At 33.6% G+C, this 57671-nt stretch carries 56 protein-coding genes and 1 riboswitch (1 of these 57 only partly in view); of the genes, 37 read left to right on the top strand and 19 right to left on the bottom strand.

What is annotated here, in order from left to right:
• Positions 1 to 222: 222 nt before the first annotated feature.
• The 4 genes from rocD to argB are packed head-to-tail and all read left to right on the top strand — an operon-like array spanning position 223 to position 4523.
• The gene (gene rocD, locus D9V42_RS02570; protein ID WP_017723875.1) at positions 223 to 1413 is read left to right on the top strand and encodes an ornithine--oxo-acid transaminase; all 1191 of its coding nucleotides are present in this window, start codon (positions 223 to 225) and stop codon (positions 1411 to 1413) included.
• Between the two features lie 42 nt (positions 1414 to 1455).
• Positions 1456 to 2487, top strand: coding sequence for an N-acetyl-gamma-glutamyl-phosphate reductase (gene argC, locus D9V42_RS02565; protein WP_122062919.1), 1032 nt, complete (start codon positions 1456 to 1458; stop codon positions 2485 to 2487).
• A gap of 23 nt (positions 2488 to 2510) precedes the next feature.
• Entirely contained in the window at positions 2511 to 3749 is a 1239-nt protein-coding gene (gene argJ / locus D9V42_RS02560; RefSeq protein ID WP_017723873.1) for a bifunctional glutamate N-acetyltransferase/amino-acid acetyltransferase ArgJ, read from the top strand.
• A 12-nt stretch (positions 3750 to 3761) separates the two neighbouring features.
• Entirely contained in the window at positions 3762 to 4523 is a 762-nt protein-coding gene (gene argB, locus D9V42_RS02555; protein ID WP_107529914.1) for an acetylglutamate kinase, read from the top strand.
• Between the two features lie 115 nt (positions 4524 to 4638).
• On the opposite strand, the gene D9V42_RS02550 is transcribed toward argB, so the two are convergent.
• Entirely contained in the window at positions 4639 to 5874 is a 1236-nt protein-coding gene (locus tag D9V42_RS02550) for an ArgE/DapE family deacylase (RefSeq protein ID WP_122062917.1), read from the bottom strand.
• A gap of 205 nt (positions 5875 to 6079) precedes the next feature.
• On the opposite strand from D9V42_RS02550, the gene D9V42_RS02545 reads away from it, so the two are divergent.
• The 4 genes from D9V42_RS02545 (at position 6080) to D9V42_RS02530 (ending at position 8468) form a co-directional block, all read left to right on the top strand.
• Entirely contained in the window at positions 6080 to 6469 is a 390-nt protein-coding gene (locus tag D9V42_RS02545; RefSeq protein ID WP_122062915.1) for a DUF1398 family protein, read from the top strand.
• Positions 6470 to 6639: 170 nt separating this feature from the next.
• A complete protein-coding gene (gene ssuE / locus D9V42_RS02540) occupies positions 6640 to 7179 on the top strand; it encodes an NADPH-dependent FMN reductase (RefSeq protein WP_122062913.1) in 540 nt (179 codons plus the stop codon).
• A 160-nt stretch (positions 7180 to 7339) separates the two neighbouring features.
• On the top strand, positions 7340 to 7924 hold the full coding sequence (locus D9V42_RS02535; protein ID WP_122062911.1) for a TetR/AcrR family transcriptional regulator: 585 nt from the start codon (positions 7340 to 7342) through the stop codon (positions 7922 to 7924).
• A gap of 4 nt (positions 7925 to 7928) precedes the next feature.
• The gene (locus D9V42_RS02530; protein ID WP_122062909.1) at positions 7929 to 8468 is read left to right on the top strand and encodes a hypothetical protein; all 540 of its coding nucleotides are present in this window, start codon (positions 7929 to 7931) and stop codon (positions 8466 to 8468) included.
• A gap of 86 nt (positions 8469 to 8554) precedes the next feature.
• On the opposite strand, the gene D9V42_RS02525 is transcribed toward D9V42_RS02530, so the two are convergent.
• The gene (locus tag D9V42_RS02525) at positions 8555 to 9244 is read right to left on the bottom strand and encodes a hypothetical protein (RefSeq protein ID WP_244204768.1); all 690 of its coding nucleotides are present in this window, start codon (positions 9242 to 9244) and stop codon (positions 8555 to 8557) included.
• A 52-nt stretch (positions 9245 to 9296) separates the two neighbouring features.
• The gene (locus tag D9V42_RS02520) at positions 9297 to 10052 is read right to left on the bottom strand and encodes an IclR family transcriptional regulator (protein WP_199193380.1); all 756 of its coding nucleotides are present in this window, start codon (positions 10050 to 10052) and stop codon (positions 9297 to 9299) included.
• A 151-nt stretch (positions 10053 to 10203) separates the two neighbouring features.
• On the opposite strand from D9V42_RS02520, the gene D9V42_RS02515 reads away from it, so the two are divergent.
• Positions 10204 to 11565 (top strand): gluconate:H+ symporter, encoded by a 1362-nt coding sequence (locus D9V42_RS02515; RefSeq protein ID WP_107558216.1) that lies wholly within the window; start codon positions 10204 to 10206, stop codon positions 11563 to 11565.
• 21 nt (positions 11566 to 11586) lie between these two features.
• Positions 11587 to 12606 (top strand): zinc-binding dehydrogenase, encoded by a 1020-nt coding sequence (locus tag D9V42_RS02510; RefSeq protein ID WP_122062907.1) that lies wholly within the window; start codon positions 11587 to 11589, stop codon positions 12604 to 12606.
• A 428-nt stretch (positions 12607 to 13034) separates the two neighbouring features.
• Here the strand turns inward: D9V42_RS02510 and D9V42_RS02505 are convergent, their stop codons facing one another.
• Entirely contained in the window at positions 13035 to 14624 is a 1590-nt protein-coding gene (locus D9V42_RS02505) for an L-lactate permease (RefSeq protein ID WP_122062905.1), read from the bottom strand.
• A 408-nt stretch (positions 14625 to 15032) separates the two neighbouring features.
• On the opposite strand from D9V42_RS02505, the gene D9V42_RS02500 reads away from it, so the two are divergent.
• The 10 genes from D9V42_RS02500 to D9V42_RS02455 all read left to right on the top strand — a co-directional run bounded on the left by D9V42_RS02500 (position 15033) and on the right by D9V42_RS02455 (position 25945).
• Positions 15033 to 16286 (top strand): MFS transporter, encoded by a 1254-nt coding sequence (locus D9V42_RS02500; protein ID WP_107529923.1) that lies wholly within the window; start codon positions 15033 to 15035, stop codon positions 16284 to 16286.
• A 709-nt stretch (positions 16287 to 16995) separates the two neighbouring features.
• Positions 16996 to 18027 (top strand): ornithine carbamoyltransferase, encoded by a 1032-nt coding sequence (argF, locus tag D9V42_RS02495; RefSeq protein WP_107531390.1) that lies wholly within the window; start codon positions 16996 to 16998, stop codon positions 18025 to 18027.
• A gap of 301 nt (positions 18028 to 18328) precedes the next feature.
• Positions 18329 to 19867: a glucose-specific PTS transporter subunit IIBC gene (ptsG, locus tag D9V42_RS02490; RefSeq protein WP_107531391.1), complete on the top strand. Its 1539-nt coding sequence runs from the start codon at positions 18329 to 18331 to the stop codon at positions 19865 to 19867.
• A 50-nt stretch (positions 19868 to 19917) separates the two neighbouring features.
• Positions 19918 to 20655, top strand: a complete 738-nt coding sequence (gene nagB / locus D9V42_RS02485; protein WP_107531392.1) for a glucosamine-6-phosphate deaminase — start codon at positions 19918 to 19920, stop codon at positions 20653 to 20655.
• A gap of 258 nt (positions 20656 to 20913) precedes the next feature.
• The gene (gene ahlS / locus D9V42_RS02480) at positions 20914 to 21762 is read left to right on the top strand and encodes an AhlS family quorum-quenching N-acyl homoserine lactonase (protein WP_107531393.1); all 849 of its coding nucleotides are present in this window, start codon (positions 20914 to 20916) and stop codon (positions 21760 to 21762) included.
• A gap of 61 nt (positions 21763 to 21823) precedes the next feature.
• Positions 21824 to 22954, top strand: a complete 1131-nt coding sequence (locus D9V42_RS02475) for a zinc-dependent alcohol dehydrogenase family protein (RefSeq protein ID WP_107531394.1) — start codon at positions 21824 to 21826, stop codon at positions 22952 to 22954.
• Positions 22955 to 23024: 70 nt separating this feature from the next.
• Positions 23025 to 24347: a PTS sugar transporter subunit IIC gene (locus tag D9V42_RS02470; protein ID WP_122062903.1), complete on the top strand. Its 1323-nt coding sequence runs from the start codon at positions 23025 to 23027 to the stop codon at positions 24345 to 24347.
• Between the two features lie 18 nt (positions 24348 to 24365).
• Positions 24366 to 25262, top strand: a complete 897-nt coding sequence (locus D9V42_RS02465; protein WP_107531396.1) for a DUF7916 family protein — start codon at positions 24366 to 24368, stop codon at positions 25260 to 25262.
• Positions 25263 to 25287: 25 nt separating this feature from the next.
• Positions 25288 to 25608 carry a PTS sugar transporter subunit IIB gene (locus tag D9V42_RS02460; RefSeq protein ID WP_107531397.1) on the top strand — a complete coding sequence of 107 codons (321 nt, stop codon included), beginning with the start codon at positions 25288 to 25290 and terminating at the stop codon, positions 25606 to 25608.
• A gap of 10 nt (positions 25609 to 25618) precedes the next feature.
• Positions 25619 to 25945: a PTS lactose/cellobiose transporter subunit IIA gene (locus D9V42_RS02455; protein WP_107558022.1), complete on the top strand. Its 327-nt coding sequence runs from the start codon at positions 25619 to 25621 to the stop codon at positions 25943 to 25945.
• A 181-nt stretch (positions 25946 to 26126) separates the two neighbouring features.
• Here the strand turns inward: D9V42_RS02455 and D9V42_RS02450 are convergent, their stop codons facing one another.
• The 3 genes from D9V42_RS02450 to D9V42_RS02440 are packed head-to-tail and all read right to left on the bottom strand — an operon-like array spanning position 26127 to position 29355.
• A complete protein-coding gene (locus D9V42_RS02450; protein ID WP_122062900.1) occupies positions 26127 to 27341 on the bottom strand; it encodes a NupC/NupG family nucleoside CNT transporter in 1215 nt (404 codons plus the stop codon).
• Positions 27342 to 27350: 9 nt separating this feature from the next.
• Positions 27351 to 28262, bottom strand: coding sequence for a pseudouridine-5'-phosphate glycosidase (locus D9V42_RS02445; protein ID WP_122062898.1), 912 nt, complete (start codon positions 28260 to 28262; stop codon positions 27351 to 27353).
• Positions 28246 to 29355 (bottom strand): carbohydrate kinase, encoded by a 1110-nt coding sequence (locus D9V42_RS02440; RefSeq protein WP_107531401.1) that lies wholly within the window; start codon positions 29353 to 29355, stop codon positions 28246 to 28248. The genes D9V42_RS02445 and D9V42_RS02440 overlap by 17 nt, the downstream gene beginning before the upstream one ends.
• Positions 29356 to 29838: 483 nt before the next feature.
• On the opposite strand from D9V42_RS02440, the gene D9V42_RS02435 reads away from it, so the two are divergent.
• The 7 genes from D9V42_RS02435 to D9V42_RS02405 all read left to right on the top strand — a co-directional run bounded on the left by D9V42_RS02435 (position 29839) and on the right by D9V42_RS02405 (position 36364).
• Positions 29839 to 30639, top strand: a complete 801-nt coding sequence (locus D9V42_RS02435; RefSeq protein ID WP_122062896.1) for an amino acid ABC transporter substrate-binding protein — start codon at positions 29839 to 29841, stop codon at positions 30637 to 30639.
• On the top strand, positions 30623 to 31342 hold the full coding sequence (locus D9V42_RS02430; protein WP_107531403.1) for an amino acid ABC transporter permease: 720 nt from the start codon (positions 30623 to 30625) through the stop codon (positions 31340 to 31342). Before D9V42_RS02435 ends, D9V42_RS02430 begins: the two co-directional genes overlap by 17 nt.
• Complete coding sequence (locus D9V42_RS02425) at positions 31339 to 32070, top strand: amino acid ABC transporter ATP-binding protein (protein WP_122062894.1); 732 nt, start codon at positions 31339 to 31341, stop codon at positions 32068 to 32070. The genes D9V42_RS02430 and D9V42_RS02425 overlap by 4 nt, the downstream gene beginning before the upstream one ends.
• 227 nt (positions 32071 to 32297) lie before the next feature.
• Positions 32298 to 34241 carry a BglG family transcription antiterminator gene (locus tag D9V42_RS02420; RefSeq protein ID WP_122062892.1) on the top strand — a complete coding sequence of 648 codons (1944 nt, stop codon included), beginning with the start codon at positions 32298 to 32300 and terminating at the stop codon, positions 34239 to 34241.
• A gap of 13 nt (positions 34242 to 34254) precedes the next feature.
• Complete coding sequence (locus D9V42_RS02415; RefSeq protein ID WP_107554396.1) at positions 34255 to 34695, top strand: PTS sugar transporter subunit IIA; 441 nt, start codon at positions 34255 to 34257, stop codon at positions 34693 to 34695.
• Positions 34696 to 34700: 5 nt separating this feature from the next.
• Complete coding sequence (locus tag D9V42_RS02410; RefSeq protein WP_017723851.1) at positions 34701 to 34985, top strand: PTS sugar transporter subunit IIB; 285 nt, start codon at positions 34701 to 34703, stop codon at positions 34983 to 34985.
• 23 nt (positions 34986 to 35008) lie between these two features.
• Positions 35009 to 36364 carry a PTS ascorbate transporter subunit IIC gene (locus D9V42_RS02405; RefSeq protein WP_122062890.1) on the top strand — a complete coding sequence of 452 codons (1356 nt, stop codon included), beginning with the start codon at positions 35009 to 35011 and terminating at the stop codon, positions 36362 to 36364.
• A 268-nt stretch (positions 36365 to 36632) separates the two neighbouring features.
• Here the strand turns inward: D9V42_RS02405 and D9V42_RS15405 are convergent, their stop codons facing one another.
• From D9V42_RS15405 to panE, 5 genes are all read right to left on the bottom strand, one after another.
• Positions 36633 to 36848 carry an MmcQ/YjbR family DNA-binding protein gene (locus D9V42_RS15405; RefSeq protein WP_244204767.1) on the bottom strand — a complete coding sequence of 72 codons (216 nt, stop codon included), beginning with the start codon at positions 36846 to 36848 and terminating at the stop codon, positions 36633 to 36635.
• Positions 36849 to 36850: 2 nt separating this feature from the next.
• Positions 36851 to 36988, bottom strand: coding sequence for a hypothetical protein (locus tag D9V42_RS15400; RefSeq protein ID WP_244204766.1), 138 nt, complete (start codon positions 36986 to 36988; stop codon positions 36851 to 36853).
• A 58-nt stretch (positions 36989 to 37046) separates the two neighbouring features.
• Positions 37047 to 37553: a cupin domain-containing protein gene (locus D9V42_RS02395; protein ID WP_107531408.1), complete on the bottom strand. Its 507-nt coding sequence runs from the start codon at positions 37551 to 37553 to the stop codon at positions 37047 to 37049.
• A 61-nt stretch (positions 37554 to 37614) separates the two neighbouring features.
• Positions 37615 to 38433: a thioesterase family protein gene (locus D9V42_RS02390; RefSeq protein ID WP_122062888.1), complete on the bottom strand. Its 819-nt coding sequence runs from the start codon at positions 38431 to 38433 to the stop codon at positions 37615 to 37617.
• Positions 38434 to 38581: 148 nt separating this feature from the next.
• The gene (gene panE, locus D9V42_RS02385) at positions 38582 to 39499 is read right to left on the bottom strand and encodes a 2-dehydropantoate 2-reductase (RefSeq protein ID WP_107531410.1); all 918 of its coding nucleotides are present in this window, start codon (positions 39497 to 39499) and stop codon (positions 38582 to 38584) included.
• Between the two features lie 201 nt (positions 39500 to 39700).
• Here panE and D9V42_RS02380 point away from each other — a divergent pair, with 201 nt between their 5' ends.
• The 7 genes from D9V42_RS02380 (at position 39701) to D9V42_RS02350 (ending at position 48591) form a co-directional block, all read left to right on the top strand.
• A complete protein-coding gene (locus tag D9V42_RS02380; protein ID WP_122062886.1) occupies positions 39701 to 40456 on the top strand; it encodes a CPBP family intramembrane glutamic endopeptidase in 756 nt (251 codons plus the stop codon).
• 142 nt (positions 40457 to 40598) lie between these two features.
• A riboswitch (SAM riboswitch) is annotated at positions 40599 to 40704 on the top strand.
• Between the two features lie 87 nt (positions 40705 to 40791).
• Positions 40792 to 41610 carry a MetQ/NlpA family ABC transporter substrate-binding protein gene (locus tag D9V42_RS02375; protein ID WP_122062884.1) on the top strand — a complete coding sequence of 273 codons (819 nt, stop codon included), beginning with the start codon at positions 40792 to 40794 and terminating at the stop codon, positions 41608 to 41610.
• A 43-nt stretch (positions 41611 to 41653) separates the two neighbouring features.
• On the top strand, positions 41654 to 42586 hold the full coding sequence (locus D9V42_RS02370; RefSeq protein WP_122062882.1) for a lactate/malate family dehydrogenase: 933 nt from the start codon (positions 41654 to 41656) through the stop codon (positions 42584 to 42586).
• Positions 42587 to 42756: 170 nt separating this feature from the next.
• On the top strand, positions 42757 to 44622 hold the full coding sequence (locus D9V42_RS02365) for a BglG family transcription antiterminator (protein WP_122062880.1): 1866 nt from the start codon (positions 42757 to 42759) through the stop codon (positions 44620 to 44622).
• Between the two features lie 78 nt (positions 44623 to 44700).
• Positions 44701 to 46674 (top strand): fructose-specific PTS transporter subunit EIIC, encoded by a 1974-nt coding sequence (locus tag D9V42_RS02360; RefSeq protein WP_107529610.1) that lies wholly within the window; start codon positions 44701 to 44703, stop codon positions 46672 to 46674.
• A 17-nt stretch (positions 46675 to 46691) separates the two neighbouring features.
• Positions 46692 to 47627, top strand: a complete 936-nt coding sequence (manA, locus tag D9V42_RS02355; protein WP_107529611.1) for a mannose-6-phosphate isomerase, class I — start codon at positions 46692 to 46694, stop codon at positions 47625 to 47627.
• Positions 47628 to 47691: 64 nt separating this feature from the next.
• Complete coding sequence (locus D9V42_RS02350) at positions 47692 to 48591, top strand: ROK family protein (protein ID WP_107529612.1); 900 nt, start codon at positions 47692 to 47694, stop codon at positions 48589 to 48591.
• Positions 48592 to 48796: 205 nt separating this feature from the next.
• Here the strand turns inward: D9V42_RS02350 and D9V42_RS02345 are convergent, their stop codons facing one another.
• The 3 genes from D9V42_RS02345 to D9V42_RS02335 form a co-directional block, all read right to left on the bottom strand.
• On the bottom strand, positions 48797 to 49255 hold the full coding sequence (locus D9V42_RS02345) for a threonine/serine exporter family protein (protein ID WP_107558008.1): 459 nt from the start codon (positions 49253 to 49255) through the stop codon (positions 48797 to 48799).
• Positions 49256 to 49270: 15 nt separating this feature from the next.
• A complete protein-coding gene (locus tag D9V42_RS02340; RefSeq protein WP_107529614.1) occupies positions 49271 to 50023 on the bottom strand; it encodes a threonine/serine exporter family protein in 753 nt (250 codons plus the stop codon).
• A 314-nt stretch (positions 50024 to 50337) separates the two neighbouring features.
• Complete coding sequence (locus D9V42_RS02335; protein ID WP_122062877.1) at positions 50338 to 51627, bottom strand: homocysteine synthase; 1290 nt, start codon at positions 51625 to 51627, stop codon at positions 50338 to 50340.
• A gap of 225 nt (positions 51628 to 51852) precedes the next feature.
• On the opposite strand from D9V42_RS02335, the gene D9V42_RS02330 reads away from it, so the two are divergent.
• Both D9V42_RS02330 and D9V42_RS02325 read left to right on the top strand, forming a co-directional pair.
• Entirely contained in the window at positions 51853 to 52758 is a 906-nt protein-coding gene (locus D9V42_RS02330; protein WP_122062875.1) for a PLP-dependent cysteine synthase family protein, read from the top strand.
• On the top strand, positions 52751 to 53896 hold the full coding sequence (locus tag D9V42_RS02325) for a bifunctional cystathionine gamma-lyase/homocysteine desulfhydrase (RefSeq protein WP_122062873.1): 1146 nt from the start codon (positions 52751 to 52753) through the stop codon (positions 53894 to 53896). The genes D9V42_RS02330 and D9V42_RS02325 overlap by 8 nt, the downstream gene beginning before the upstream one ends.
• A gap of 134 nt (positions 53897 to 54030) precedes the next feature.
• Here the strand turns inward: D9V42_RS02325 and D9V42_RS02320 are convergent, their stop codons facing one another.
• The 3 genes from D9V42_RS02320 to D9V42_RS02310 form a co-directional block, all read right to left on the bottom strand.
• Positions 54031 to 55278: an MFS transporter gene (locus tag D9V42_RS02320; protein ID WP_122062871.1), complete on the bottom strand. Its 1248-nt coding sequence runs from the start codon at positions 55276 to 55278 to the stop codon at positions 54031 to 54033.
• Positions 55279 to 55378: 100 nt separating this feature from the next.
• Complete coding sequence (locus D9V42_RS02315) at positions 55379 to 55933, bottom strand: TetR/AcrR family transcriptional regulator (protein ID WP_122062869.1); 555 nt, start codon at positions 55931 to 55933, stop codon at positions 55379 to 55381.
• Positions 55934 to 56025: 92 nt separating this feature from the next.
• Entirely contained in the window at positions 56026 to 56499 is a 474-nt protein-coding gene (locus tag D9V42_RS02310) for a thioesterase family protein (RefSeq protein ID WP_122062867.1), read from the bottom strand.
• A gap of 183 nt (positions 56500 to 56682) precedes the next feature.
• On the opposite strand from D9V42_RS02310, the gene D9V42_RS02305 reads away from it, so the two are divergent.
• On the top strand, positions 56683 to 56889 hold the full coding sequence (locus D9V42_RS02305; RefSeq protein WP_107529621.1) for a hypothetical protein: 207 nt from the start codon (positions 56683 to 56685) through the stop codon (positions 56887 to 56889).
• Between the two features lie 136 nt (positions 56890 to 57025).
• Here the strand turns inward: D9V42_RS02305 and D9V42_RS02300 are convergent, their stop codons facing one another.
• Positions 57026 to 57671, bottom strand: the 3' portion of a protein-coding gene (locus D9V42_RS02300; RefSeq protein WP_107529622.1) for an urease accessory protein UreD. The gene runs 197 nt beyond the window's last position; 646 of the gene's 843 nt are visible here — the last part of the coding sequence; its start codon lies beyond the right edge, outside the window; it ends in the stop codon at positions 57026 to 57028.

Here is a 57671-nt window from a genome sequence, read left to right as displayed (position 1 = left end):
ATATATTATGCAGAATAAATGCATATAAAAGAATATATAACTTCACGCTAATTAGTTTGAAAATTTAGATAATTTACGTTTTAATTGCTATAAATCAAGGTTTTAAATGATTTTTTAGTGTAAAAATTCAAAAAAACCTTTGACTAATAGCAAAAACAAGCGTATTATATATGAATATTAATTCAGTTTCAAGAATAAATATAAAAGGAATGAGGATTTTTGATGAACGATTTATTTGCACTAACAGATCAGTATAGTTCGAACAATTATAGCCCGCTGAAATTAGCATTGGCTAAAGGCCGTGGCGCTCAAGTTTGGGATGTAGAAGACAAAAATTATATAGATTGTGTTTCGGGTTTCTCAGTCGTCAATCAAGGACATTGTCATCCCAAAATTATAAAAGCATTTCAAGAACAAAGTGAAAAAATAACAATGGTTTCTCGTGCTTTATATAGTGATAACCTAGGAAAGTGGGAAGAAAAGATATGCTCACTTGCTAATAAAGAAAAAGTACTTCCAATGAACACAGGTACTGAAGCTATTGAAACAGCGATTAAAATCGCTCGAAAATGGGGCACAGACATTAAAGGCATTGCCGATGGTGAGGGTGAAATCATAGCGATGAATGGCAATTTTCATGGCCGTACGCTAGGTGCCTTATCTTTATCTTCTCAAGAAAGTTATAAACAAGGCTTTGGACCATTGTTAGATAACGTTCACTATACTGACTTTGGTGATTTAAGTCATTTAAAAGATTTAATTAATAAGAATACAACAGCTATTATATTAGAACCTATTCAAGGTGAGGGCGGCGTTAATATTCCACCCGATGATTTTATAAAAGAAGCGCGCAAGTTATGCGATGAACATAATGTGTTATTTATTGCAGATGAAATACAGGTAGGTCTTGGACGTACAGGTAAAATGTTTGCTATGGAATGGGAAGGTGTAGAACCTGATATTTATTTACTCGGTAAGTCACTTGGCGGAGGCCTTTATCCAATATCAGCAGTATTAGCTAATCACGACGTGATGGACGTATTAACGCCAGGAACACATGGATCTACATTTGGAGGTAATCCGCTTGCTTGTGCTGTTTCAATGGCTGCATTAGATGTACTAATTGAAGAACAGCTAATAGAGAATTCTGCAGACCTTGGACAGAAGTTATTAAATGAATTACAGCTTATAGACAGTAATATTATCTCTGACGTGAGAGGCAGGGGATTATTTATCGGATTAGAATTAACAGAAGCAGCGCAACCATATTGCTTAGAGATGATTAACAAAGGTGTGTTATGTAAAGAGACACAAGGCAACATTATTCGTATTGCGCCACCATTAGTTATTAATGAGCAAGAGATAGATAAAGTAATCAGCGTGATTACAGAAGTATTAGAAAAAGACAAATAATAGCGTTTTAAAAGACCGAATATTCAGAAAGGACTGAACGTCATGATAGATGTTGGCATTGTTGGAGGTAGTGGTTATGGAGCTATTGAATTAATTAGGTTATTAATTCATCATCCATATGTAAATGTTAAATATATATTCTCACATTCAAAAATTGATGAACCAATCAAAGAAACTTTTCCTCACTTGTGTCACTTAACCCATCAATATGAAGCACTAAATAGTGAGCATATTGACTGTGATGTTGTATTTTTTGCAACGCCTTCTAATATAAGCAAAGATTTAGCACCGTCATTAATTGAAAGAAACATTAGGGTTATTGATTTGTCCGGTGATTTTAGATTGGATGATAGGGAGGTATATAAACAATTCTATGGTGAAACAGCAGCACCACAAGAGCAGTTAGAAAAAGCTAATTATAGTATCGCTGAGTGGTCAAATATTGAACCGAATAATACGCAATTAGTTGCCAACCCCGGTTGTTTTCCAACTGCTACATTGTTAGCTTTACATCCGCTCGTTGATCAACAAATCATTAACAATGATTCTATTATTATTGATGCCAAAACAGGCGTTTCAGGTGCGGGTCGATCATTAGCCCAGCATGTTCATTATTCAGAGATGAATGAAAACTTTAGCGCTTATGCGATAGGTAAGCATAAACATAAACCTGAAATAGAACAGTATATTTCAAAGCTAGCAAATGAAAATATAAAAGTAGTATTTACCCCACATCTTGTACCGATGACAAGAGGTATATTATCAACAATTTATGTAAAACTTAATCAACAGATGACTAACGAAGATTTACATGCAACTTTCACAGATTATTATGATGATAAATCATTTGTTCGTATTAGAGATATTGGCATTTATCCGAAAACGAAAGAAGTCTATGGTAGTAATTTTTGTGATATTGGGATTTATGTCGATGAAGAAAGTCAAAGTGCAATTATTGTATCGGTAATTGATAACTTAGTTAAAGGAGCAAGCGGCCAAGCGATACAAAACTTGAACTTAATGTATGGATGGGACGAAAATACAGGGTTAACTCAAAAACCAGTATATCCATAAACAAATTTGAAAGGGGAGAGAAGATGATAGATATTGAAACGATTGATACGTTAAACCAATTAAATATAGATTTACAAGGTGATGTTAGTTCACCATTAGGTTATATTGCAGGCGGGTTTCATGCAGGATTAAGAAGAAAGAAAAAAGATTTCGGTTGGATTTATTCGACTACAGAAGCGACAGCTACAGGTGTATATACACTGAATCGTTTTAAGGCTGCGCCTTTAAAAATAACTGAAGATAGTATTAATGCTAATAAAACATTACAAGCAATTGTGGTGAACTCAGCAAATGCGAACTCATGTACAGGTGAAAAAGGCATGCAAGATGCTCTAGATACACAATCTTGGGTAGCAGAACATTTGAATATAGAGCAACAAAATGTTGGTATTGCATCGACAGGCGTTGTTGGTGCGTTCCTACCTATGGATAAAATTCATTATGGCACACAGCATGTTTTGAAAGAGGAATATAATAATAGCCAATTTTTCAATCAAGCTATTTTAACAACAGATACTGCGACTAAACATTTATCAGTACAAGTTGAGATTGATGGTAAGACAGTAACTATCGGTGGTAGTGCTAAAGGTTCTGGGATGATACATCCAAATATGGCTACAATGCTTGGATTTATAACAACTGATGCTAATATTGATGCGGATACTTTGGACTATTGTCTGAAACAAGCAACAGATCAGTCGTTTAATATGATTACAGTTGATGGTGATACAAGCACAAATGACATGGTGCTATGTATGGCTAATGGTCAAGCGAACAATAGTAAAATTGACGCCTTACATCCAGAATGGCATAAATTTGCGTATGCTTTCAATTTTGTAAGTCAATACCTTGCGAAATCAATTGCCAAAGATGGTGAAGGTGCGACGAAATTAGTTACTGCAAAAGTGACAGGTGCACCTAATGTTAAAGAAGCAAAAAAAATTGCTAAAAGTATTGTATCTTCTAATTTGGTTAAAACTGCTATACATGGTGAAGATTCAAATTTTGGTAGAATTGTAAATGCAATAGGTTACGCATCACAATTTGTAGAACCAAATGAGACAAATGTTTCTTTCTGTCAGTTACCAGTGCTAGAACAAGGAATTCATTTAGCGTTTGATGAGCAGTTATTAAAAGAACGTTTAACAGAAGATAACATTGTAATAGAGGCTTCAGTTGGAAACGGTGATGGTGAAGCGGCAGCATATGGTTGTGATTTATCATATGAATATGTGCGCATTAACGCATCGTATAGAACGTAAGGAGTGTGTCAGATGAGTTATATTGTTATAAAAATAGGCGGTAGCACTTTAACTAATTTACATGATTCGACGATTGAGGATGTCTCTAAATTAAAGCAACAAGGTTATCAACCAATTATTGTTCATGGTGGCGGACCATTTATAAATAAGGCATTAGAGCAACGAGGTGTGGCGCCTTTGTTTGAAGATGGTTTAAGAGTTACGACAGAAGAAGTATTGTCGGTGACTAGTCAAACGTTAATAGGTACTGTAAATCCAGATCTAGTAAGCAAAATTAATCAATCTAATATACAAAGTATTGGTATGAATGGTATAGATGCTAAACTTTTTGATGTAGCACCACTAGACGAAAAATATGGATATGTAGGTGAACCCAAAGATATAAATACATCTGTATTTGATAAAGTAACGGACCAATTTATTCCAGTTATTGCCTCGATTGGTATGAATCAAGCAACGTCGCAATTATATAATATTAACGCGGATACATTAGCTTATAAAATAGCGCAAGCACTTCATGCGCCACTTTATCTTTTAAGTGATATTCCAGGCGTATTAATCGATAAAGAAGTGCAGCCATCGTTGAATGCAGAACGTATTCAATGTTTTATCGATCAAGAATTGATATATGGAGGAATGATTCCAAAAGTACAAGATGCAATTCAAGCGATTGAACTTGGCTGTCAGAAAGTGGTGATTGCAGCAGGAAGCGAATCACATATTATTCAAAAATTACAAGATGGCAAAAATGTGGGAACCACGATACAACAATAGATATACTTTTCTAATAGTAACTGTATGTAGTTTATATAATATAAAGAATATGAAAAAGGGCTTAAGTCTTATAACACATAAGAGTTAAGCCCTTTTTCATATTTAATAATTCCTTCTATTTATGGTTGTTTGTGTAAGTAGTTAATAAGTCTGTATAGAAGTCAATAAATTTGAAGTACATTGATTTTTCAACTCGTTCGTCAATTTGGTGTGGTTTTTCTCCAGGGCCAAATACTAAGAATGGGAAGTTTTCATCTTTGCCACGTAATAAATTAGAAGCATCTGTAACGCCACCAATTGGAGCTGCAATGAAATCTTTATCAAACGCTGATTTAGCAATTGTTTGAGCAGTATCGATTAGACTATTTTCACCTGTAGTCAGAACAGGGTCTAAATCAAGATATAAATCACTTTCTAATCTAGCCCCGTTAGCATTATGTTTTTCAAGTGTATCGTCAAACAATGCTTTAACTTGATCGTTATTATACTCTGGAATTGTGCGGATATTGAAGTCTGCATCTGCATCTTCTGGTACAGAATTGACTTGAACGCCACCTTTAATTAAAGTATTTGTGATTACAAGGCCTTGTAGGGCATTTTCAATTTCTTCTGCAGCATATGTTGCAGGTAGGGATTGTTTCATTCTATCTATAAAGTGAGTGAAATCTAAAGCGTTGCCTTTTACTTCTTTAGAAATTTTATTGTAAGAAGCATCAATATCTTGAATAAATTCGATTAAGGGCTTAATTGCGTTAAAGCCGAGGATTGGCATTGAGCTATGTGCGGATGTACCGTGAGATTTTATACGATAGTCCATGGAACCTTTATGTGCATAAACCATCATATCTTGGCATGGTTCAGCTATTACAAGTGCCTCAACATCGTCCATATAACCTTTTTCGTATAAACTTTGTGAACCAAGTTGCTCCATTTCTTCGCCAGTTGTAGCTAAGAATTTAATACGTCCTTGTTTTAATGATTGTGTGTTGTTGATTTCAATTAATGCAATGGCTAAAGCGGCAAGACCAGATTTCATATCTGCAGCGCCACGGCCATATAAGAAACCATCGTCTTCAGTTAATGTGAATGGCTCGTAAGTCCATTGACTATGATCACCCTCAGAAACAACATCCATGTGACCGGAAATTCCGATAACAGGTTGTCCTTCGCCAATTTCAGCAATTAAGTTTGCTCTACGGTCATCAATTTTATCAATCGTAGAATTAATACCGTGTTGTGCAAATAGTTTTTGAAAATATTCGCACACTTCAATTTCATTATCATTTACTGTGTTCATTGCCACAATATCAGATAAAATTTGTACTTTTTCTTCGTTAGAAAATGTACTCATAACATACCACTCCTTTTAAAAAACTATCACAATTATACATCTGGCAATTTAATTTGATAAGCAAAAGGACTTTTATTTAAAATCTTATAATAATTTTATTTGTTTTGTGTAAAGTTATTACGCTATATATGGTTTTGAAAAACCTTGTTTTGTCAAACTATTAAAGATATGATAGTAAAAAATAAAATACTAAGGGAGAAAGATTATGACTTTTTCATTGTCTGCAATTCAACAAGCACACCAACAATATACCGGGATAGATTTTCCAAAATTATTTCAAGCGTTTAAAGCAATGGGGATAACAATTAATACCGTTGATATTCAGAATGGAACTACAGTATATACGCATCAAAGTGGAGAGCAAATTATAGATAGAGGTGTGAAGAGTACCGTGCCTATATCACAACATACAGATAAAGAGCAAATACAAGAATCATTGAAACGACATCAAATAGGTAAAACAGATTTTCAAATCTTTTGTGATGAAATGGCTCAAGCAGGCATTTACAAGTGGCATATAAGTATTGATGCTGGAACATGTGCTTACATAAATTTAAAAAATGAAATTGTTATAGTCGAACAGATTGCGCAATAATTATTTGATTGAGATGTAAGAAAAGAATTGCGTTTTAAGACGAATGCTATGACAGTATTAATCATTGATGATACGGTAGGCTCATAGAATAATTATCATTTAAAGTCAGCATGTTTTATGTTGTTTATTAGAGTGATGTTATATCAAGCTATGGGAAGGGGTTCGTTAATATGGCAAGTGTAGCAATTATTGCAGGTGGCAATAAAATACAATCACGTCTAACAGGTGTAGTGGATTATGCCGAACAATATTTGAATGATGTAGGTATTGAGACTGACATCATTCATGTGCATCAGTTAGATGCAGAAGCATTGATTACAGCAGATTTTTCTAATGACTCAATTAATGAAACACATAAAAAAATTGAAAATGCAGATGGTATTATCATCGTATCTCCAGTATTTAAAGCAGCATATTCGGGTATAGTTAAGACTTATCTCGATTTATTACCACGTAGTGCATTTACAGGGAAAACGGTGTTACCTTTAGCATTAGGCGGCACATTCGCACATGTACTTGCGATTCAATATAGCTTGGACCCAGTGATTAAAGAGCTAGGTGCAGATACGATTCATAAAGGTAGATTTATTTTAGATAAGCATATTACTGCAAACGCAGATGGGACATATAGCTATGATCAAGAAGCTCAAGATGGGCTGAATAAAACGTTAAAAAAGTTTGTCAGTGATAAATCTCAAGTGACGGAATAAATTGAAATTAATAAAAATAATAAAGACACAATCAATGTGTTGTGTCTTTATTTACTCTTTTTTAACACAGCTGTATTAAAAAATGTTAAGATGAAGTGAATAATATGATTCCATTTATTTGTGCTTTATTAACACAGCTGTATTAAAAAGGGTGACAAAGATGCCAAAAATTGTAGATCACGAAAAGAAAAAAAAGCAAATTGTTCAGTTTGCATGGCAATCCATAGTAAATGAAGGTGCTAAAGGTGCGACAGTTAGGAACATTGCAAATTTAGCAAAAATGACACCGGGACAAATACGCTATTATTATCCGAATCATAGCAAGTTACTTGAAATGGTATTTTTGGAAGTTATAGGAAAAGTTAAGCAAAGAATCCAAGATATATATAGTAATGAAGAATTATCCATTGTAGATAAAGTAATACAAGGGCTGTTGACTGTTATACCACTTGATAAGGAACGATATGCCGATATGGAAGTTTGGATGGCTTTTCATTATGAATTACATCAAGTTGGTAAAGAATTCATGAGGGATGAAATTAAGTCATTAATTGAGTTATCAATAACGTATTTAGACAAACACGATTTATTAGATAATTCGTTGAATCAAAATTTGTCAATTATAAAAGCGCATGCTTTATTAGATGGATTAGCATTGCATAAATTATTAAACTCAGAAATGATATCGAATGAAGATATTATTCAGTTAGTAGTAAATGAAGTGAATTCCTGGTTAAAGGAGTGATAAGATGAATTGGATTGTAATATTACTCATAACAGCAGAAATATTATTTTGGGTGTTTATTATACTCGGACTGATATCACGCTATGTGATGAGAAGAGAAAAATTAGGATTATTTTTCTTTGTACTTACACCTGTTATTGATTTAACTTTAGTTATTACAATGAGCTTAGATTTGTTAAACGGTGCAGCGGCTACAATCCCACATGGTATAGCAGCAGTTTATATAGGTGTGTCTATAGCGTTTGGTAAACAAATGATTAGATGGGCAGATGAAAGATTTAAATACTTCGTTTTGAAAACAGATGAACGACCTGTCAAAATTACTGGAATTAAGCATGCAAAAAAATATTTAATAAGTTGGATTAGACATGTGTTTGCTTATACTCTTGGGACTGGATTGCTATGGATAATCATTGGAATTGTCGGGTATGCTGATAATGTAGCGGCACTGGTTCATGTAATTAAACTATGGACTTTAATATTAATCATAGATTTATTGATAGCTTTAAGTTATTTTATATGGCCGAGATCAGAAAAGTCTTGAATATTTTGAAAAGCGATACGCACACGTGTGAAATCAAAATTGTTGATTCCGCATGTGAAATACGTATCGCTTTTATTATGTCCTCATTATGATGGTATTAAATGCCATTGTTGGAAGTGATCATAAATTAAATCAAATTGTTGCGTTTTAATTTCTATCGGGAAGGCGGATGATGTCTTTTCAGAAAAGAACCACCTTCTATGTTCGGGCGTCAATAAAATAAAACTTTCATCACGTTTATCACCTAGAAAATTCAAGGCGTCAGGTACAAATTGTTTTTGTTCATGCGTTTCCAATTGATATTGCGTTAAAGCTTGGTAGACAGACTCTGTATCATTACACACAAAACCAATCTCGCTAATTCTTGAAAATTCGGGTTCTTCTGTCATGTTAGAGATTCTAGCAATTAATTCGACAATATTTCCAGAAGGATCATTGAAGTAAACAGAATGTGCAACAAAAGCTTCAAAGTAAGTTGTATGTTGTTTGTTCTCCATCAATAGAAATAAAATATTTTGATAATGGTTTTTCATTTCCAAAAAATGATTATAAGGAATATCAATAGCAAAATGATAATAAGGTTGATTAATGTCATGTGCATATCTAAAATGCAATTCTGTTTCACCAATCTCAACCATAAATGATTCTTGGTCAATGATTTCAACCGTACATTCTAATGTTTCCTCATAAAACTGTCTTGTTTCTTCCAATTCTGACGTTAATAACGTTATACTTTCAAATTTCATATGCATATCCCATCCCCACGTAGTACCCATATATATAATGATTTAACTGTACTTTATCAAAATAATAATGATGATGATAATGTTAAGAGTTTATAAAACCTAAGTTTTTTGAAATGTTATTTGCTGTATTTTGAAGTTGAGTAATATAAAATTCTTTGTTTTGCAATTGGGTCGTTGAAAAGGACAAACTAATCGCGCCTTGTACTTCATTACGATAATTAACGAAATACGTGCCAACACAATAAATACCTTCTTCGTTTTCTTCTTTATCCTCTGCATAACCTTGTTTACGAATCATTTCAATTTCCCCCATAAAAGCATCAAAGTTAGTGATAGTGTGCTTTGTGTAAGGAATAATTTCAGAATTATCCCAAATAGCTTGAATCGTATAGTCATCATACTTAGATAATATTGCTTTTCCTACGGCAGTACAATACATAGGTACGCGTAGACCTATTTTAGAGGCCATTGTATAAATGGCATCATTTGGAATGAATTTCTCAATATAGAGAATTTCATTTTTATCTTCAATGACTAAATGACACGTTTCATTGACTGTGAAAGAAAGTTGACTAATGAAACTTTTAGCGATATTTAAATAATCAATGTTTTTGATGCTAGAATAGCCTAATTGAAATAATTTATAAGTTAATTCGTATTGATGTGTTAAAGGATTTTGCTTTACATAATGATTATCGATTAAAGATTTAACTAAACGATGTACAGTAGTTTTAGATAACTGTGTTTTTGTTACAAGTTCATTTAATGATATCGGGCTATGATGTGATATCAATTCTAATAAATTTAATGCACGATCGATTGATTGAACATTGGACATCATTTCACTCCTCAAATTGACAACGTTTTCATTTTCGCTTTATACTAATAAAGTATTCTATTATATGATATAACATTTCATAATATGGAACAAGTGTAAAAGTTATAAAAGCTATGGGCAGCTAAATATGAGATAAAAGGAGTGTGTTGAAATGTTTGGAGAGTTCTGGCCATTAATCAGTGTTGTATTAGGTGTTGTTGTACTGTTATTTTTAATTATTAAATGTAAGATTAATGCCTTTATATCTTTGATAGTGACATCGATTTTTACTGGTATGATTTTAGGTATGCCACTAGACAAGATCGTAGAAACTGTAGAAAAAGGTATGGGGAGCACTTTAGGAAGCGTAGCAATAATATTTGGGTTAGGAGCTATTTTAGGTAAGTTGCTTGCAGATGGTGGTGGCGCAAATAGAATTGCAGATACATTTATAGATAAATTTGGTGAGAAATATATTAAATGGGCAATGATTTTAGCGTCATTCATCATTGGTATTGCTCTTTTCTTTGAAGTTGGATTAGTACTATTGATACCTTTAGCGTTTACAATTGCAAAACGTTTAGGTGTATCACATATGAAGATTGGTATACCAATGGCTATTGCCCTTTCGGTAACGCATGGATTTTTACCCCCGCATCCTGGTCCAGTAGTCATTGCAAAAGAGTTAAACGCTAATTTAGGACAAGTATTATTATATGGACTCATTGTAGCGGTACCAACGGTGGTTATCGTTGGTGGTTTATTAGTCAAAATGTTACCCAAATTGTCCCCGAGTGCATATAGTAAAGAAATTGATATGACTAATATTGTTTCTGAAGTATCGATTGAAGAAAAAGATCAACCAGGGTTTGGCCTTAGTGTGTTTACTGCATTGTTACCAGTTATATTGATGTTATTTGCGACTATTGTACAAATGATCACTGGTCATCAAGATGGTGCAACCAATCAATTTGAAAGTGTTATTTATTTTATTGGTAATGCACCAATAGCAATGCTGATTTCATTACTTTTTGCTATGTATTCAATGGGAATTCGTAGAAAGAGGACGATGAATCAAATTATGGACAGTGCTACATCTGCCATTATTCCAATTGGGATGATGTTACTTATTTTGGGTGCAGGCGGATCATTTAAGGAAATTTTGATTGATGGTGGTGTAGGAAAAACAATTGAGCATATGTTTGTCGGCTCTAGCATGTCCCCAATCTTATTAGCTTGGATTGTGTCTTCTTTATTGAGGATTGCACAAGGATCAGCAACTGTTGCCGCTATATCTACTACAGGTATAGTACTCCCCTTATTACAAGCTACTGATGCTAATCTAGCATTAGTGACGTTAGCCATTGGCGCAGGGAGTATTATATTCTCACATGTGAATGATACTGGCTTTTGGATTTTTAAAGAGTATTTTGGTTTGACTGTAAAAGAAACTTTTTTAACGTGGTCTGTTTTAGAGACAGCGATATCGGTTTGTGGTCTAGTATTTGTATTGATTTTAAATATGATTATTTAATTTGAAAGGAGAATGAATACGATGAAAGCTGTATTTATTAATGGAAAAGAAGATATTGAGTTAAAAGAAATTGAGGAAATAAGTACACAAAATGATCCAGAAAAAGCACTTATAGAAGTTAAGTACGTGGGTATATGTGGCTCAGATTTACACTATTTGGCAGAAGGATCTAGTGGTCCAGCAGTGATTAGAGAACCCTTAATACCGGGGCATGAATTAAGCGGAGTTTTACTTGAAGCTACGGATTATAAAGGAACGACACTTCCAAAAGGAACAAAAGTGACAGTTCATCCTGCTACCTATGGGGATAAATTAGCACATGCGCCACATAATCCTGAGATATGGCCGAATGGATCATATTTAGGATCGGCTAGGTATTTACCACATAAACAAGGTGGTATGGTAGAAAAAATGCTAGTAGATAAAGCGCAAATATTACCACTACCAGATAGCGTTTCTTTAAAGATGGGAGCGTTAGCTGAACCGCTTAGTGTGGGTATGCATGCGATTAATTTAGCAGGCGGTGTTACAGGTAAAAAAGTACTTGTGTCAGGATCTGGGCCAATTGGATTACTAGCTGCAGGAGCAGCTTTTACCTTGGGAGCAGAAAGCGTGACGATTAGTGATATGTTAGAAGAACCATTAGCGCGTGCACATGATTTAGGCGATATCGAAACATTAAATATTACAGATAATAATATTCCTGAAGATAGATACGATGTAGTATTAGAGTGTTCTGGAGCTACTCCGGCAGTATCGACTGCATTTAAGGCTGTAAATATAGGTGGTACAATAATTCAAGTTGGTAATTTACAGGATAAATCTTCACCAATTAACTTAAGTCCGATTAATATCAAACAGGCTACTTATCGTGGATGTTATCGTTTTAATAGAGAAATTGAAGATGCTTTAACAGTGCTAGCGAAAAATGAGAAGATTATTAATGTGATTACTCAAACATATGATATCGAAAACTTTAGAGAAGCTTTTGAAATAGCTGCCAATTCTAAATTATCTTCTAAGGTCATAATCAAACTATAAACGCTTATTATTAAGAATGGAGCGTATAGTCTCATATTTCAGTTTGGACGGAGCAGTAATTATTTAGAAAACATACAGGTATAACAAGATTTATAACAACACAATCTAAGCATCTTAAATATTAGATTTTTAAGGTTTGTAAGCCTAAGCATTGTTTAATTTATATAGGGAGAGTCTTTTTACTAGGAGTTGCTATAATTTCTCTATGAAACTTATAGGCATTTAGTATTTAAAGAATGATAATTAAGTAATTTAAGATAACAAAAAGTCCCACCTCTCATTTGATTGAGCTAGTGGGACTTTAATATATTACAACTTATGGATTACGCCTAAACTGAAATTTAGTTTTAAGTTATTGATTGATAAATCCACTTCTAAAATAAATTTTTAATATATGTTGCTATTGTTTAATAGCAAGTCGTTTTTAGCTAAAAGAATAACCATGTAAATATGAAAGCGCTGATACCTATAAGTAGGCAATATAGTAACGCAGGTCCGAGCGTTTTTCTAATAACACTGCCTTCTTTTCCAGGCATATCAACGACAGCACAAACGGCTACAACATTGTGAACACATATCATATTTCCGGCTGCTGCTCCGATAATTTGAGCTGCTAATACAGTGAATGGTTCGGCGCCAATTGTTTGAGCAATATTTAATTGTATAGGTGAGAATGTCAACGTAGAAACAGTTGCGCTTCCTGTTATAAATGAACCTAATGCACCTAAAAATGGAGCGACAAATAACCAAATCGGTCCTAAGTAGTGTGCCATATCTTTAGCTATATATTCTGGCATACTGATTAAATCATGTGTATTAATGCCAGAGTTAATAAATACGTGTACCATTGCAAGAGTGGCAATGAGTGTAATTCCAGTTGTTTTGATAGTATTTAATGAATCAAGACTGGCATGTCCTATATCTTTTAATGGTTTACGTTGTATAAAAACAGCAAAAATCGCTGAAAGTATAAGGATTGTTCCTGGTGAATATAAAATCTCCCATTCAGATGTGATTGATTCAAAATTTAAAATGTTATTCCAAGAAAGATCCAATACATTCGTCGTAAAATGCTTGATGCTTGGAACGGTTCTTGTGAGTAACAATAAGACAACAACCATTAAATAAGGGGCCCAAGCAGTTAACAAGGGCATTGATTGTTCTTTTGTACTAACTTCATAATCATGATTTAAACCATCTGTCCATTCTTCTTTTGGTAATAACCAGCCTTTTCTAGCGGTAATAACAGCAACGATTAATCCAGTTAAAGAACCTAAAATAGCAACAAATTCTGCGCCAAATAAAAAGGCATATGCAAAAGCAGAGCCGGCATAAACAATACCAATTAGAGCAAGCCAAGGTAACATTTCAACGATAGATTTAAGTTTATTATTTTTGCCGAAGAATATCACCATTGCAGTAATTAAAATAATAGGTATGAAAATACCACTCAATAAATCTAAAGTTGTAATACGTTCTGCCGTCGATTGAAAGAAAGCGCTATCTGCGTCATTTAATGTACTAAGTCCTACAAGGACAGGTGTACCAACAGCACCAAATGAAACGGCTACGCTATCTGCAACGAGTGCAGTTACTACTGCGATAATCGGGCGAAACCCTAACGCAACCATTAGCGGAGCGGTTACCATTGCAGGCGTTCCAAAACCAGATGCACCTTCAATTAAAGAACCAAATAAAAAAGCGACTAAGATAACTTGGACACGCATATCACCTGATATCTTTTTAAAACCTTCATTAATACGAGTTACTGCACCAGTTTGACGCAATGTATTGAGTAATAAAAGAGCACCAAATAAAATATAAAGAATAGTAAATGTTTTGTGCGTCCCTTGTAATAATGATGCAATGATGACATCACCATTCATCCCCCAAACAAAAATCCCTAATAAAGTTATAATAATTGCACTTATCGCCATTCCTTTTAATGCAGACATACGTAATAATACTAAGAAAATAAATGGAACAATAACTGCACTAAAAGCAACAAGAAGCATCATAAAAATCACATCTCCCATAAAATAGATATCATCAAGTCATATGATGACTAAATATCCTTAATTGTAATCGCATTCATAAAAAAATTCAATCATTGTTAAATAAAAAATCCCATTAAAAATCTATTATATTTTTGAGAAAATACACTTTTTTAACAAGAAAGAATGGGTAAGCATGATACTTTGAAATTGAAATTTTACCATTTTATTACTAATAACCTAAAATAATGAAAATAAACGAAAATAAATTTGCATAAAATAAAAAAATGAAATAAAATAACTACAATATCTGAAAGCGCTTTCTGATTTTGTGGATAGCACTTTATGGATAAAGTAACTTTAGCATGAAGGAAAGATATTCTCGAAATTAAGGATAATTAGCATGATATTTTATAAACAGGGGTGTTATAGATGAATGATAAATTAGCTAAGATGGGAATGCCACCGACGTTAATATGGGGATACATTGGTGTACTTATATTTATGATGGGCGATGGTCTAGAATTAGCGTGGATTAGTCCATATTTACATGACCAAGGTTTATCCGTACAACAAACAGCATTATTAACAACTTGTTATGGCGTAACTATTGCAATAGGATCATGGTTTTCGGGTGTTTTAGTGGAAGTGATAGGACCACGAAAAGTAATGTTATTAGGTACATTGCTATATATTATTGGACATATTATTTTTGTAGGTCTAGCAATTCCAACTATGAACTATGAAATGATGATACCCTCATATGCAATTAGAGGTTTTGGTTATCCTTTATTTGCTTATTCATTTTTAGTTTGGGTTGCATATCGTTCTCCACAAAAGCGTTTAGGTGCAGCTGTTGGATGGTTTTGGTTTGTATTTACAGGAGGATTAAGTGTCCTTGGTTCATTTTATTCTTCAATTACAATTCAATTATTTGGACATTTCTTTACTTTATGGACAGCTATTATTTGGGTACTTATCGGAACGTTTTTAGCAGTATTTGTAAATCGTGATCAATTTGAACTTGAACATAAAGAAGGTGGTTTTAAAACGCATCTGAAAGAAATGGGCGCTGGTATTACAATATTAAAAAGAGAACCTCGTGTAGCAGTAGCTTGTATTGTCAGAATTATAAACCAGGCAGCTCAATATGCATTTCCATTGTTTCTTCCTATATATTTATCAACCAAAGGTATAGCTACAACAACATGGCTAAATATTTGGGGGACTATTTTTATAGCAAATATTATTTTTAATATAATATTTGGGGCCCTGAGCGACAAAATAGGATGGAAGAATACCATTTCATATATCGGCGGTGTCGGTTGTGCTGTATTCACTTTAGGATTATATTTTATGCCTGAAATTTTTACGGGAAATGTATTTATCGTAGGAACTGTAGGATTTTTATGGGGGATGTGTTTAGCAGGTTTCGTGCCAATATCGGCGCTTGTACCGTCTCTTGTTCATGATGGTGACAAAGGCCCAGCAATGGCAATATTGAATTTAGGTGCAGGATTATGTGTTTTTGCTGGACCAGGGTTAGTTGCATTGTTTTACGATAGTATTGGTGTGAAAGGTATGATGTACTTAATATTTGGTTTATATGTAGCTAGTGCTATTATGACACGTTTCTTAAAAACACCAGAAGAGAGGGGGATAAGTGAAGATAAGGAAGCAGTTTAAGACACTATAACCAATTGAATAAAGAACTTAAATTAAAGCAGGAAGTAGAGCAGAAATCAATCTTTGTTAAATGATTGACTGGTTATACTTCCTGTTTTGTATGTCATAACTTGAAAATAAAATAACTCATTCATTCTTTGAATGAATATGAAATATTTATTCAAAAAATTAAGTATAAAAACTGATAATAAGTACACAATAAAAGCCTATTAATCTATGGTGGGATAGTTAATAGGCTTTTTATAAATCGACGCTTAATGACTGGTTACTATATTCATTTTTAAAGTTTAATGTGATTATGAGGTTTTTGAGGTGGAACAACAATGTCCTTGCTTATTTTTCCTGAAAACCGCCAGAAACAAAATGAGCAGCGATTTGCTTTATAAGAGCTAAGATTTCTTTAAACATCACAATTCACCTCCATTGATTAACTTATTACAACATAAAGATACTATAAAGAATTCATTAAATGTTTTGCAACGCATAAATAAAACTTTTAACTTCATAAGTGTTGATTGTCAGATATTTTAATTGCTTAACTGACATAAAATTACGCTTATGTGTAGAAGTAATTAGAAATAGGAATGCTTAGACAAGAGAATTATGAGATAATTCAACAATATACAATATAAGGTATATTTATACTTGATTTTATTTAAAATAGCAGTTATTATGTATATAAATCTTATAAAAATATTGGAGTGATGGAATTGGGGCGTACACAACAGCACTAAACAAGCTACAGACATTTAAAGGTAAACATTTTTTGAAAACATGTGATTTTTCTGCTGATGAATTGAACACTTTAATTGATTTTACTGGTGAATTAAAAGAAAAGAAAAAGCGTAATATCCCGCATCCTTATTTAAAAGGTAAAAACTTAGCATTCTTATTTGAAAAACCTTCTACAAGAACGCGTTCAGCTTTCAGTGTTGCTGCCTATGATTTAGGTGCATACCCTGAATATTTTGGGCAAGGTGATATTCACTTAGGAGTTAAAGAGTCTGCAGAAGACACTGCAAAAGTATTAGGTAGAATGTATGATGGTATTGAATTTAGAGGACATCACCAAAAAGACGTAGAAGCACTTGCTACAAGCGCTGGCGTACCAGTGTGGAATGGCTTAACTAACGAATGGCATCCAACACAAATGATTGCGGATTTCTTCACATTAAAAGAAAACTGGGGCACTTTAAAAGGAAAGACATTAACTTATGTCGGCGATGCTAGAAATAATGTGGCACATGATTTATTAATTACTGGCGCAATATTAGGCGTTAATGTTCATATTGCTGCACCAGAATCTTTACAACCGAATAATGATATTCAAATATTGGCTCAAAAATATGCTGCTGATTCACAAAGTGATATTTTGATTACTGATGATATTCAACAAGCGATATATCAAACTGATGCAATTTATACAGATGTTTGGTTCTCTATGGGTGAAGATGAAGGGGTGTTAGAATCCCGTATCAATCAATTGTTGCCTTATCAAGTAAATGAATCAATGTTAATGAATACGATGAATCCAGATGTGATAGTGTTACATTGTTTACCAGCATTTCATGATGTGAACACAGAAGTAGGTCAAAAAATATATAAAACATATGATCTGACTGAAATGGAAATTGCAGACGATGTATTCAGAGGAAAGCATGCTGTTATTTTTGATCAATCAGAAAATAGATTACATTCAATTAAAGCAATTATGGCAGTTACATTAGGTGACATATTTTAAATAATTATGTTAAAAAGTTAGGGCAAAAATGTTTTTCAAATTACCTTTTCTGTCCATCTTGTACTAGTAAAGCAACTTTTATTATAGAAATGATGAAAGCTGACTTTCAATATTGTTAGTCATTGCCAATATATTATCCGAGGCCCCGACATTTATAAATGTCGGCCTCTTTTTTTATGGATTTATATGTTTATTACAAGAGAAGTAAATTGATTTATGAAAATAATTTTCATTGATTAGATAAATATTGATTATCATTTTCTTTGGCTGTATATTTAGGATAAGTAGGAGGTTAGCTATTATGAGTAAATTGTTTGAAAGAGCACAACAATTTGGGAAATCATTTATGTTACCCATAGCAATTTTGCCGGCAGCAGGCTTATTACTAGGCATCGGTGGTGCTTTAAGTAATCCGAATACGGTTAAAGCTTATCCAGTATTAGATATGAGTTTATTACAGAATATTTTTATTTTAATGTCATCTGCTGGAAATATTGTTTTTCAAAACTTACCAGTTATATTTGCGGTAGGTGTAGCCATAGGGCTGGCAAAGAGTGATAAAGGAACTGCTGGATTAGCAGCAATGCTCGGATTTTTAATCATGAATTCATCTATGAATGGATTGTTAACTATAACTGGAACATTAGCGAAAGACAATTTAGCTGAAGTAGGACAAAGTATGGTACTAGGAATTCAAACTGTAGAAACAGGGGTGTTTGGTGGGATTGTCACTGGTATAATGACAGCGCTTTTACACAATAAGTTTCATAAAATATCTCTACCTGACTACCTTGGTTTCTTTGGAGGATCACGTTTTGTACCGATTATTACAGCAATTGCTTCGATTGTATTGGGTGTCATTATGTTTTTTGTTTGGCCAACAGTACAAGGGTGGATCTTTGGTGTTGGTGGATTAGTAGACAAAACAGGGATAATTGGTACATTTTTCTTTGGCTTTATCTTGAGGTTATTAGGTCCTTTTGGATTGCATCATATTTTCTACTTACCATTTTGGCAAACAGCTTTGGGAGGTTCGTTAGAAGTTAAAGGGCATATGGTTCATGGGACGCAAAATATTTTCTTTGCACAATTAGGGGACCCTGACGTTACAAAATACTTTTCAGGTGTTTCACGATATATGTCTGGTAGATTTATTACCATGATGTTTGGGCTTTGTGGGGCAGCATTAGCAATTTACCATACGGCTAAACCAGAACGTAAAAAAGTTGTAGGAGGATTGATGCTCTCTGCAGCTTTAACATCGTTTTTAACAGGTATTACAGAACCATTAGAGTTTAGTTTTTTATTTGTTGCTCCTCTATTATATGTGATTCATGCGTTTTTAGACGGATTAGCATTTATGATGGCAGATATCTTTAATATAACTGTAGGCCAAACTTTTAGTGGGGGCTTTATAGACTTTTTATTATTTGGTGTGCTTCAAGGAAACTCTAAAACAAATTTCTTGTGGGTAATCCCTGTTGGTATCATCTGGTTTATGATGTATTACGTTATTTTTAGATTCTTGATAACGAAATTCAATTTCAAAACACCTGGCCGTGAAGATGAAACGGCAACAGACACTGTAGAAGCAACCGATCGTGCTAAGACAATAATCCAAGCACTTGGTGGTAAAGAAAATATAGATGTAGTTGATTGCTGTGCTACTCGTTTAAGAGTGACGTTAAATAGTGATAAAGATGTGAATAAATCTATGTTAACAGCCACGCAAGCTAGAGGAGTTATTCAAAAAGGGAATGGCGTTCAAGTTATATATGGTCCTCATGTTACTACGATAAAAAATGAAGTTGAGGAGCTTTTAGAGAATGAAAAATTATAATACAACATGTAAAAAGGGTATTAAAGATTGCAGGAAGATACGGTGAAAAGATGAATGTTATAAATTTGAAAAACCAAACTATAGCTAGTCAATATTTAGCAACTGAGCTATTAAAACAACTTAAGACTAAACCTAATACGGTTCTAGGTTTGGCAACAGGCGGTACAATGATAGATGTTTATAAATATTTATCAGAATTATTGAATATTAATCAAATTGATTTATCACGTGTGGTGACGTTTAATTTAGATGAATATGTTGGTCTAGCACCAGACCATAAACAGAGTTATCATGTGTATATGAATGAACATTTATTTAAGCATAATGATTCATGGCAAAAGAATAATATACATTTACCAATGGGGAACGCAAAAGATGTTGTACAAGAATCTAGGACTTACGAACAACTCTTATGCGATATAGGTCCTGCAGATATTCAAATTTTAGGGATTGGTGAAAATGGGCATATTGGTTTTAATGAGCCATATACATCTTTTGATAGCGTGACGAGCGTTGTTGATTTGGCACCTTCAACAATTAAGGCGAACAGCAAACACTTTGAAACAATTGAAAACGTGCCTAAACAAGCAATATCGATGGGACTTTCATCTATTATGCGAGCGAAGCGAATTATTTTGTTAGCATTAGGTGAACATAAACAATATGCAATTAAACAACTCTTAGAAGGTGATATATCCGAATCGTTACCTGCTAGTATATTACGACAACATGCTAATGTAGAAGTTATTGTGGATGATGAAATATTCCAATTTAATAAATATCACTAAATTATAATCATGATATTACAATGCAATTTATGAATAGTAATCATATTAGTGATTGAAATGAAGTTAATGGCGCAGTCAGATGTCTAAAGAAATTATTTTAGATTTCTGCACTGCGTTTTTATTTTTAAGCGTATTGTTTCTTAGAATAACAATTATTGAATTTCAGAATAAATAAGTGTTTTAAATAATTTAAAAATTGATTTTTGTAAACGTTTACAATTATAATGTAATTATACAATTGTAAAGGGGTGTATCGTGATGGTGAATGTGAATAAAGAACGCATGAAAATTTATGTTTTAGATAATGGACGTATGAAAATGGATAAGAATTTGATGATTGCTAATTCAAATCAAGCTACTTTGGACAGCCCTGAAGCCAAAAATGAAATGTACGAATTTCCAATTTACACAGTGTATATAGATCATCCTGAAGCTAAAATATTGTTTGATACTGCATGTAATCCTAATGCAATGGGTGAGAATGGTAGGTGGATTAATGCTACTCAAAAAGCCTTTCCTTATTTTGCTGATGAATCTTGTCACTTACCAAATCGTTTGGAACAAATCGATGTGGATCCAAAGGAAGTGGATTTTGTTGTGGCGTCACACTTACATTTAGACCATGCAGGTTGCTTAGAATATTTTATCAATGCAACCGTTATTGTTCATGATGACGAATTGAATGGAACGATGCAGACTTATGCTCGTAATCAACAAGAAGGTGCTTATATTTGGGCTGATATCGATGCATGGATTAAGAATAACTTAAAATGGAGAACGATTAAAAAAGAAGAAGATAATTTGAAGCTTGTAGAGGGGGTTCGTATTTTAAATTATGGTAGTGGCCATGCATGGGGCATGATCGGTTTAGAGATAGAAAGTGCTGAGCTTGGTACTATTATATTAGCTTCCGATGCAATTTATACGAAAGAAAGTATGGGAGAGTCGTTAAAACCTCCAGGTATTTTATATGATTCAATTGGTTGGACTAAATCAGTAGAAAAAATTAAACGTTTAGCCGAAGAAAAAGGTGCGCAAATTTGGTTTGGTCATGATGGAGAGCAATTTGAAGGATTAAGAAAATCTACTGATGGATACTATGAATAATATTCTTTTAACATTAGTATTTATTTTAATTATTTAGGATGTTAATCAAGGAGGCTTTTAAATGAAGATAAGAGCTGCAGTATTACATGAAATGGGAAGCATAGAGCCATACGCTAAAAGCAAGCCTATAACTATAGAAACATTAGAACTATCTGAACCTAAAACGAATGAAGTGTTGATAAAAATTGGTGCTGCGGGGTTATGCCACTCAGATTTGTCCGTAATAAACGGTAGTCGGCCTAGACCTATGCCAATGGTATTAGGTCATGAAGCGGCAGGAGAGGTTATACAATTAGGCCCTGACGTTACAGATTTTGAAAAAGGGGATCATGTCGTATGTACGTTTATACCTAGTTGTGGTCACTGTATTCCATGCAAAGAAGGACGACCAGCATTATGTGAAAATGGTGCAACTTCTAACGAAAAGGGGGAAATGTTAACAGGTGGTTTTCGTTTACTGTCAGAAGATAACCGAACGATGTATCATCATTTAGGTATCTCGGGGTTTGCGGAATACGCAGTTGTTTCAACCAATTCAATTGTGAAGGTAGATAAGGATATTCCCTTTGAAAAAGTAGCCATATTTGGTTGCGCGGTGATAACAGGAATTGGTGCAGTTATAAATACAGCTAACATTAGTGCAGGGAGCACAGTAGCAGTTGTCGGATTAGGTGGTATTGGGCTTAATGCTATTTTAGGTGCTCGCCTTGCAGGTGCAAGTGAGATTATAGCATTAGATATAAATGAAGATAAATTTGAGTTAGCGAAATCATTAGGTGCAACAGCAGTATTTAACTCAGGAGATGATAAGGTAGTTGAAAATGTTAAAACTTATGCAAGTGGGGGTGTTAACTATGCTTTTGAAACTGCTGGAGTTGTGCCAGCAATGGAAGTTGCTTATCAAATAACAAAACGTGGTGGCATGACTACTACAACAGGTCTGCCTGACCCTAAGCATAATTTTTCGTTTCCACAAGTCACACTTGCAGCAGAAGAACGCACAGTTAAAGGTTCATATGTAGGGAGTTGTGTCCCTGAACGAGATATACCAAGGTTTGTAAATTTATACAAACAATCGCGTTTGCCCGTAGATCAGCTATTAACAGATACTTTATCGTTAGAAGAAATAAATGAAGGCTTTGACCGGTTAGCCCGAGGAGAAGCGGCACGCTTAGTTGTGAAAATCACTTAAAGATAATTCACCTATACTTTTATAGAAATTTTAAATATGTTTTCAGTTTGGGTTTAAAAGGGGTGTTAATGTGAGTAAGCTAAATGACACATTGGAAAAGTATTTGTTACCTACTGCTTCAAAACTGGGGTCTAATAAAATTTTAATTTCATTAAGGGATGGGATTATAGTTGCAATGCCTTTAATTATCATTGGCTCATTATTTTTAGTCATCAGTGGTATTGCAGTACCGGGATGGATTGAATGGCTAGAATCAAAAGGAATTCAACCATATTTAATGAAAGCAGTTAATGGTACGTTCGGATTAATGGGATTAGTAGCAAGTTTTGGGGTAGCGCATAGTATTGCACGGCAATACAACACAGATGGCGTTTCTGCTGGGATAATTTCTATGTCTGCATTTTTAGTTGTGACACCGAAAGTAATGACTGGAGGAAAGGCACCAGAAGAAGCGATTCCACAGATGTATATGGGAAGTCAGGGGCTATTTGTTGCTTTAATTGTTGGTATTATTTCAGGTTTAATATTTCAATGGTTTATTAATAGAAATATAAGAATAAAAATGCCTGATCAGGTCCCACCAGCTGTTTCTAAAAGTTTCAGCGCATTAATACCAGGAGCTGTAATCATTATTATGTGGCTAATCATCTTTGTATTGCTAGATAATTTACCTTTCGGCAATATTCATGAACTTATTGTCAATACATTGGGGGTTCCATTGAGTCTTATGGGGGGCACTTTGATTGGAACAATTATCTTAGTTGGTCTCAATAGCGCATTTTGGTTTGTAGGTATCCATGGTGCCAATGTAGTTAATGCTGTTATGCAACCGATATGGTTGAAAAATATAGATGAAAATCGTCTAGCATATCAAGCTAATCCACATGGTGAATTACCGCATATTATTACACAACCATTTATAGATAATTTTGTGTTTATGGGTGGCGGTGGTTCAACTATTGGTCTGGTAATTGTGATTGCAATTTTAGCATTTAAGAAACGCTCTAGTAAGATTACAAAGACAATGGCACCACTGACACTAATGCCGGGTATATTTAATATTAATGAACCTACATTGTTTGGTTTGCCAGTCGTGTTAAATGTGAGACTTATCGTGCCGTTTATTTTAGCTCCAATGATTAATGCAACAATAACTTATTTTGCTATGGCAAGTGGGTTAGTACATCTTACAAATGGTACAGCGATGCCTTGGACAATCCCACCAATCATAAGTGGATTTTTAGCAACAGGTCATTATAGTGGGTCTGTGGTTCAAATGGTATGTATCCTTGTAGATATTTTACTTTATTATCCTTTTTATCGGTCAATGGAAAAATATAACCTACAGTTAGAACAAAAAGAAGCAGAGAATATGAAAAAAACTGAAGAATAAAAATAAAGGGGAGATAAAATGGTGAAAAGATTATTAAGTGCAAATGCTTCAGAAATAGTAGAAATGACATCTGATGAATTAAAACAAAGTATAAAGGCAAGTGATGGTCGTGTGGTACTAGCGGAAAATGTCGTCACTCGCACACCTGTTATTCCTGATATTACGAATTCAGAGCTATCAAGAGCATTTGGAGCAGATTTGATTTTATTAAATGGACTAGATGCATTTGACCCCAAGATTGTAAATATAGATGAAGATCAGCATGTCATTAAAGAACTAAGAAGACTTGTAGCCAGACCGATTGGTGTGAATTTAGAACCGGTAGATGTACAAGCAACAATGACAGAAGAGAAGTTAAATATAAGTGAAGGCAGACAGGCAAGTCCGAAAACAGTAAAAGCATTAGAACAATTAGGCATAAATTTTATTTGTATGACAGGAAATCCAGGTACTGGAGTATCTAATGAAAGAATTGTCAGTGCGATTGCAGACACAAGAGCAAATTTTAGTGGATTAATTATAGCTGGTAAGATGCATAGTGCAGGTGTCGATGAACCTGTAATTACGAAAACATTTGTAAAGAAATTTATAGATGCTGGCGCAGATATTATTTTAACTCCATCAATTGGTACCGTACCAGGTTTTGATGAAACTCAATTAAAAGAAATAGTTAAAGCAGTTCATCAACATGGAGGATTAGTTATGTCGGCTATTGGCACAAGTCAAGAAAGTTCTGATCCAAGCACAATTAGAGATTTTGCAATTCGGAATAAAGTTTGTGGAGTAGATATACAGCATATTGGTGATGCAGGATTTGGAGGGTTGGCGCCAGTCAATAATATATTTGAGTTAAGTAAAGCTATTAGAGGAGAAAGGCATACAGTATCGATGATAGCGAGGTCAATTCAACGTTGAAAATAAAATTGGAGGAGGGATTTATATGGCTGAAAAAACAATTATGCTTGTTTGTGCAGCAGGGATGAGTACGAGTATGCTTGTTCAAAAAATGCAAAAAGAAGCAAAAATTCAAAACTTAGATAGAGATATTTTCGCGGTTTCTACTTCGGAGGCCGATCAAAAAATTGAAGATGGCATTGTCGATGTGCTGTTACTTGGCCCTCAAGTACGTTTTAAAAAAGAAGAATATAATAAAAAGTGTAGTGATAAAAACATACCAGTCGATGTTATTGAAATGAGAGATTACGGTACGATGAATGGTACCAATGTGTTAAAAATAGCAGAACAGTTAATGGCTAATTAGAGGTGGATATATGACTGAACAAGAGAGAGATTTAGAATTTGCCATGTCCCTTATAGCTTATAGTGGTGATGCGAAAAGTCATGCAATGGAAGCTATTATTGCTTCGAAGAAAGGGTATTTTAAGGAAGCGCAACAAAAGTTAGAGCAAGCTGAATCATCGCTACTTGAAGCTCATCATATACAAACTAAAATGTTATCGAAAGAAGCGCAAGGTGAAAATATAACGATGACATTGTTGACAGTGCATAGTCAGGACCATTTGATGACTGCTATTACTTTTAAAGATATTGCCCAAGAGATGATTGATTTATATAAAATTGTAGAGAAAAGTTTATAAATAATAGAAACAGCACATTTCTATAAATAGAGTGGAAATGTGCTGTTTCTATTATTTATATGCAAAAAAACCATACGCTATACGTATGGTTTTTTTGATTACTATGCCAATTGGTGGGTGTGACATATGTTTTTATTTCAACTGACAATGATGTGTGAAAGTATTTAAAAGAAAATAAGTATTATAATACTAAACCTATCATAGACGCTGAAATGATCGAAGCTAAGGTAGAACCAAGTAATAAACGCATAGCAAATGAAGCGACTTTATTCCCTTGTTCAGTACTAAATCCTTTTATTGATCCAACAATAATACCAACTGTACCAAAGTTAGCAAAACTAACAAGGTATACTGAGATAATACCTTGGGTACGATGTGAAAGCGTGTCGGCTAATTTTTGGAAATCTAGCATAGCAACGAATTCATTAGTTATCAATTTTGTAGCCATAATTGAACCAGCTTGAACTGCTTCATGCCAAGGTATTCCTATAATAAAAGCGATTGGTGCAAAGATGAAACCAATTAATTGTCTAAAATCTAACCCGACTAAGTTGAATAATACAGTGATAGCTTCCATGAGTGAAATGAATGCTAGTAGCATAATAGCAACACTAACAGCAATTTTGAAACCATCTGTAGCACTATCACCAATCATTTGAAAGAAAGGTACTTTTTTAGGTTTTGTAGTATTGTTCTCATGAACGTTGCTGTTAGCTGTTAAATTTGATATTTCAACGTCTTTATCATCGGATTTATACGGATTAATAACACTAGCAATAATTAATGCGCTAAAAATATTAAGCATCACAGCAGTAACAACAAATTTTGGCTCGAGCATTTGCATGTAGGACCCTAACATCGCCATACTAACTGCACTCATACCAGAAGTAGTTATTGTATATAATTTAGCTTTAGATAGTTTCGGAATCATTTCTTTAATAGTTAAGTAAACTTCTGGCTGACCTAACATAGATGTAGAAATAGCAAAATAACTTTCTAAACGTCCCATGCCAGTCAGTTTATTGATAATGATACCAATATATTTGATCATAAAAGGAAGAATTTTAAAATAATTCAATACACCTATTAATACTGAGATAAATACTAAAGGAAGTAATACAGTAATAAAAAATGTAGAAGCCCCTTTATTTTGCAAACCACCGAATACAAAATCGATACCAGCTTTACTAATATCTAATAAAGATTCAAAAAATGAGCCGAGTGTTGTTAATGTTGTTAAACCAATAGTTGTATTCATCATAAACAATACAATAATTACTTGAATAACTAACATGGTTAAAGGCTTTTTAAAATTAATGGCTTTTCTATCATAACTAAAAATAAAAGAGAGTATTAATGCGAACAGAATACCGGTAATAGAAAATAGAATGGACATTTAAATCACCTACAATTGAGTGAAAGCAACAGCTATTTTTGCTCCTAGAACTGCATTGTTTTCAACAAGTTTTATATTTGTTTCTAAACTTTTACCTTCAGACTTCTCGACAATTTTTCCTAGTAAAAATGGTGTGGAATCCTTTCCACTAATTCCTTTTTCCTCTGCTTCTTGTACAGCATCTGTGATAATACGATCAATATATGATTTAGATAACGCATGTGTTTTGGGGACAGGATTAGCAACGACGATACCACCACTTAAAGCTAAATCATTTTTAGCTTTGCAAATTTGAGCAATAGTTTCAGGTGAGTCTGCTGAACTGTTTAATTTAATCCCACTTTCAGGAGTGAAAAAGGCAGGAAGTTCCTCGGTTTGATAGCCAATCACAGGTACACCTTTTGTCTCAAGGTATTCAAGTGTTTTGGGTAAATCTAGGATGGATTTTGCTCCTGCACAGATAACAGTGACATTGGTTTGTCCTAGTTCTTCTAAATCGGCTGAAATATCCATAGTATGTTCAACACCTCTATGTACGCCACCAATTCCTCCAGTAACAAAGAATTGAATACCTGCTAATTCGGCACAAATCATTGTAGATGCAACTGTTGTTGCACCGATACGTTTAGTAGCAATAATCTCTGCTAAATCTCGACGTGATACTTTGGCAACATCGTCATGTTTAGCTAACAATGTCAATTCTTCAGATTCTAAACCTATTTTAATTTTTCCATTAATTAGGGCGATGGTTGCAGGTATGGCACCGTGGTTTCTAATAATTTGTTCAACATTTTTAGCCATCTCAACATTTTGTGGATAGGGCATGCCATGTGAAATGATAGTTGATTCTAAAGCAACTATAGGTTTATTATTATCCATGCCTTGTTGTACTTCTTGTGAAAATTCAATGTATTGTTTCATCTTTATACTCCTCCAAATCTCTAAATAATTGTTTTTTATCTAAATTTTGACGAACGGTGTAATTTGTTTCTATTGTTTTCCTTGCATTTATCATGCCAGCGTTGAGTATGTCATCTATATCTAGACCATTTAGCCAACTGAAGACCACTGCGCTGGAAAATGAATCACCTGCGCCTGTCACATCTACAACTTCGTTTGAACTGAGAACGGGTTTAATGATTTCTGTTTTCTTATCTTTATAGATAAGCTCTTGAACGCCGTTTGTGATAATCACTTTGGAGACACCAGCATCTATCCATTTTTGTGCTGCCTTTTTCATATCATTTGTGTTTTGTATTTTCATATTAAAATAAGTTTCTGTTTCATCTCGATTAATAATAAGCCAGTCTATTGCATGTAATGAATCAGGCATATGGTCCATTTTTGGTGATGATACAGGTATGATCACTAATTTAATGTTATGCTTCTCAGAATATGCACAGAGAAAATCAATGGCAGGTTTACTTAAATTTAAATCTGCGATAATACATTTGGCTTTAACTAGTAAATGTGTTCGCTTAATTAAAAATTCAGGCGTGATATAGTCATATACTTCCATATCAGCTAAGCCGTATTGCATATTACCATCATTGTCTATGAGTGCAGTGTAAGAACCTGTGTTTGCATTTTCTATTTGTTGCACATGATCTAGGTTCATGAAAGGACTTGATAATTTGTGTATCATGTCCCACTCACTGTCATTACCACTGGTAGATAAAAATGCTACAGTTTCACCCATTCGACCAAGATTTTCTGCAATATTTCTAGCTACACCACCTACGGAACGTGTAGAAGTTACAGGATTGGAAGTTTCTAGTTGCAATGTATGATGGACATAAAACTTTCTGTCTAAGTTAGCAGCACCAATACATACAATAGGATAATTTTCATTTAAGACATAGGCTTTACCTAAGACATATTCTTTGCGGATTAATCCTGAGATAATATTAGCTACTGCAGGTCTTGATAAACCAATTGATAGTGCTAATTCTTGTTGAGAAATAAATGGATTGTCTTGTATGCGTTTCAAAACCTCTCTTTCATTACTATTCATAGATGAGACCTCCTTTTGATAAAATCTAAACAATTGTTTGAAAATAAACTTTTGTTTGAATTTAAGCGAAGTCTATCATGTAATATTACATTTGTATACGCTTACAAAATAATGTTGCGAAAATTGTGACAATTAAAGAGGGTCTTTGTCACGTATTTGAAATAAGTGAAACCCTTGATATATTAAGGGTTTAATCATGATTGTTTTTTATAGAATAATAGCGTTATTTTATTTTTGAAAATTATTTTCAAATGTGAACAATGTGTGTTTTGAGGAGGAAATTATAAAATGAAAATGAAGATGAAATGTATTTTCTATTATGAAATATTAAAGGAAAAGCAGGAACTATAAAATTGTAAGAAATTAAAATTATCTGAAATTAAAAAAAATATTATCTTATCGATAAAAATCTATTGACTAAATAGTGGGATAGGAATAAACTGATTTTAATCCGATAAGAATAATAAGAATAGAGGGCGAGAAATGAAAAAATTATTAATGGTGTTCATGACTTTAATTTTGGCAGTGACGCTAGCAGCATGTGGTAATGACTCTTCAAGTAAAAAAGATAGCGAAAGTAAAAATAAAACAGCTAGTGAGAATAAAACATTTGTTGTGGGCACAGAAGGTACTTATGCACCTTTTTCATTCCACGATAAAAATGATAAATTAACTGGTTATGATATAGATGTAGTGAAAGCAGTAGCTAAAGAAATGGACTATAAAGTTAAATTTAAAGAAACTCAATGGGATTCAATGTTTGCAGGGTTAGATTCAGGTAGGTTTAATGTTGTAGCTAACCAAGTTGGCATTAACGATGAACGTAAAGAAAAATATAAATTCTCTGAACCATACACTTACTCTAAAGGTGTATTAGTAGTGAATAAAGATAATACAGATATCAAATCATTTGATGACGTTAAAGGTAAAAAATTAGCACAAACATTTACTTCAAACTATGGTAAATTGGCAAAATCTAAAGGCGCAGAACTTACAAAAGTTGACGGATTCAACCAAGCGATGGATTTATTACAATCAAATAGAGTAGAGGGTACGTTTAACGATAATATTTCTTACCTAGATTATAAAAAACAAAAACCTAATGCTAAAGTAAAAGCAATCGAAGGGAATGCTGAGAAGAGTCAATCTGCTTTGACTTTCAGTAAGAAGGAAGACGATAAAACAATCAAAGAAGTTAATAAAGCAATGAAAAAATTAAAAGATAATGGTGAATTAGCAAAAATAAGTGAAAAATGGTTTGGTGAAGATGTTTCTAAACCTTAATTCAGAGCAACAACATGCATTAGATGCAGCTGGGCAAGCATTTATGCCAATGCTTGAAGGATTGGTGAAGTTTTCAATTCCTATCACATTAGTGACTTTTGTTTTAGGATTGGTTATAGCACTAGTAACTGCATTAATGCGCATATCAACAAGCCGTATACTCAGAGGGATTGCACGTTTTTATATTTCAATCATTAGAGGAACACCAATGATTGTACAATTATTCATTATCTTTTATGGTATCCCTGAACTCGGCAGACTATTAACTAACAACTCAGAAAATCAATGGACGTTAGCTCCAGTAATAGCGGCAATTATTGGCTTGTCTTTAAATGTAGGGGCATATGCTTCTGAAATTATTCGTGGAGGCATCATGTCTATTCCAAAAGGCCAGACAGAAGCAGCGTATTCAATAGGTATGAATTACCGTCAAACGATTCAACGTATTATACTGCCACAAGCAATAAGAGTTTCTGTACCTGCGCTAGGTAATACGTTCTTAAGTTTAATTAAAGATACATCGTTGCTCGGTTTTATACTTGTTGCTGAAATGTTTAGAAAAGCACAAGAAGTTGCGTCGACGACTTATGAATATTTAACAATTTATCTACTCGTCGCACTTATGTACTGGGTTGTATGTTTTATTATTTCAATCGTCCAGAACTTTTACGAATCTTATCTTGAAAGAGGGTATCGTTCATGATTGAATTACAAAATATAAAGAAAACATTTAATGATAAAGAAGTGATTAAAGGTATTGATCTAGAGGTTAATCAAGGAGAGGTAGTTACCTTCATTGGACGTTCAGGTTCTGGAAAAACGACTTTGTTACGAATGATTAATGCACTAGAATTACCTACTGAAGGCGCCGTTTACGTCAATAGTGAAACTTATGACAATAAAGATAAAAAATCACAAATTAAAGTACGCAAGCAGTCGGGTATGGTTTTTCAAAGTTATAATCTGTTTCCTCATAAAACAGCATTAGAAAATGTTATGGAAGGACTAATTACTGTTAAGAAAATGAAAAAAGCTGAAGCGCAACAACAGGCTCTAACGCTTTTAGAGAAGGTGGACTTAACAGCTGTAAAAGACCAAAGACCTAATGCATTGTCTGGTGGACAACAGCAACGTGTCGCGATTGCGAGAGCTTTAGCGATGAATCCAAAAGTTATGCTCTTTGATGAACCTACCTCTGCATTAGATCCAGAGCTGGTAAACGATGTATTACGTGTAATTAAAGACCTAGCAAACGAAGGAATGACTATGATTATAGTTACGCATGAGATGCGTTTTGCTAAGGAGGTTTCTAATAAAATTGTGTTTATTCATGATGGCGTTATTGGTGAATCAGGAGCACCAGAACAAATTTTTAATCACCCACAAACGACGGAGTTGCAACGCTTTTTAAATATGATTAGAGAAGCGTAAAATAAATAATGTATGAATGAGATGGAAGCTAAATAGCTGAAGTCTCATTTTTTATTTTTAAAAATAATTATTATAAAAATGTATCGACAATACAAATGTCATTATATAATTTGTTAAAAGAATGTAATGTTTTTGATGTGCAACTTTTCGTATTAGTAGGCGAAAAAGATTACACATCTACAATCGAAAGAAAGCGATTACAATATAAATGTAAGGAGGTTGCTAATATGTTAAGCAAGAGGCAGTATCATATTTTGACGTTCATTATTGAACGTGAGACTTTTGTGCCAATTCATAATTTAGCAACACATTTCAATGTTTCAGAGAGAACCATTCAATATGATCTTGAATACATTGAAGATATGGCGAGTAAATTAGCTTTAACAATTCAACGAAATAAATATGACGGTATTAAAATCGCAACATCTTCAGAACAACTAAAGGCTGTAGAACCGCAATATTTATCAACGTCTATACACTATTCCAAAGACGAACGGTTGATGTATATTACTTTGAAACTCTTTGAATCTACATCGCCTACAGCTTCACATGTACTGGCAACCATGGTTTCTGTGACTAGACGTACGATAGTGGAAGATTTAAAACGCGTACAGCAATGGCTAGAGCATCACAATTTACAGTTGAAATATGAGAAGAATAAGGGCTTCTTAATTAAGGGCGATGAAAATGCATATCGAAAAGCATATGCAGAAATGGTTCATGAATATTTTCAAACACATACGCATCAAATGGGACATCATTTGTTCTCGAATCATGAATTAGAACAAATTCGCTTAAGTGTCGCTTCGGTACTGATTGATGCAAATTATCAACTCGTACAGAGTGCTATTGATGGATTGATTTACCATATTTTAATAGCAATTCATCGGGCGAATGAGAATTTTATTTTTGAAATTCCAGACAAAGAATATAAAAAGTTACAAAAGACAGAACAATTTCAAATTGCCTTACAAATTAAAGGGAAATTAGAACAGATTTTTAATCTTCATTTTCCAAAAAGTGAAGCTGCTTTTATTACTTTACATCTGCTAGGTGCAAAGACTTCAGAAGTAAACCAATATCATCGTGAAATAGACGATTTGGATATTTTAACGGAGCAACTTATTGAGCGGATGAGCGGAGACTTGGGGTTAGACTTAATGTCAGATAGTAAGTTGTTAAATGGTTTGATTGTTCATTTAAGACCAGCAATTCATAGGCTGAAATTTGATATGACACACGATAATCCTTTGAAAAAGGAAATTATTCTGCAATATCAACAATTGATTGAAGGTATAAAAAAGCATATATGGGGCATTGAAGAAACTTATAATATTGCGTTTGATGATAATGAACTAACTTATATTACCTTACATTTTGCCTCAGCCATTGAGCGTATTTCGACTGTGACAACAAATAAGATCAAAGTTGTATTGCTATGTGGTTCTGGGATAGGTACTTCGCAGTTATTAAAAAGCAGAATTGCTCATATTTATCCAGAGCTCGAAGTCGTGGATGCGTATTCTATATATGAAATAGATGAAAGTATGTTAAAGCATGAAGGGGTTGATTATATTATTTCTACTGTCCCTTTCGATCAAGTAACAGTACCTGTGATTAGGGTTTCACCATTTTTAGATAAAAATGATCGTATTCAATTAAACGAAATTATTAATCGCTCTAGAGAACAATACATTGATGATTTACGCGGTATTGGTCCTACCTTAGATCAGGTGTTGCCACAATCGAGGATATTGACGCAGCAGCCAGTACTTTCACGTGATGATGCGATTAAACAAGCTGTATCCATACTAGAAAAAGATGGTGTAGTGGACAAAGCATATGCGACTGATATCATCCAACAATTAGATGCGTTTGGGCCTTATATGGTGGTTAGCCCTCATATCGCATTGATTCACGCAAAGCATGATCATGTACAACAATCAGTGGGTTTTAGTTTGATCCAATATGAAAATGGTGTTCATTTTTCACATGATCAATATGATCCGGTATACATTGTCATTACTTTAGCTACAGCACAACCACAAATACATCTCAATGCGTTAAGGCAACTGAGTACACTAATTATGGATGAAGCGGCAAGAGAAGCCGTATTTTCAGGAGATATAACAGCTATTATGCAACACATTAAGCATGTAAGCCAACAGTAAGGAGAGGATATAGATGAGTTTGGAAATACTGTCTGCAGATAAGATACAAATATTAGATAAAGTAGAAACATGGGAACAAGCAATAACGATAGCTGCGACCCCCTTACTTACACAAGATTATTTTGAATCAAGTTATGTTACAGCGATGATTGATAGTGTAAAGGAATTAGGGCCTTATATCGTTATTGCACCTGAAATTGCAATCGCACATGCAAGACCTAATGATGATGTGAAACATATTGGATTAAGTTTATTAAAATTAAATCAGCATATTAATTTTTCTGAGGAGGGACACTTTGCATCACTTATATTTGTACTTAGTGCTATAGATAATGATGGCCATTTGGCTATTTTAAGAAGCTTAGCAACTAAATTAGGTGATCAAGATACAGTAAATAAATTGTTAGCAGCGCAAGAAATTAATGAAATAGTAAATATATTTAAAGGAGAATGAGAAAAATGAAAATTTTAGTAGTTTGTGGTCACGGTTTAGGAAGTAGTTTTATGGTAGAAATGAATGCACAAGAAGCGTTGAAAAATATAAATGCTCCATCTGATATTAAAGTAGAACACAGTGATGTTATGAGTGCGAGTCCAGATATGGCAGACTTATTTATTTGTGGTAGAGACTTAGAGGAAAACACTAAAAATTTAGGTGATGTAATTGTATTAGATAACATTTTAGACAAAGAAGAATTACAACAAAAATTAAATGATAAATTAAGCGAACTGAATATCTTATAAATAAAATGTAAGGGGGCAGTAAAATGAAACCAATACTTGATTTTATTGTTGATGTATTGAGTCAACCAGCGATATTAGTTGCACTAATTGCATTGATCGGGTTGATTATGCAGAAGAAATCGGCAACAGATATTACATCTGGAACAATCAAAACAATTCTAGGATTTTTAGTGTTAAGCGCAGGTGCAAATGTAGTAACACAATCACTTGAACCATTTGGAAAAATATTTCAACATGCATTTGGTGTACAAGGTGTAGTACCAAATAACGAAGCCATTATATCAATTGCATTAGAGCAATATGGTACAACAGCAGCACTAATAATGGTATTTGGCATGATTGTAAATATTATTATTGCACGTATTACTAACTTAAAATATATCTTTTTAACTGGTCATCATACTTTTTATATGGCAGCATTTTTAGCAATATTATTATCTGTCGGCAATATTACAGGTACTTTGACGGTAATCGTTGGATCTATTATTTTGGGATTGATAATGGCGATATTACCGGCATTGGCACATCCTACAATGAAAAAAATCACTGGTAATAACCAAGTCGCTCTAGGTCATTTCGGCACGGTTAGTTACTGGGCAGCCGGAGAAGTTGGGAAACTATTTAAAGGTAAATCAAAATCTACAGAAGAAATTAATTTTCCAAAAGGTTTAAGCTTTTTGAGAGAAAGTACGATTAGTATTTCTTTAACAATGACATTATTGTATTTTGTTGCAGCATTATTTGCAGGACCGACTTATGTACATAGTGAGATTAGCAATGGGCAAAACTTTATTGTATTTTCACTCATACAAGGTGTGACATTTGCAGCAGGGGTATTTATTATACTAACAGGCGTGCGCTTAATTTTAGCTGAAATAGTACCGGCATTTAAAGGTATTTCAGAGAAATTGGTACCGAATACAAAGCCAGCTTTAGACTGTCCGATTGTCTTCCCTTATGCACAAAACGCTGTGTTAATAGGATTCTTTGTAAGCTTTATCGTGGGCGTCATTGGCATGTTTATCTTGTTCTTATTTGGTGGTGTCGTGATACTTCCAGGTGTGGTTGCACACTTCTTCTTAGGTGCAACTGCGGGCGTCTTTGGTAATGCAAGAGGTGGTATTAAAGGTGCAGTTGCAGGATCTGCTTTAAATGGATTATTGATTACGTTCTTGCCATTACTGTTTTTACCTTTCTTAGGAGATTTAGGGGGCGCAGCGACGACATTCTCAGATACAGATTTCTTAGTTGTAGGTATTGTATTTGGTAATATCGCGAAATTCCTTGGACTCATCGGCATCATAATTTTAATTTTAGTAGTTGCAGCTGCAGCGATCATTTTACAAAAACGTACAAATGAAAAAGAAGCAAAAGAATAGTAGTAAAAATTATAATGAAATAGTATATATTTTAGGGTGAGTGGAACAAAAATCTAATTTATTTAAAAAGATTTTATCTTACCTGTTGGTTATGCAATATCATGATTGAGGCTGAGGCGGTTTATTGATAAATTGTCTCAGCCTCTTAACTATTCTGTTGGAAGTAGATGATTGGTAAACAATATAAGTTAGCTAATTCATTATAAGAATATAAAGTTAGTTCTACAGGTCGATTTTATATGTTATTGATAAGGTTATAGGTCATACTTTAAACTGTTAGTTCAAAACTTTCATCAATTAAATCAGTGATATGATGGAGGTTATTTATTTCTCTCAAGTTAATAGTAATCCAAGTGGTTTTATTCATATCATACGCCTTATAAACACCTTTTTTCGTTAATGGTCCAATAAAAGCTTTATCAACTTTTACATTCAAAACATCAACTTCGTCACAACTTTTAAGCCCTAATTTATCTTCTGTCATATTCATAATGAGTCCGAACCATTTTTATTATGATTATGTCTTAAAGTGACAAAATGAGGGAAATTTTGCCATAGATAATCCGGTTTAACGTCGTAATTTTGAGTAACATAATTAACTACTTCATCTTTATTTACCAACATTCATACCTCTGATTAAGTTTGAGATTTAATATTAATGAAACAAAGAAAGGACTTGAAGTTAGTTCCAATGTTGCTTCAATGGCCCATGACTACCAAATATTGGGTCTGTATCAGGTATAGATACATTTTCAATAATATATAAATTTTGAGGACGCTCGCTTGCTTTACCGACACAAATATCATATGACTGACTATTGGGATAGGCGCCCATAACTGTAAAGTCATTAGTTTGACTTATCAGTTTATGACCAGTACCAGCTGGTAATATTAAAACATCACCTTCAGTTATACTAATAGGAGTACCATTTCTGCCTCCTAGTATTAATTGGGCGGTTCCATTGATTACCAATAAGACTTCGTGTGAATTACTGTGATAATGATGATAAGAGAAAACACCAGCTTCCCAAGTGTTACCCCATTGATTTGTGGATAATATATGTCTTAAATCATCAGTTTTTGAAAATACGTTTTGATAAACTAAAACAGGTAAATTTGGGTTATTAGGTATTTGCCCATCATCATCAAAATTTAATGTGTTAATTGTAATTTCTTTTGGTTGTTTCAACTTTAAACACCTCTTTATTTTTTAAAGTATAAATTATAGTTATAGGAGATAAGCGTAGAATTTATTCTTTGTAATATACAAACTGACTTGTCGTTGCAAGTAAATTGCCATTATGACTCCATATTTCTCCAGTTTGATCGAAGAAGCCATTAAAAAATTTAAGGGCACGGGCATGTCCAAGTAGCAGTTGGCTCCCATTGTGCTTTAAAGTCTCAGCATTAGCATGGAAATATATAGTGAGTGATACTGTACCAATGGGAACGAACGCTTTACGACGTACATAGATGCGTGGGAAGAATGCATCACATATAGATGCGAGAGATAAGAAATCTAAATCTCTATCAGGGCTGTCTTTTATCCATTGTAACGTTACGGAATCTGGTTGTTGAGTAGGATTCATTGCTAGTGGCGCACCTTTAATCATTCTGATGTCATAGTTTTGCGCCCATGGTGGTGCGCTTTCTAATGGTGTACGTGTTACTTCGTCTGCAGGTGGGACATCAGGAAAGGCTAGTTCTGTTGACGACCATGTATCTCGTCGCTTAGCAGTAACTGCTGTTCCAGTAATAACGATGTTATCATTTTGTTTTAGTTCTATATACCAGTGCTGTGTTGACCGATTCGTTCTTGATGGATAGGCAATGATACTAAAATTACCTTCATGTATAGGAGCAGCATAGTTTATTGTTAGGGAGATGGGTTCTCCTAGAATATCATCATGTTCTAAAACTGCACGTAATAATGTGGATGCGATAACACCACCGAATGGTCCGACCATATTCGCATAGGCGCTAGAAGTTTGTCCTGAATACATGCCTGGTTTCTGTTGTGTGAGTTGAGTTGCTAAATCAAATGGGTGTTGTGGTTGATTAGATTGCATGACGAATGCCTCCGCTTTTCTTAATTAGTTATTCAAATAATTTAAATAAAAAGCATACAAAATGTTGATATTAAAGATAAGCAAAAATATAGGAAGTGCACAGAAAGTTAAAAACTCGCTTCTGTCACACTCCTATATGTGTAGTTACTTACTGTATCATTTCTTTATATACGCTATGGTTTTGATAAACACAAGTAAGCAGTGGTGCTTCTAAATTGTAGTGTGCCGCTAATTCTAATAAATAACCTTGCAAATGATCGGTTTCGATATTTAGACCCTTTTCCATATCTCGTTGCATGGAAGTTTTGAAATGATAAGATAATTGATTTAGTGCTTGCATGTATTTAGAAACAATTTGATCAGAGATAGGTGCGTTGTGTTTACGCATAATACTAGCAGCCTCATTATACAAGGATTTAATAAATTCTATACCACCTTCACTATCACGAATAGGTCCAATAGGCGCGTGCATAAGTGTTGTTACGCCCGATAATACAGTGATCATTAAATATTTATGCCACATGCCTTGTTCGACATTTGTGTTTAGAATAAATTCAGCTTTTGTTCCTGAAAATGCTTGTTCAACATATTTAGCACGGTTGCTTTCAGTACCATCTAACTCCCCGAAAAAGAGTTTATCAAATTGACTGGTTTGAACAATTTCGCCAGTACTATCAAGTGTTGTTTCAATAATGCAGTAACCACCCATGATTTTATTTTTTCCAAAAGCGTTTTGTAATTTAGGGACATGTGCAACGCCATTAAGTAGTGGAATAATTAAGGTGTTATGATCTATAAATGGTTTTAAATCTTCAATAGCATGATCTAAGTGATAAGACTTTGAAGATAAGAGCACGATATCAAAAGGTTCGACACGATCATCTTTTGTGATGAGTTGTGGATTAAAATGATAATCTCCTTTTTCACTATGAATGGCTAAGCCATTTCGTTCTAGATATGATTTGCGTTTGGGCCGTACTAAAAATGTGACATGTTTGCCAGCCTCAGCTAAGCGACCACCAAAATATCCACCAATTCCGCCAGCACCTAGTACCAATATACGCATCGACAACAACTCCTTAAACTATGTATAGTATATTTAATCTCTATATACCACTTTTCATTTCCTTTTACGCATTGAAATTTAAATAAATTAGTTTACATGTCTATCTATACTATCTATTTATATTATTGTAAAATGTTTGAAGAAAATGGAAATTGTACAATGTAAAAGTGTGTTATATATAAAACTTTAGGAGGGACTATAATGTCGGTTAAAAACGAAAAGAAATATCGATGGAAGGATATTAACGGTAAAGATTTTTTTCTGCCAATCATTTATTTAGCTAGTAATTTTTTCTTGTCACTTATAATTTTGAGTATAACGTGGGCAGTTAATATAAGTTTTGGTGATAGTTACATTAATGATAAATTTGATGGGTCGAGCGCCGCTGATTTGTTAATGGAGATTGGTGTTTTTATATTTATCATGATTATATGGATGTTGTTACATAAAAATAGTTATAAAATTGAGTGGAAAAGTGGCATCAGTAATATTAAGAAATACTGGAAACTCATCATTGTTACATTTATTGTTATGTTTATATTTAAATTAATTTTTCCTGTATTAGTTGATGCTTTTGCACCTGAACAATGGAAGTTTGAAGAAACACAAAACGATTTATTGATTCAACAAATGTTTAGTACACCATTCTCAACGGTACTTGCGTTCTTTTCTATTGTAATTATTGCGCCGGTTACTGAAGAGTTTCTCTTCCGACACTTGGTAATTGGTGAATTAGGAAAGAAATTGAATTTTATAGTGATGTCAGTCATATCTGTAATTGTTTTTGCATCTTTACACGTAATAGCAGCACAATCACCATTAGAAATTGTTATGTATCTTGTTATCGCTATAGGTATCGTATATGTCTATTTAAAAACACAACGAAGTTTAGCTACTGCTATAGCACTGCATGCATTAAATAACTTTATTGCATATGTAGCAGTTGTCCTTCTATAAAGTTATATCGCTTTAATGGGTTGTTGTTTCACATGGAACAGAAGTTAGTTAGTAGACGTATTATTTAGAATTTTCTTAAAACTCGTTGACTAAACATGAGTATAATGCTAGGATAAAAACATTGTAACTACATACTGATTTACTCTTATCAAGAGAGGTGGAGGGACGTGCCCTATGAAACCCAGCAACCGTCGTTATACGAAATGGTGCTAATTCACAAAAAGTTATCAAACTTTTAGAGATGAGAGAAGGTTTATACTTTCTCTTATAAAATTAAGAGAAAGTATTTTTTATTTATTTTGAAACTTAAAAATTCATGAGGAGTGAAATAGATTATGAGGAAATTAATTGTTTTATGTTCATTATTAATATTAACCATTGTTCTTGCAGCATGTGGCAATTCAAATGGTAAAGATGGGGACAAAAAAATAACAATTGCAGCTTCGCCAGCACCACACGGTGAAGTGTTGAAACATGCAAAAGAAGAAATGAAAAAACAAGGATATGATTTAGAAGTTAAAACAGTTAATGATTATAAAGTACCTAATAAACTATTAGATAAAGGTGATGTAGATGCCAATTTCTTCCAGCATACGCCTTACTTAAAAGCAGAAAAGAAAGATCACAATTATGATATAGAAGAAGTTGGAAAAGTATTTACTACGCCAATGGGTGTTTATAGTAAAAAATATAAAGATATTAAAGATATTCCTAAAGGTTCAACAATATATGTTTCTAACAATCCAGCTGAAGAGGGTAGATTCTTATCATTCTTTGTAGATGAAGGATTAATAAAGATTAAAAAAGGTGTTAGTATAGAAGACGCAAAATTTGAAGACATTGTAGAAAATAAAAAAGATTTGAAGTTTAATAATAAACAAGGGGCAGAATTCTTACCTAAGACATATGAAAGTAAGGAAGGTGCTGCAGTTATTATGAATTCAAACTATGCGTTAGATAATGGGTTAACGCCACATAAAGATGCTATTATTAGTGAAACTGAGTCATCACCGTTTGCGAATATCGTTGCTGTGAAAAAAGGACATAAAGATGACGAAAAATATCAAGCACTTATAAAAGTGCTACAATCTAAAGACATGAAAGAATTCATTAAAAAAGAATACGGTAAAGATGTAATTCCGTATGAAAAATAAGTTATTATGAACAGATATTAGTAAGGAAAAAGGGGTGTAGTGTATGTCTAAACTAGGCATTGTTGGTTTAGGAAGAGTAGGTAGTCAAGTTTTAACAGATGTACAATATTTGAATTTATTTTCAGAGATTATGTTGGTTGATGATAAAGATGAAATTTCAAGTGGAGAAGCGCTTGATCATAATCATTCACAAGGATTATTTAATACTGCGCATATCAAGATTAAAGCTGGAGATTATCAAGATTTAGCAGATGCTGATTTTATTGTGGTTGCTGCGAGTGTACCAACAGATAAAAATGATGGTGATCGTACTTTATTAGCACAAGGCAATCATGACATTATAAAAAATGTTATGAGTCAAGTTGCTGAGGTAACACAAGAGGCAATCATTATTGTGATTTCTAATCCTGTAGATTCGATCGTATATTTTGCTAATCAAGTAAACTATCCAACTCATAAAATCATTGGAACGGGAACGTCTTTAGAAACTTCAAGGTTCAAGACGATTATCGCTCATCATTATCAAATCGACCCCAAAAATGTTGAGGCATTTGTTATTGGAGAGCATGGACAACATGCAATACCTGTGTGGAGTAAAGTGCGTATTCATGGTATGTCGCTTACAGAATATGAAGCGCTAAGTAATAGCCCAGAAATTGATAAAGCACATATAACATCTATCGTTAATGAAGTATCTATGGATGTCTTTTATCAAAAAGGTTGGACTAATGCTGCGATTTCTAAAGTTACAACATCATTGATACAAACTATTGCATTGAATCAACGTACTATGATGCCATTGACTTCAATCAGCAAAGAATATGACTTAACAGATGGCGCATTTAGTTTACCTACGTTAGTTGATCGCTCTGGTATTGTTCAAAGATTTGCAATTACGTTAGATGATCAAGAAATGCAACAACTTAAAGAAGCTTACGAATATATTAGAGAAACAATCCATACATCAGAAAAATAAAATAAATGTAAACACCGATTCATCAGATAATGTCTTTTGAATGGGTGTTTTTTATTATGTTAACTTCAATTAGCCACTTCTTGATTAAATAATAAGTAATAGCTACAATGAATTTAAATATTAAATCACCTTTGAGGAAGTGTGAAAATACGGGAAAGCGCGGTGCAGTGATGTTAGAAAGACATGCCAAACTCATTAGATTGTTACTCAACAACAGTAATCGTTTTTTAAGCGCAGATGAAATAGCCACTTACTTAAATGTCTCTAATAGAACAGTGAGGAACGATATTAAATATATTAATGTTGACGTATTGTCGGCGTTAATTGTCAGTGTTAAAGGTCGAGGTTTCAAGGTGAACCAAGACCTTTATAGTATAGATTATATAGAAGAAATCGTTTCTGATTTTACAAACAAAGAAAACGAATTACTTCTAAAATTGGGTTATCATATTTTAATGCATCAACAACCCACAACCTTAGAGTCATTAGCACATCACTTTCATTTATCTAAATCAGAAGTTAGTGATTATTTAACGCGTGTTCAGTCGTGGTGCAATTCATTTGATATTACTGTGAATCTAACTAAGAAAAAAGGTGTCACAGTAAACGGAAACGAAATGAATATTAGAAATGCGATTCTACATTTAAATCAACTATCTTCGAAAAATAAAACGGTTGATGATGTGATATTAAATGAAATACCTAAGGCGCACATTGATATCATTAGTAAAATTATTGAACGTAACTTAAATGCACATCATATACAACCTTCTAAAATACGGATAAAACAATTACTCATACACTTAATTATTATATTTAAACGTAATAGCGATGACGGTTATTCGTGGGTAGTCGATAAATCCTCCTATAAAATCGCGCAACAATGTATTACAGATATCAATTCGGAATTAGGTTATCAACTTTCAGATGAAACTGCGCAACTGTTATCATTCTTTATTAGCTATTATTTTAATAAATACGATTTAGGCTTTGAACAGATTTTTGTTAAAAGCTATATTGATCGTATGATTCATCAAATGGAGAGAAATGTAGGTGTAGATTTTACAGAAGACCAAGAACTACGCGACAATTTATATGCACATTTCAGTAGAACATACTTACGTATAGTAAAGAATGTTTATATTAATAATCCTTTAACTGAAGATATTAAAAAGTATTATCCCTTTGTGTTTAATGCATTGTATGAGACAGTTAGTCATCTTGCAAAAGATGCAAAAATAAATTTAGTTGAAGATGAAATTGCATTTTTGGCGTTACATTTTCAATCTTCCATAGATCGCCGTAAAAAAGAGTCGTTTAATATTGTTATCACTTGTTATTATGGGTTAGGAATTTCTAGTTTATTAGAAGCGAAAATTAAAAATATAGATGACAGTATTCATATAGTAGATACATTGAAAATGGAAGATATGAATGATTATAACTTTAGCAATATTGATGCGCTTGTTGCTACACATTCTATTGAAGGTAAACAACTGCCTAATGATTTAACTTGCATAGAAGTATCTCCTTTATTTTCAGAGGAGGACGAAAATAAAATTGCTTCTGAGTTACACCATAAGCAAAATCCTGTATTACATCAAACTGAATTATCTTCAATTCAATTTAGTGTTTACTCAGATAAACAGGAGCAAGTGGTTGCAAGTTATGTTTTTGAACAAGCTCAAATGATTCTAGATAACGATCATGCTGTCGCCAAAGATTACATGAAAAGTGCATTAGAGAGAGAAAAATTTTCTTCTACATATATTGGTAACGGGATGAGTATGCCACATGGTGATCCAGAAAAAGTATTAAAATCACATGTAATTATTTTCAAAAATATGCAAGGTTATATCTGGAAACAAAATAAAGCTAAGCTTGTTTTTTTCTTAGCAATTACAGAGCAAGACATTCCCATAATGAAGAAAATTATTCATACTATTGCTAAATTGGATGAGAATACTGTAGACCAATTATTAGTACTTGAAGATCAAAGTTTAAAAGAGAAAATGATTGATTTAATTAAAGAATAATTGCCACTAGTAACGGCAATTATTCTTTTTTACAATCTGATGAATGCGTTTACAATTGTATTGAGGAGGATGAATTATATGAAAATTTTAGCGATTACGTCGTGTCCAAATGGGATTGCACACACGTATATGGCCCAAGAAAAATTGGAGCAAGCTGCCAAAGATATGGGCGTACATATCAAGGTGGAAACACAAGGTGGCGTAGGTGCAGAAAATGTCTTAACAACAAAAGAAATTAGAGAAGCGGATGGCATTATTATTGCAGCAGATCGCCAAGTAGATTTATCAAGGTTTGATGGGAAATTATTAATTAACGAAAGCGTTAGAGAAGGCATTCATAAACCGGAAGTATTGATTCAACGTATTATTGATAAAGATGCTCATATCCATCATGAAACGAGTGGAGCTAGTCAGTCTAGCCAAGAAGACAAACCCAAAACCGGTATTCAGATGGTTTATCAGCATTTAATGAACGGTGTATCGTTTATGGTTCCCTTCATCGTTGTAGGTGGTTTATTAATGGCGATTGCACTAACAATTGGTGGAGAAGCAACTTCAAAAGGTTTGGAGATTCCAGATGATTCATTTTGGAAATCAGTTGAAAATATAGGTAATTTAGCTTTCAGTTTTATGGTGCCAATATTGGCTGGTTACATCGCAGTGAGTATTGCTGACAAACCTGGACTTGTACCCGGTATGATTGGTGGCGCTATAGCTGCTGACGGTAGCTTCTACGGTAGTGATGCTGGAGCTGGTTTTCTAGGAGGTATTGTAGCAGGTTTTATAGCAGGTTACATTGCGAAATGGATTAAAAATGTAAAAACACCAAAAGTGATGGCACCCATTATGCCGATTATAATCATTCCTATTATCTCATCACTCATTGTGGGATTAATATTCATATTCTTAATTGGTGCACCGATAGCGAGTATCTTTGAAGCGCTAACAACTTGGCTGAAAAGTATGCAAGGTACTAACATTGTAATCTTAGCATTAATTGTAGGGGCGATGATTGCATTTGATATGGGAGGACCAGTCAATAAAGTCGCTTTCTTATTTGGTTCAGCGCTAATTGCTGAAGGGAACTATGCTGTAATGGGAATGGTTGCAGTAGCGGTTTGTACGCCGCCTATTGGTTTAGGTTTAGCTACGTTTATTAATAAACGTAAATTTAATAAAGGTGAAGTAGAAATGGGAAAAGCTTCATTTACTATGGGATTATTTGGTATTACAGAAGGTGCTATTCCGTTTGCTGCACAAGATCCGTTAAGAATTATTCCATCTAATATGGTAGGGGCAATGGTAGCAGCAGCGATTGCAGCAATAGGTGGCGTGGGCGATAGAGTGGCTCATGGCGGTCCGATTGTAGCAGTTTTAGGTGGAATAGATCAGATTTTATGGTTCTTTATTGCTGTGATAGTTGGTAGTCTTGTCACGATGAGTGCAGTGCTATTTTTAAGAAAAAACACACCAGCCTTAGCTGTTGATACGAATAGTATTGCAACGGGAATGACAGCGGAACAGCAAGATGAGGAAGCAGAAGCTAGTGCTACAACAAATACTACAGCAGAAACAAATAAAGAACAAACTACTGAACAGACAAACAACACAGTTGATGTATTTGATAAAGATGTTATCAAAATAGTCGATAAGAAAAATACAAGAGACGAAGCCATAGATGATCTCATAGATCAACTTGATAAGTATGATTACATTACAGATAAAAAAGAATTGAAAAATGCTGTACTGAAACGTGAAGCAGAAGCAACGACAGCGATTGGAATGAATGTTGCAATACCTCATGCAAAATCATCAGCAGTGAAACAACCTGTTGTTGCTGTAATGAATAATAAACATGGTATCGACTGGGACAGTTTAGATGGTACATTGCCTAATATTGTATTTCTAATTGCAGTACCTAATGATAGCAGTGATACACATTTAAAACTGTTGCAAAGATTATCAAGAACATTAATGGACGATAATATTCGACAACAGCTAATTGAGGCAACACAAACACAACAAATTTACGATTTACTTAAAGAAATATAACTGGGAGGTAGGAATAAATGCCATTATTATTAAAACCTGTTTTTCAAGAAAGAATATGGGGAGGCAATGCACTTAAAGCATTTAACTATGATATACCTAATGATCATACAGGAGAATGTTGGGCGATATCAGCTCATCCGAACGGTCCAAACGTTATTGAAAATGGACGTCATAAAGGTAAAACATTAGATGAAGTATGGGCAGAAGACAAAGTATTATTTGGGAATCCTAAAGAAGATAAATTTCCGTTACTAACTAAAATATTAGATGCAAATGATAATTTGTCAGTACAAGTACATCCAGATAACACATATGCTCAAATGTATGAAGGAGAATATGGTAAGACTGAATGTTGGTATATTTTAGATGCAAATGAAGGCGCAGAAATTATTTATGGCGTAAATGCACAGAATCAAAATGAGTTAAATCAAATGATTGATAACAAACAATTCGATGCATTATTCAAATCAGTCAAAGTTAAAGCAGGAGACTTCTTCTATGTGCCAGCAGGTACAGTTCATGCAATAGGAGAAGGGATTTTAATCTTAGAAACACAACAATCTTCTGATACTACTTATCGCATTTATGATTATGACAGAACTGATAAAGAAGGAAATAAAAGAGAACTTCATTTAGAAGAAAGTAAAGAGGTAATTGATCTTTCTGTTAGCTCACCGAACACATCAGCTAAACATGAAGTGGTTCAAGGTCAGGATTATACGCAGTTTGTATCTAATACGTTCTTTACAGTGGAAAGATGGATTATCAATGGTCATTTAGCTTATGCAAAACCACAATCATATTGTCTCGTATCCATTGTAGAGGGCAATGGCGAAGTTACAGTAAATAACGAAGCTATTACTTTAGAAAAAGGAACACATTTTATACTGACTACTGAGGATAAAGAAATAACATTTAAAGGTGATATGACATTTATCGTTAGCTATGTATAAAAATTAAAGGCAAGATAACTTCAGTTATCTCTGCCTTTTTATGCAATCATAGGAGGTAATTACAATGTTAAAAATTTGTACAGATATAGGTGGAACAAAGACAATTGTAGGTTTGATTAATGAAGATTTAGAAATTATAGAGAGCTATAAATTTGAAACTTATATAGATAATCCCGAACAACAGTTTACTGAAATAATCAATATAGCTAAGAATTACTTAGAAAGTGTTGAAAATGTAGATGCTACAGTACTAAATATTGCTATGCCTGGGCCGTGTGATTATACTCAAGGTATATTTTTAAATCCACCTAATTTACAAAAGTACAATAACTTTAATGCAGGTGAATTTATCACTGAACATAGTTCATTCAAACCATATTTTGTAAATGATACGGATGCTGCTATATTAGCCGAACAACACTATGTTTCAGTGAAGACAGAGGATTTTATATATTTAACTATAAGTACAGGTGTTGGTATGGCATACATGAGAAATGGCACGCTAGTTTCTGGTAGCGATGGTAATTTCGGTGAGATTGGTCATACAATTATTAAAGACAATAGTGACTACCAATGCCCTGTTTGTAAACAATATGGTTGCGTCGAAAATGAAATTTCTGGATTAGCAATAAGTAGGAAAGCAGGTGAATTGCTTAACAAAGAAGTTAGCACAAGAGAGGCAATCGAAATGTATAATGCAGGAGAAAATAAACAAATCGTGCAGATGATTGAAGAAGTAATAGATTTAACACAAAAGTTATGCACGAACCTATATAGTATCTTCAATGTGTATAATATCGTACTTGGAGGTGGTGTAACACAAAGTACATTACCTTATAAAGCACGAATTGAGGCATATGCACAAAAACACCACTTGATTCAAAATAGAGAGATAGTAGTCAGAATAAGTGGTTTAGATGCGAATGTGTTAACAGGACTTTATTATGTGAATAAAAATAAATGAAAGTTTTCCAGTGTCTATTGGAGAGGGAATGCAACCTAATTTTTATGAAAAGGTTTCGTTGTCTCGCCCTAGCAAGGATGACTAGAGTTGAAAAAACATGCTATAAAGGCTTTTTCAACTCAGCCAGCTACTACCATTATAATGAATTGAGACAGAAGCATTATTTATGTTCCTGTATCTGTCTCATTCGATTTGTGAAGCCTTTTTATAATTTATTTCTTTTTACTAATAATAATTTACGAATATTGAGTGTCTTCGATAACTGATCGGATAATAGCAGACCTAAAGCAATTGAGCCAGCAATCAAAATAGCACGAATAAATGTATTTGTGGCATCTGTAAAATTGAGCGTCACAAGTTGCTGGGTGGCTCTAAAGGCAATACTACCAGGGACCAAAGGTATAATGCCGGGAATCATAAATAACACAACAGGTGCTTTATAAATACGACTTAAGATATGTGCTATTAAACCGAGTGTTAAACTTCCTAGCAAACTTGTGTATATACTATCCATATGGAAATTTCTTTCTAAAATAAAAGTTATGGAATAACCCATAGCACCAGCCAATCCAGCAGGTAAGAAAATTTTTCTAGGTGCATCGTAAATCACATTGAAAAAGTAAGATGCACTAAAACTACATAAAAATGTGAATAGGATCGTCATTACGATTCCCCCCCTTTAAAAGATGAGATAAGCGATAGCAATGCCAGACCCTATAGCAAAAGCAATTACAAGTGCTTCTAAGAACTTGGCAGTAAACATTAACATATGTCTTCCGAACAAATCTTGAATAGCTGTTGTTATTAGTACTCCAGGAACTATTGGCATAACAGCTGCAATCATGGCTGGGCCGAACATTTTATTGACATTAAATAAATCAGACCCTAGTATAACCAGCATACCTAGTACAAAAGAACCAACAAATTCAGGTATAAACATCGTTAATGATTTACTCTGCATATATTCAACAATTAAAAAACCAATTGAACCGGCAATAATTGTAGTGATTGCATCTGACCAGGTGCCGCCTTGTAAATATAGAAAACTTAACGAAATTACCCCCGCAGCCATTACCTTTTTCCATAATGGAATACTTAAATTAGTGTGATCGATATTTTTTAATAGGATATAAGCCTGATCAATAGATAATTGATTACTGGTAAGCTTTCTAGAAATTGAATTAACTTGAAATATTTTTAATAAATTGGTGCTGTTTTTGTTTATGCGTAATATACGTGTATCATGTTCTTCGCTTAATGAAAAATTGATAAATACGTTGATTACATAACCTTGGCTATTATAATAGCCCATACAAATTGCGATGCGACGCATGGTATCTTCTACTCTTGATACTTCAGCCCCCGAGGAAAGTAGTATTTTTCCAGCCAGTAGTATAACACTTATGGTTAACTTGTCTTTATTCTCACTCAAATGAACACCCCAATTTATACGATTAATATGATTATTATCCCAATATTAATTTATAAATTCAATATGGAATATAAAGTGTCTAGAAAGACATATTGTACACAGAGGTTAGGCTTAGGTTTGTGTGAAGTCATGGTTCGAGGTAGTCTAAAAAGTTTGTTGACTAGCGGATATGAGGAGCCTATGTATTACACTTTACCATTCATTTCTTATCTGTTATATGATTAAGACTGAGACAATTAATTGCCTCAGCCTTTTTATTATTAATCTCGTTTTCAATTTTATTTTGCATAAGTATCACAAAGAAAATGTCTTCGTTAATTTTCAAGTGATGCTTTAAAACCTTTTTCAAGGTCATCAATTATGTCATCAATGTTTTCAGTACCAACTGATAGTCTTACAAGTTCTGGCACAACGCCTGAAGCTTGTTGTTCTTCAGGGGATAATTGTAAATGTGTCGTACTAGCAGGATGGATAATTAAAGACTTAGAATCTCCAACATTTGCTAAATGAGAGAATAGACTTAATGCATCAACAAATTTTGCAATATCTTCAACAGAACCATCTACACCAAAAGTGAGTACGGCTCCTTGTCCATTTGGTAGATACTTTTGGGCAAGTTGATGATATTCATTATTTTCTAACCCAGGATAATTCACCCAAGTTACGTTTGGATGTTGTTCTAAATATTGTGCAACACGCAGGGCGTTTTCAGAATGTCTTTCTAAACGTAAGTGTAATGTTTCTAATCCTAATAAAAATTCATGGACGTTGAAAGGTGATACTGCTGAACCTAAATCACGTAATAATTGTACACGCGCCTTTGTAATATAGGCTGCTTCTCCAACATCTTTAGCATATGAAATGCCATGATAACTTGAATCAGGTTCTACAAGACCTGGGAATTTACCATTATCCCAATTGAAATTACCACTATCCACAATAACCCCACCTATAGAAGTACCATGACCACCTATAAATTTAGTTGCTGAATGTACAATAATGTCAGCACCAAATTCAAAAGGACGTAGTAAATATGGAGTTGGAAAAGTATTATCCACAATTAAAGGTATGTTGTTTTGATGTGCAACGTTTGCGACTGCTTCAATATCTAGCACATCAATTTTGGGATTACCTATAGTTTCAGCATAGATGGCTTTTGTTTTATCGTTAATAGCATTTGCAAAATTTTCAGGGTCACTTGGATCTACAAAGTGAACTTTGATGCCTAATTTATTAAAGGTGACATTTAATAAATTGTAAGTTCCGCCATATAAGTTAGAAGAAGCAACAATTTCATCTCCAGATTCTACAATATTTAAGAGTGCTAAATGAATTGCAGCTTGTCCTGAAGAAGTGGCTAGCGCTCCGATTCCACCTTCAAGTGCTGCAATACGTTCTTCAAAAACATTTTGCGTTGGGTTCATTATTCTAGTATAAATATTGCCAGGTTCTTCTAAAGCAAAAAGTTTTCTTGCATGTTCGGTATTATCAAATACATAACTAGAAGTCTGATAAATAGGGACTGCACGAGATTTTGAAAAGTCATCTGTTACTTGACCGCCGTGAATGGAAAGTGTATCTAAATGCCAAGGGTTTTGAGTCATAATATAAATCCTCCTAAAATTAGAATTTTCTGATAATTTTCACTATACAAGAGCTTTTTGACCTTTTCAACCATTTCTTACTTAAAAAGTAAGGATTAATTTATGTTTTTTGCAATGTATTTAGTTTGAAGAGGTTGCAAAGAGAGAAGAAATTGTTTATAATTCTTATCGTTATAGTAGGGTATTGTAAAAGGAATGGAAATGGTAAACTCATGGAGGAATAAAATGGTTGGTTTTGACTTAATAGGGAATACACCGCTTGTACTTTTAAAATCATTTAGTAATAAAGATGTTCAAATTTATGCAAAATTAGAACAGTTTAATCCTGGCGGTAGCATAAAAGATAGATTAGGAAAGCATTTAATCGAGGTAGCTTTAAAAGAAAACACCATTCGTGAAGGAGATACAGTTGTTGAAGTATCAGCTGGTAATACGGGCATCGGTGTTGCTCTTGCGGCCAATCATTACGGACTCAATAGTGTAATTTTTGCGCCTATAGGTTTTGCTGAAGAGAAAATATCAATTATAAAAGCTTTAGGAGCGAAAGTAATAAGAACAGAACAAGGACTTGGTATGGAAGGTGCAAAAATAGCAGCACGGGAATTCGAATCAAAAACGGGGGCTTTTTATCTAAATCAATTTGAATCGAAACATAATCCTGAAGCATATAAAGATACCATAGCACAAGAAATTACAGATAAACTGGATGATATTGATTATTTTGTTGGTGGTGTAGGATCTGGTGGAACCTTTGCTGGTATTGCTGAACATTTAGCTCAATTTGATATTGAAAGTGTCATAGTTGAACCAGAAGGATCTACTTTAAGTGGTGGTCAAGCACATGCACATGATATAGAAGGCATTGGCTCCGAACTATGGCCATCATTTTTACATGAAACATTAGTAGCGGATATTATAAAAGTTAGCGATGATGCTGCATTTAAAAATGTGAAATTAATTGCTAAACAAGAAGGTCTCTTGGTTGGCAGTTCATCGGGAGCAGCACTACAGGCAGCATTAGACATAAAAAAACATATAAATAAAGGTGTTATTGTCACAGTTTTTCCTGATGGAAGCGACCGATATATGTCAAAACAAATCTTAAATTATAAGGAGAATGAATATGGATAAAAAAACACAATTAATACATGGCGGAGTAACAACAGACCCATACACAGGTGCAGTAACGACACCAATTTATCAAACGAGTACTTATATTCAAGATGATATTGGAGATATGAGACAAGGTTACGAATATTCACGTTCTGCGAACCCTACAAGAACGGCATTAGAAGGGCTAATTGCCGATTTAGAAGAAGGAGAATTCGGTTATGCATTTGGTTCTGGTATGGCAGCCATCTCAGCAGTGATTATGTTGTTAGATAAAGGTGATCATTTATTAATTAATTCAGATGTTTATGGTGGGACATATAGAGCATTATCTAAAGTGTTTACACGTTTTGGTATAGAAGCTGATTTTATTGATACAACACAAATTGACGAAATTGAACAATATATTAAGCCTGAAACGAAAATGTTATACATTGAGACTCCCTCTAATCCGTTATTACGTGTAACAGATATCAAAAAGTCTGCCGAGCTAGCTAAAAGTCATAATTTGATTTCTGTCGTAGATAATACGTTTATGACACCTTATTTCCAAAACCCATTAAAATTTGGTATCGATATTGTATTACACTCTGCAACAAAATATCTCGGCGGTCATAGTGATGTTGTTTCTGGCTTAGTTGCTACAAACGACGAAGCGTTAGCAGAACGCATTGGATTTATTCAAAATTCAACAGGTGGCGTACTTGGACCACAAGATAGTTATTTATTGATTCGAGGTATTAAAACTTTAGGTATACGTATGGAACAAGTACAACGCAATACACTCGAAATTATAGCAATGTTGCAAGAACATAATGCTGTTAGACAAGTGTTCCATCCAAGTATTGCCACTCATTTAAATCACGATATCCATCAAAGACAAGCAGAAGGGCATACAGGTGTGGTTGCATTTGAAGTTGCAGATATAGAAAGTGCTAAACAAGTAATTAAAGCATCTAAATATTTTACATTAGCTGAAAGTTTAGGTGCGGTGGAAAGTTTAATTTCCGTGCCTGCATTAATGACACACGCCTCTATACCAAAAGACATTCGTGAAAAAGAAGGCATCGCAGACGGTTTGATTCGTTTGTCTGTTGGTATTGAAGGTACAGAAGACTTAGTAGAAGATTTAAAAGCAGCATTAAATACTTTAAATTAAATAAAGGGATAAAGATAACCCAGGAAATACTTCATTTGATATACCCCTTAAAGAAGATGTCAAAAACTTCTTTAAGGAGGGATCATTTTCAGAAGAAACCTGGGTTATTTTAATTTTATACGAAAGTGAAGCGCTTAATGATTGTTATATTCTGTTTGCGTTGGTGTTTCAAAGTCAAAAGAACGCTCTGAATTCAATATATCAGCATTTGTTTGTTGCAGTTTACTGTAGTTCCCTTTAGGCATTTTGCTTTTCGTAATTTCAACCTTAGGATAGATTAATAAAGGTATTAAACCAATTAGTCCATATATTAAAAAGGTATATTGGTAGTTTAATATATCAATGAATACACCTGCGAAAGAAGAACCAATGACTTGTCCAACTGCTAATAGTAAAAAGGGGATACCTATCCCTAAGGAAGCATTTTTTACAAATAATTTAATCCCCCAAACAAGTAAAACACCTGTTAAGAATATATAGCTCATTCCAAATATTGAAGATGAAATAAATGGAAGTAACCATATATTTGGTGTGAATGCTAGTAAAATTGAGGCACATGCTAACGCAATTACACCGATATTAAATGCAAAATGAAGACTTTTCTTATCAATAATAGCTCCAGATATCCCTCCAACTATCCCGAAAATACCAATTAAAATCCAAAATACAGAAAGCGCCATATCTGAGTAATGACCAGTAAGTTGAACAAATGACTTTGAGAAGGTCCAAAATGGTGCAGTTGAAACACCTAGTAAAGTAGAAGCCATTACAATGCGTTTACTAGAAGAAATATCTCTGATATTCAAACTACCAGTATCAATTTTAATGTCTTGTTGCAGACTTGGGATAATAATATAATTCCAAGCTAATACGATTAATGCTATAAATGCATAGATTAAATAGGTGTCGCGCCAATCAAGAAAGATAAACATAGCGGTTATACCGGTGAACATTAAGCCTAAGCTTGTACCTGAATTAATCCATGTATTTGCTTTACCTTGATCTTGCAATTTAATCCATAAAGAAATGGTATAACCATAAGGTGGTGATACTAATCCAGTACTAGCACCAGCGAATATGACACCTAAGGAGAGTATGGTTGCAGTTGATGAGATGCCAATTAGGATTAAACCAATTAACACAGAAAGACCTGCAAAGATAATCATCCGTTTAGGGCCGATTTTGTCAGTTTTTAATGTGGAATAAATAATTGTAAAACAATAAGCCAAATAAAATAGTGATGAAATCATACCTGCTTGAGAAGCGGTTAACCTCAAGTCATTGGAAATTTCTGGTAGAAAGAGACCGAAACTAAATCTACCTAATCCATAAGTGGTAGCAATCATAGCGATACCTGGCAATACAAGTCTTGAAAATTTCATAAAATACCTCCAAATCTATATAGAATGTTCATTCTATTTTTGTTTTAAAATAACGAGTAGGGATGATTCTTTTGAACACTGGTACCTACTCGTCTATGAATTATTGATTGTGCGCTTCATGTAATAATAACTTTGCCATAGTAATGGCGTGTTCAGTTGCTTCTTTAGATCCTAATAATGCAGTCATTGAGGTTGTACCTTCTAATAGTAAGGTGTATTGTACAGCGAGATCATAACCATTATCAATACCTGCATTGTTAGCGAGTTTTTCTAAATAATGTAATAGGCGCGCTTTATGTCCTCTTGCGGTGCTTTCAATTTCATTATCGGTATCAGCATAATCTTCGATAGCACGCATAAACATATCACCTTTGTAAGAGTAGTCATTAAGCCATTGACAATGTGCTTGAACTGCTGAAATAAATGGTTTATCTGGATGTCTTTCGACGAAACTGTCAAGATAACGCCAATAGCGAGCTTCTCTTTGCTTTAACACTTGTGCTACTAAATTATCTTTAGAGTCAAAATGGTTATAAAGTGTCATGGTCGCAACGTTTGCTTCTTGGATAATCTGTTTTAAACCAACACCGCGAAAGCCATATTCATAAAATAACCGCTCAGCAACACTCAGTATATCTTGCTTTTTCTGTGACATAGCATCTCACTCTTCCCAAAATAGAATGGTCATTCTACCTCATAGTATCAATGGAATGGAATGATGTCAAAATCGAAGTATGCCAAATTGTATTATTTACTTTGAGGTATTTGAATAACATGACCTAATTGTTTAGGCGCATCAAAGTGTTGTTGTTGATCAAAATAATTTTTAAGCTTTTCTTGAATAGGCACTGGGAATTCTGTACTACTTCTTGTATGGTTGCTTACACCCATCATCATCGCTTCATATGTAGCAGTAGGTTCATTATTAGCGTTGTACATAGTTAAGAATAAATGTATACGTTTAGCATCATAATTATAAATATGTATCTTGATGTAAAAAGCATCGTGAAGTAATAATTCCTTTAAATAAGAAATGTGCGCTTCAACATTAAATATTGTAACATCTTGGCTGTGACGATAATCAGTTGAAAAATCAACATGTTCCAAAAAGCCAGCAACTGCATCACTGAATACAGAATAATATTGTGCATCATGCATATGGTTATTATTGTCTATCCAAGATGGTTGTACAGTGTTTTTATAAATATATTCTTTTATCACAAGATCACTCCTATTAGAAATTATTTATTAACCTGTACTATTGTAGCAATAATAAAAGTACAAAGTTAACAATTTGTTTTATTTATAAATAAGCATCTAGTATTCTTTATTAATAAACTAAGTTAAGATAGTATGAAAATGAGTTATTTTAGTAAATGTCACTCAAATGGGAGGGGGATTTTTATGGTGTTCGTTGCATTAATATTATTTATTTTGTCTTTAATTTTACTTATTTATTCTATCACTTTATTAATGGGGAAAGATGGAACATTATTTAGTTTATTTACTAAAAAAGAAAATGAATTGAAAAAAAGTCAAAAATTAACAATTTACATTACGACGATTGTATTATTGGTATCTAGTCTTGTGTGGTTTTTGAATATAATTTAGCTTTTTAATAGGTATAATAGTGTAAGTTTTACAGTAATTGTTATTTAAGATTAGTCAATAGTTAGATTGTCTAGTTACATTAACATAAAAAAGAGAGCCCATAAGCAAAATTTGGGCTCTCTTTATGCTATAGTTTTTAATATTTTCTTAAAAAATCCACATCACGATCAAATATTGTTTTCACTACAAATGCTTGTAGGGTAGCCAATATTTTTTCAATTATTTGTGTTTTATTTGATAAAATTCGAATGCTAAAGCCGTGTGTTGGTAGCTTAGTGATGCCGAAACGACAATCATATTGCTGTTGATAGTGCTTGATTTGCTCATAAATACGATCGATTAATTTTTGATTTACAGTAGGATGTATAAAATAACAAGATCCTAAGTGCGTATAATCTTCCATATAACCAAGTCCATCGACTTTATTTTTTGATGGATCAAGCAAAGTATTGTCGAAAACAACCAATTCATCATCAACATAGATTTCATTTAACAGGTGCATATACGTATAACTAAATTTTTTATCATTTTTAGAATAACCTGGCGTTAATATGTCTGTATAAAATAACGCAGCTGTAGGTTTTAAATGAAATGTATTATGTTGATAGAATTTTGCATTTTCAAAAGCGATAATTGGGTCACCTACATACTCAGCATATCCATCATCTTGAATATTAAAGCTTTGGTATTGTTCCACATGGTTATTAGGTGTTTTATAAATTTTTGTAGCACCTTGTGAAGTTAAAATAACTTTTGCATTAGGTTCGATATTAAAATCCATT

The organism is Staphylococcus pseudoxylosus (genome assembly GCF_003697915.1).
Classification (GTDB): Bacteria; Bacillota; Bacilli; order Staphylococcales; family Staphylococcaceae; genus Staphylococcus; species Staphylococcus pseudoxylosus.
This window is presented reverse-complemented; position numbering and strand designations above follow the sequence as displayed.

Bases quoted from the DNA above. Each gene is read 5' to 3' on its own strand.
- rocD (WP_017723875.1), top strand. From the start codon at position 223: ATGAACGATTTATTTGCACTAACAGATCAGTATAGTTCGAACAATTAT.
- argC (WP_122062919.1), top strand. From the start codon at position 1,456: ATGATAGATGTTGGCATTGTTGGAGGTAGTGGTTATGGAGCTATTGAA.
- argJ (WP_017723873.1), top strand. From the start codon at position 2,511: ATGATAGATATTGAAACGATTGATACGTTAAACCAATTAAATATAGAT.
- argB (WP_107529914.1), top strand. From the start codon at position 3,762: ATGAGTTATATTGTTATAAAAATAGGCGGTAGCACTTTAACTAATTTA.
- D9V42_RS02550 (WP_122062917.1), bottom strand. From the start codon at position 5,874: ATGAGTACATTTTCTAACGAAGAAAAAGTACAAATTTTATCTGATATT.
- D9V42_RS02545 (WP_122062915.1), top strand. From the start codon at position 6,080: ATGACTTTTTCATTGTCTGCAATTCAACAAGCACACCAACAATATACC.
- ssuE (WP_122062913.1), top strand. From the start codon at position 6,640: ATGGCAAGTGTAGCAATTATTGCAGGTGGCAATAAAATACAATCACGT.
- D9V42_RS02535 (WP_122062911.1), top strand. From the start codon at position 7,340: ATGCCAAAAATTGTAGATCACGAAAAGAAAAAAAAGCAAATTGTTCAG.
- D9V42_RS02530 (WP_122062909.1), top strand. From the start codon at position 7,929: ATGAATTGGATTGTAATATTACTCATAACAGCAGAAATATTATTTTGG.
- D9V42_RS02525 (WP_244204768.1), bottom strand. From the start codon at position 9,244: ATGGGTACTACGTGGGGATGGGATATGCATATGAAATTTGAAAGTATA.
- D9V42_RS02520 (WP_199193380.1), bottom strand. From the start codon at position 10,052: ATGTCCAATGTTCAATCAATCGATCGTGCATTAAATTTATTAGAATTG.
- D9V42_RS02515 (WP_107558216.1), top strand. From the start codon at position 10,204: ATGTTTGGAGAGTTCTGGCCATTAATCAGTGTTGTATTAGGTGTTGTT.
- D9V42_RS02510 (WP_122062907.1), top strand. From the start codon at position 11,587: ATGAAAGCTGTATTTATTAATGGAAAAGAAGATATTGAGTTAAAAGAA.
- D9V42_RS02505 (WP_122062905.1), bottom strand. From the start codon at position 14,624: ATGATGCTTCTTGTTGCTTTTAGTGCAGTTATTGTTCCATTTATTTTC.
- D9V42_RS02500 (WP_107529923.1), top strand. From the start codon at position 15,033: ATGAATGATAAATTAGCTAAGATGGGAATGCCACCGACGTTAATATGG.
- ptsG (WP_107531391.1), top strand. From the start codon at position 18,329: ATGAGTAAATTGTTTGAAAGAGCACAACAATTTGGGAAATCATTTATG.
- nagB (WP_107531392.1), top strand. From the start codon at position 19,918: ATGAATGTTATAAATTTGAAAAACCAAACTATAGCTAGTCAATATTTA.
- ahlS (WP_107531393.1), top strand. From the start codon at position 20,914: ATGGTGAATGTGAATAAAGAACGCATGAAAATTTATGTTTTAGATAAT.
- D9V42_RS02475 (WP_107531394.1), top strand. From the start codon at position 21,824: ATGAAGATAAGAGCTGCAGTATTACATGAAATGGGAAGCATAGAGCCA.
- D9V42_RS02465 (WP_107531396.1), top strand. From the start codon at position 24,366: ATGGTGAAAAGATTATTAAGTGCAAATGCTTCAGAAATAGTAGAAATG.
- D9V42_RS02460 (WP_107531397.1), top strand. From the start codon at position 25,288: ATGGCTGAAAAAACAATTATGCTTGTTTGTGCAGCAGGGATGAGTACG.
- D9V42_RS02455 (WP_107558022.1), top strand. From the start codon at position 25,619: ATGACTGAACAAGAGAGAGATTTAGAATTTGCCATGTCCCTTATAGCT.
- D9V42_RS02450 (WP_122062900.1), bottom strand. From the start codon at position 27,341: ATGTCCATTCTATTTTCTATTACCGGTATTCTGTTCGCATTAATACTC.
- D9V42_RS02445 (WP_122062898.1), bottom strand. From the start codon at position 28,262: ATGAAACAATACATTGAATTTTCACAAGAAGTACAACAAGGCATGGAT.
- D9V42_RS02440 (WP_107531401.1), bottom strand. From the start codon at position 29,355: ATGAATAGTAATGAAAGAGAGGTTTTGAAACGCATACAAGACAATCCA.
- D9V42_RS02435 (WP_122062896.1), top strand. From the start codon at position 29,839: ATGAAAAAATTATTAATGGTGTTCATGACTTTAATTTTGGCAGTGACG.
- D9V42_RS02430 (WP_107531403.1), top strand. From the start codon at position 30,623: ATGTTTCTAAACCTTAATTCAGAGCAACAACATGCATTAGATGCAGCT.
- D9V42_RS02425 (WP_122062894.1), top strand. From the start codon at position 31,339: ATGATTGAATTACAAAATATAAAGAAAACATTTAATGATAAAGAAGTG.
- D9V42_RS02420 (WP_122062892.1), top strand. From the start codon at position 32,298: ATGTTAAGCAAGAGGCAGTATCATATTTTGACGTTCATTATTGAACGT.
- D9V42_RS02415 (WP_107554396.1), top strand. From the start codon at position 34,255: ATGAGTTTGGAAATACTGTCTGCAGATAAGATACAAATATTAGATAAA.
- D9V42_RS02410 (WP_017723851.1), top strand. From the start codon at position 34,701: ATGAAAATTTTAGTAGTTTGTGGTCACGGTTTAGGAAGTAGTTTTATG.
- D9V42_RS02405 (WP_122062890.1), top strand. From the start codon at position 35,009: ATGAAACCAATACTTGATTTTATTGTTGATGTATTGAGTCAACCAGCG.
- D9V42_RS15405 (WP_244204767.1), bottom strand. From the start codon at position 36,848: ATGACAGAAGATAAATTAGGGCTTAAAAGTTGTGACGAAGTTGATGTT.
- D9V42_RS15400 (WP_244204766.1), bottom strand. From the start codon at position 36,988: ATGTTGGTAAATAAAGATGAAGTAGTTAATTATGTTACTCAAAATTAC.
- D9V42_RS02390 (WP_122062888.1), bottom strand. From the start codon at position 38,433: ATGCAATCTAATCAACCACAACACCCATTTGATTTAGCAACTCAACTC.
- panE (WP_107531410.1), bottom strand. From the start codon at position 39,499: ATGCGTATATTGGTACTAGGTGCTGGCGGAATTGGTGGATATTTTGGT.
- D9V42_RS02380 (WP_122062886.1), top strand. From the start codon at position 39,701: ATGTCGGTTAAAAACGAAAAGAAATATCGATGGAAGGATATTAACGGT.
- D9V42_RS02375 (WP_122062884.1), top strand. From the start codon at position 40,792: ATGAGGAAATTAATTGTTTTATGTTCATTATTAATATTAACCATTGTT.
- D9V42_RS02370 (WP_122062882.1), top strand. From the start codon at position 41,654: ATGTCTAAACTAGGCATTGTTGGTTTAGGAAGAGTAGGTAGTCAAGTT.
- D9V42_RS02365 (WP_122062880.1), top strand. From the start codon at position 42,757: ATGTTAGAAAGACATGCCAAACTCATTAGATTGTTACTCAACAACAGT.
- D9V42_RS02360 (WP_107529610.1), top strand. From the start codon at position 44,701: ATGAAAATTTTAGCGATTACGTCGTGTCCAAATGGGATTGCACACACG.
- manA (WP_107529611.1), top strand. From the start codon at position 46,692: ATGCCATTATTATTAAAACCTGTTTTTCAAGAAAGAATATGGGGAGGC.
- D9V42_RS02350 (WP_107529612.1), top strand. From the start codon at position 47,692: ATGTTAAAAATTTGTACAGATATAGGTGGAACAAAGACAATTGTAGGT.
- D9V42_RS02345 (WP_107558008.1), bottom strand. From the start codon at position 49,255: ATGACGATCCTATTCACATTTTTATGTAGTTTTAGTGCATCTTACTTT.
- D9V42_RS02335 (WP_122062877.1), bottom strand. From the start codon at position 51,627: ATGACTCAAAACCCTTGGCATTTAGATACACTTTCCATTCACGGCGGT.
- D9V42_RS02330 (WP_122062875.1), top strand. From the start codon at position 51,853: ATGGTTGGTTTTGACTTAATAGGGAATACACCGCTTGTACTTTTAAAA.
- D9V42_RS02325 (WP_122062873.1), top strand. From the start codon at position 52,751: ATGGATAAAAAAACACAATTAATACATGGCGGAGTAACAACAGACCCA.
- D9V42_RS02320 (WP_122062871.1), bottom strand. From the start codon at position 55,278: ATGAAATTTTCAAGACTTGTATTGCCAGGTATCGCTATGATTGCTACC.
- D9V42_RS02315 (WP_122062869.1), bottom strand. From the start codon at position 55,933: ATGTCACAGAAAAAGCAAGATATACTGAGTGTTGCTGAGCGGTTATTT.
- D9V42_RS02305 (WP_107529621.1), top strand. From the start codon at position 56,683: ATGGTGTTCGTTGCATTAATATTATTTATTTTGTCTTTAATTTTACTT.